The organism is Micromonospora sp. LZ34, assembly GCF_052981855.1.
In genome coordinates this window covers 1-57671 of the sequence record NZ_JBRIQN010000037.1, presented here as the reverse complement: position 1 = coordinate 57671, position 57671 = coordinate 1, and the positions used below count along the sequence as shown (strand labels likewise).

Sequence of the window (57671 nt, the reverse complement as noted above, 5' to 3'; positions counted from 1 at the left end):
TCTGCGACTCCCCCTACACGCCTGCCCCAGATCGGGGGCGGCGCCGCCCGACGGCCGGGGTGCACCGACCTCGCGGGCCGGCCCGCCATGTCATAGGTTTGCGGCGCCGCCGGCACCGGCCTTGATCTTTCCCTGCCGGAACCGGACGATCTACCCGATCGACCCGACTCGTGCTGCAAAGAGGTGACGCCAGATGGGGCTGGACAACGTCGCGGTGCACTGGCCGCGTACCGGCCGCTTCTACGACCCGGTCGCGCCGGCCGAGTTCGTGGACTTCGGCGAGATCGTCGACATGCCGCGGATCTCCGCGCCGACCGCCGCGCTGGCCGAGTTGATCGCCAAGACCGGCACGGTCCGGGCGACCGCGTACACCGAACTGATCGACCTGCTGCTCGGCCTGGAAGGTGTGCTCTACGCCACGGACGCCGCGGCCGAGGACGAGGATCCGGTGATCGACCCGGACGGCTGCGCCTGGATCGCCGGCGGCATCGAACGGTTCGTCGCCGGGCACCGCGAGCATGGCGAGACGGTGACCTTCGACTCGGTCAGCGAGGTGCTGCGCTCCCTGCTCGCCGACGGCCGCCTCGCCGAGCAGCAGTTGCGCTGGCTGGACAGCCGGCTCGACGCGCTGCGCGACGAGAGCGGCGCCCCGCCGCAGTGGAACTTCACCTGCGCCGAGCTGAGCGTGCTGGCCGCCTTCTACCGCCGCTGCGCCGACCGCGGCTTCGCCGTCTACGCCGACGCCTGACCGGGGTGCTCCGGGCCGGCCGTCACGGCCCGGTTCGCCGCGGCAATCACCTCGGTCAGCACGGTGTGCAGGTGCCGCAGGTCCGCCAGCGGCAGCCCGAGCCGCTCCACGATCGCCGGCGGGATCTGCTCGGCGCGCGCCCGGAGGGCCTGGCCGCTGGCGGTGAGGGAGACGGCGAGGCTGCGTTCGTCCGCGACGTCCCGTTCACGCCGGACGTAGCCGGCGGCTTCGAGGCGCTTGAGCAGCGGTGAGAGCGTGCCCGGATCGAGCTGGAGCAGCCGGCTCAGCTCCCGGACGGAGAGCGGCGCGTACTGCCACAGCGCCAGCATGACCAGGTATTGCGGATGGGTCAGCCCCATCGGCTCCAGCAGCGGGCGGTAGACCGCGACGACGCCCCGCGCCGCGACGGAGAGCGCGAAGCACACCTGCTGCTCCAGCGCCAGGGGATCCCCGTCGAGCTGTTCGGACACGGCTGGACCTCCTCGTCGTCCTTGCGAGCCTACCAACGATTGGTGTACCAATTATTAGCGCACCAACTGTCACTGCGGACGCAGGAGAGGCCAGCCGATGAGCAAGGAGCAGCCGACCCCCAAGGGCCCCGGCGAGGGCGGCCGCCTGATGGCCTGGGCCTTTCGGCACCTGGCCGGCCCGCCGGAGGTGCAGGGCGCGGTGCAGGGCGGCTCGAACCACGCCCGGGAGGGCTGGAAGCAGGACCTGGAGCGGCGTAAGCAGTGGAGCCGCGAGCAGCGGGAACGCAAGCGCGCCGAGCGGGAGGCCCGGCGCGCCGGCGGCTGATCGTCAGCCGTACGTGTCCCGGGGGCCCCGGCCGCGGACCCGACGCGGCCCCCGCGACCAGGACGGTGCCGCGGGACCGTGGATGTGCAGCTTGCGCACCACGTTGTGGCCCACCTCGCGGCCGATCTGCTGCAACAGCGAGCCGGCGAGCAGGCGCAGCTGGGTGGCCCAGGCGGTCGACCGCGCCTCGACGGTCAGCTCGCCCTCCTCCAGCTTGACCGGGCGGCTGTGCTGGGCGACCTCCGCGCCGACCACCCGCTCCCAGGCGCCGAAGACCGTCGCCTCGGCGGCCGGCTGCTGCCAGCCGCGCGCCTTGACCAGCCGGTCGAGCACCGCACCGAGCGGCTGCGGGTCGCGCGGGTCCGGGCCCGGCCCGGAGTAGCCGCGCAGCCGCCGCTGCTGCCCGCCGGCGCCGTCGCCGCCGGTGGTACGCCGGCGGGTCCGCGCCGCCGTCTCCCGGCGGGCCCGGGCCGCGTCGAGCACCGCGCGGGCCAGCTCGGGCCCCGACGCACCGCCCTCGGCCGCCCCGGCCCCTGACCCGCCGTTCTCGGCCGCCGGTCCACGCGACGGCTCCGTCTCATCCGACACGTCGCACCGTCCCCTCGCCCACCTCGTACCGGGTGCCGCGCAGGGCCGCCGGCACGTCGTCATCCACCGCGCAGGTGACCAGCAGCTGGCTGGCCCCGCCGACCAGCTCCGCGAGCCGCTCCCGCCGTCCGGTGTCCAGTTCCGCGAAGACGTCGTCGAGCACCAGCACCGGCTCGATCCCGTCCGACCGGAGCAGGTCGTAGCCGGCCAGCCGCAGGGCCAGCGCGTACGACCAGGACTCGCCGTGGCTGGCGTACCCGCGGGCGGGCAGCGGGCCGAGGGTCAGCGTCAGGTCGTCCCGGTGCGGGCCGACCAGCGTGGTGCCCCGCTCGATCTCGGCCGACCGGGACTCGGCCAGTGCCGCGGTCAGCGCCTCCGCCAGCACCGCCCGGTCGGTGGTCGGCTCGGGCAGCTCCACCGACGGCCGGTAGGCGATCGCGGCCGCACCCCGGCCGGCGGCCACCGCGTCGTACGCCTTGGTCACGTGCGGGGCCAGCGCGGCGACCAGCTCCAGCCGCCCGGCGAGCAGCTCGGCGCCGTGCCGGGCCAGATGGGTGTCCCAGACCGCCAGGGTGGAGAGGTCGCCGCCCCGCGAACCGCCCGTCTTGCGGGCCAGGTACGCGGTGCGCAGCAGCGCGTTGCGCTGCTTGACCACCCGGTCGTAGTCGGCGCGCACCCCGGCGTACCGGGGCTGGCGGTTGACCAGCAGGTCGTCGAGGTAGCGGCGGCGCTCGGCCGGGTCCCCGCGGACGAGTTCCAGGTCCTCCGGGGCGAAGAGCACCAGCCGCAGCGCGCCGAGCACGTCGCGGGCCCGGCGTGCCGGTGACCGGCCGATCCGGGCCCGGTTCGCCTTGCCGGGCACGATCTCCAGCTCGACCAGCAGCTCGCGCCCCTCGTGCAGCACGGCGCAGCGGATCACCGCCGAGCCGACGCCCATCCGCACCAGCGGGGCGTCCGTGGCGACCCGGTGCGAATCCAGGGTCGCCACGTAGCCGAGCGCCTCGACCAGGTTGGTCTTGCCGACGCCGTTCGGCCCCACCAGGACGTTCGCCCCCGGTTCGAGGTCGACGCCGACCCGCTCGTACGAGCGGAAGTCGACCAGTTCGAGCCGGCGGACGTACACAGGCGGCGAATACCGGTCAGCGCTTGCGCACGGCGTGCCCGCCGAACTGCTGACGCAGCGCGGCGACCGCCTTCATGGCCGGCGAGTCGTCCTGCCGGGAGGCGAACCTGGCGAAGAGCGAAGCGGTGATGACGTTCAGCGGCACGGCCAGCCGGACCGCCTCGTCCACCGTCCAGCGACCCTCGCCGGTGTCCTCCGTGTAGCCGCTCAGCTCGGTCAGCTCCGGGTCCTCGTCGAGGGCCCGGTCGAGCAGGTCGAGCAGCCAGGAGCGGACCACGGTGCCCTCGCGCCAGGACTTGAACACCCCGGGCACGTTGGTCACCAGCTCGGAGGCGGCCAGCAGTTCGTAGCCCTCGGCGTAGGCGTGCATCAGGCCGTACTCGATGCCGTTGTGCACCATCTTGGCGTAGTGCCCGGCGCCGACCGGCCCGGCGTGCACGAAGCCGAACTCGCCCGCCGGCTTGAGCGACTCGAAGATCGGCATGAGCCGCTCGACGTGCTCCTGGGCGCCGCCGACCATCAGCGCGTAGCCGTTCTGCCGGCCCCAGACGCCGCCGGAGACGCCGACGTCGATGTAGCCGATGCCGCGATCGTTCAGCCGCTCGGCCCGGGGCGCGTCGTCGCTGAACCGCGAGTTGCCGCCGTCGATGATGATGTCGCCCTCGCCGAGCACGTCGGCGAGCTGGTCGATGGTCGCGTCGGTGACCCCCGCGGGGACCATGACCCAGACCGCGCGCGGCGACTCCAGCTTCTCCGCCAGTTGCGCGAGGGAAGCGACGTCGCTCAGCTCCGCGTTGTGGTCGAAACCGACCACCTCGTGGCCGGCGGCGCGCAACCGCTCGCGCATGTTGCCGCCCATCCGGCCGAGTCCTACCAGGCCGAGCTGCATCTGCTCCTACCTCCGTGCGTTTTCTGGGGTCTTCTCTGCCGGTGCGATCAGCGGGACACGCGGATCGGCATGATGAGGTACCGGTACCCAGGGATGACCTCGCCATCCTCGCCCGACGGCGAAATCACCGCGGGCTTGAAGGCGTCGACGAACGAGAGCACGGCGTACTGGGCCCCGAGGTTGGCGAGGCCGTCGATCAGGTACTGCGGGTTGAAGCCGATGGTCAGCGGCTCGCCGGTGAAGGTGGCCTCCATCGCCTCGCTGGCCCGCGCCTCCTCGGTGCCGCCGGCCTCGACCACCAGGCCGTCGGCGCTGAAGCTGAGCAGCACCGGGGTGGTCCGCTCGGCGACCAGGGCGACCCGCTTGACCACCTCGACCAGGGCGCTGACCGGCACCCGGGCCTCGGCGTTGTGGCTGGCCGGGAAGAGCGAGCGCACCGGCGGGTAGTTGGCGCCGTCGAGCAGCCGGCTGGTGGTGCGCCGGGTGCCACCGGCGAAGCCGATCATGCCCTCGCCGGCGCCGCCCTGGGACAGCGCCATGGTGACCTCGCCGCCGAGCGGGCCGAGCGCCTTGGCGGTGTCGTGCAGCGTGCGCGCCGGCACCAGCGCGTTGAGGCTCACCTCGGGGTCGTCCGGGTTCCACTGCATCTCGCGCAGGGCGAGGCGGTAGCGGTCGGTGGCGAGCATGGCCAGCGTGCTGCCGGAGAGCTCGATCCGGACGCCGGTCATCATCGGCAGCGTCTCGTCCCGGCCGGCGGCGACGGCCACCTGGGCGACGGCGGCGGCGAACGCGGCCGCGTCGATCGTGCCGGCGCTCTCCGGCATCTCGGGCAGCGACGGGTAGTCCTCCACCGGCATGGTGGGCAGGGTGAACCGGGCGCTGCCGCAGACCAGTTCGAGGTGGGCGCCGACCGCGGCGATGTCCACCGGCTTGGCGGGCAGCGCCTTGGTGATCTCGGCGAGCAGCCGGCCGGAGACCAGGGCGGCCCCGTCGGCGTCCCCCTGCACCTCGACGGTGACCTGGCTGGAGACCTCGTAGTCGAACCCGGAGACCTGCAGGTTGCCGTCGGTGACCCGGAGCATCACACCGGCGAGCACCGGTACGGACGGCCGGTTGGGCAGGCTCTTCGCGGTCCAGGCCACGGCCTCGGCGAGCGCGTCGCGCTCCACTCGGAACTTCATCAATGCCTCCGCGTCGACGTCAGCGACAACTCTCTCATGCCGACCGCTGCCTGCAGACCCGCCTGACGGTGCGGGTACCCATCGCACCTTAGGGCGCGTGGGCATCGGCTGTGCGCCCGACCCCGTGGATTTCGGCGCCGGTCCGGCCGCCGACGGCGGTCTCCGGCCCGATCCACAGAAAGTCCAACGGTGATGATTGGTTTTTGTTCTTTTAGAAGAGATAACTCATCGTCTTCATCGCACCTGTGCAAACTGTGGAGAACCGGCGTCCGCGCAGGTCAGACAGGTTATCCACCGGTGGTTTCGCTGTGGAGAACCGGGGGTACAACCCGTGTCCCGATCCACAGGCCGCCCGGTCTACCGGGTTGTCCACGCTTGTCCACCGGTTGTCCACCGGTAATCCACCGACTTTCTCCCCAGGGCTGTGGACCGGCGACCGCGGCTCGACGGGCGTCATCCCCAGAACCTTCAACAGCCCGCCCACAGGCCGACCGTCCGCGGTGGACAACGAAGCGGTTGTCCCCAGGCGTCCACAGCGTCGTCCCCAGGGTTTCTCCACAGCCTGTGGGTAACCGGGTCCGGACGGAGCGTGGTTGTCCACCGGCGGTGGACAACGAGCTGTGGACAACGAGGCGGTGCGGTGGACGGTCACGGCCTCGATGCTGTGGTCTACACCTCGTCGAGGGTCAAGCCCGGGCGCGGAAAATCGTCGATGACGCGGGCCGGCGGCGATCTTCAGGTCGTCGCAGCGGCCGGGCGCGGCGTCCGGTGGCCGGGCACGGAAACGCCCGGCCAGGTTTCCCGGCCGGGCGGAGCAGCGAACGACGCGTACGCCTCAGGTGTTCTGCTTGATCCGGTTGGTCAGCTCGGCGATCTGGTTGTAGAGCGACCGGCGTTCGGCCATCTGCTGGCGGATCTTGCGGTCGGCGTGCATGACCGTGGTGTGGTCCCGGCCGCCGAAGGCCTGCCCGATCCGGGGCAGCGAGAGGTCGGTCAGCTCGCGGCACAGGTACATGGCCACCTGGCGGGCGTTGACCAGCACCCGGGAGCGGGAGTGCCCGCGCAGGTCCTCGAGGCTCACCCCGAAGTAGTCGGCCGTGGAGACCATGATCTGGTCCGCGGTGATCTCCGGCCCGGCGCCGTCCGGGATGAAGTCCCGCAGCACCTCCTCGGCCAGCGACAGCTCGACCGTCGAGCGGGTCAGGCTGGCGAACGCGGTCACCCGGATCAGCGCCCCCTCCAGCTCGCGGATCGAGTTCGACACCCGGGAGGCGATGAACTCCAGCACGTCCGGCGGGGCGTACAGGCGCTCCTGCGCGGCCTTCTTCTGCAGGATCGCGATCCGGGTCTCCAGGTCCGGCGGCTGGATGTCGGCGAGCAGGCCCCACTCGAACCGGGTCCGCAGCCGGTCCTCCAGGGTGGCCAGCTGTTTCGGCGACCGGTCGGAGGTGATCACGATCTGCTTGTTGGCGTTGTGCAGGGTGTTGAAGGTGTGGAAGAACTCCTCCTGGGTGCGCTCGCGGTTCTCCAGGAACTGGATGTCGTCGATCAGCAGGATGTCGACGTCGCGGTAGCGCCGCTGGAACGCGCTGGTCTTGTCGTCCCGGAGCGAGTTGATGAAGTCGTTGGTGAACTCCTCGGTCGAGACGTACCGCACCGACCGGGCGTTGCCGAGCGTCGTGGCGTAGTGCCCGATGGCGTGCAGCAGGTGCGTCTTGCCGAGCCCGGAGCTGCCGTAGATGAACAGCGGGTTGTACGCCTTCGCCGGCGACTCCGCCACCGCGACCGCGGCGGCGTGGGCGAACCGGTTGGACGAGCCGATGACGAACGTCTCGAACATGTACTTCGGGTTGAGCCGGTTCCCGCCCGCGTCGGCGGGCAGTCGCCGCTCGTCCCGGCCGCCGGGGCGGTGGTCCGCCCGTCCGGGGCCGCTGTCCGGGCCGCCGTCGCGGGGCAGCGCGCGGATCACGTGCTGGTCCCGGGGGGAGACCGCGTCCTGCGGGTAACGCGGCTCGTAGGGGCGGGCGTCCGTGCCGGGCGGGTCGAGCCGGGCGGTCTGCTCGTCGAAGCCGCGCCCGGGGGGCGTACGCCGGGACGGTACTGGGCGGTCGGCCCGCGGCGGCTCGGCGAACGCGGCGCTGAACAGCGCCTCCTGGCCGCCGGGGCCGGCCGGATCCGGCCGGGCGTCGGCCTGCTGCGCGCCCGCCGGCGGCTGGTCGAGCCGCCGCTCGGGGTGCGCCTGCTCGGGGATGAGCGGGGGGTGCTGCCGACCGGCGTCGACGCGGTCGTCGTCCCGGAGGTCGGTCGGTGCGCCGTCGAAGCCCGCCGGTGCGCCGAAGTCGACCGGCCCGCCGTCGTGATCGGCCCCGCCGGTCTCCGGGCCGGAGCGGTAGACGGTGCCGGCCGGACGGCCCGCGCCGTCCGTGGGCGCGCGTACGGTGACCGCCACCTGGATCGGGCGGCCGAGCCGACGGGTGAGCGCCTCGGTGATCGCCGGGCGCAGCCGCGACTCGATCACGTCCCGGGTGAACGCGTCCGGGACGGAGAGCAGCGCGGTGTCCTCGACGATCGCCCGCAGCCGGGTCAACCGCAGGTACGCCCGCTGCTGTGCTGAAATGATCTCGTCGGCGAGCTCGTCGGTCGTCGCCGTCCAGACCGCGGCGAGGTCGGTCGTACCGGTCACCGTCGTGCCACCCCCCTCGCCTCTGCTCCCGGACGCCGCCGTTCTCCCCCGGTCGGCCTCCCGGGCCCGCCGCACTCGACGGGTGGGCCCCCACCCACCCGAACGGCCGACCGGTCGTCATCCACAAGTTATCCACAGCCTGTGTACCGACCGATTGTGGCCGCCCACCGGACGCGGGCGGACCTGCCCCCTGCCTGAACGGGCGCTGAAGCGGGTTCACCGTGCCGAACGATTCACTACCGGGTCCGGTCTTGCCTGCCGACGACACCGGGACCCCCGACGCTGACCGCAATCGGGCACGGTAACAGCGTTGTCCACGCGCCATCAACCGGCGACGCGCGGCGGGCCTTGTCAACATCAGCGAAAACCGCCGCTTCGGTCGCCGATCTCCGCCCGGTTGGTGTGTTTGACGGTCATTGCCCCCCTGCGTAGGCTGGAGCGGCTGCTCTGTCGCCCTCTGCTAGGGTGATGGGTGCTTGCTGTCCGCGGTCGCTCCCCGCAACGCCGAGGGTCCCGCATCGCCGGGCAGCACCGATCGGGGCCACCGCCGAGGTGGCCCGGACCACCACACGACCCCGGGGGTCCCCTCGTCCGGGGCGTACGACAACGGAGAGCCTGACGTGAGCAAGCGCACCTTCCAGCCGAACAACCGCCGGCGCGCGAAGACCCACGGCTTCCGGCTGCGCATGCGCACCCGGGCCGGCCGCGCCATCCTTTCGACCCGTCGCGCCAAGGGCCGCGCCCGCCTGTCGGCCTGAGGCCGACCGGGTCCGGTCCGGGGGACGTGGGCAGTCGTGCTGGCGGCCGCACAGCGACTGCGGCGCAGCACTGACTTCGCCGCAGCGGTCCGGGGTGGCCGACGCGCCGGCCGCGGTGCCGTCGTCGTCCATCTGACCCAACCCACCGGGCCCGAACCCACGGCACAGACCTCGCCGAAGCCGGCGCGGGACGCCGGTGCGGAGCAGACCTCCGCACCGACCCGCGCCGGCTTCGTCGTGTCCAAGGCCGTCGGGCCGGCCGTGGTCCGCAACCGGGTCCGCCGGCGGCTGCGGCACCTGGTCCGCGAGCGGCTGGCCGACCTTCCGCCCGGGAGCACCCTGGTCGTACGCGCGCAGCCCGCCGCGGCCGAGGCGTCCTACCCGCGGCTCGGCGCCGACCTGGACGCCGCCATCGCCGCCGCGCGCTCGCCCCGAGGGCGGCGGTCCCGGTGAGCACCGGACCAGCCGCCCCCCGCCCCACCACAACGGGTGCCCGTGTGCTGACCGGGCCCATCATCGCGTACCGTCGGTGGATAAGCCCGGCTCTGCCGGCCCGCTGTCGGTTCTACCCGTCGTGCAGTGCGTACGCCCTCGAGGCGGTGGCCCGGCACGGCGCGCTCCGGGGAGCCGGCCTCACGGTCCGGCGGTTGTTGCGCTGCCACCCATTCCACCCAGGTGGACACGACCCGGTGCCGGAGCCGGTCGGTCGCCGACGTGCCGATGTGACTGGAGCCTGAGAATTGAGTCTCGACTGGATCTACTACGCGATTTCGTGGATCCTGCTGGCCTGGCATTCGGCCTGGGACGCCATCGGCGTGCCGGACGGCGCGGTGATCGGTACGAACTGGGCCTGGATCCTCGCCATCGTCTTCCTGGTGGTCACCGTCAGGGTGATCCTGTTCCCGGTCTTCGTCAAGCAGATCAAGTCCCAGCGGGCGATGCAGGCGCTCCAGCCTCAGGTGAAGGCGCTGCAGGAGAAGCACAAGGGTGACCGGGAGACGCTCCAGAAGGAGATGATGGAGCTCTACCGGAAGGAAAAGGCCAACCCGCTGATGGGCTGCCTTCCGATGTTCCTCCAGATCCCGGTCTTCCTCGGCCTCTTCCACGTGCTCCGCCGGCTCGACCCGGCCAACGGCGGCAAGACCCTCTACGGCTGGACGATCGGCCAGTTCGAGAGCGCCTCACAGGCGAAGCTCTTCACCGCGCCGATCGCCGGCAAGTTCGGCTCGACCGCCGAGGAGCTGGCCCGGCTCGGCGCCAACGGCACCACCGTCAAGGTCATCGCCGGCATCCTGGTCCTGGTCATGATGGGCACCACCTACCTGACCAGCCGCCAGATGATCCTCAAGACCGGCTGGGCGGAGGACCCGCAGCAGCGGATGATCCAGCGGCTGATGCTCTACGGCATCCCGCTGTCGCTCCTGGTCTCCGGCGCGATCTTCCCCATCGGTGTGATCATCTACTGGGTCACCAACAACCTCTTCACCCTCGGCCAGCAGCAGTGGGTGCTGCGCAAGTTCCCGCCGCCGCCGAACGTCAGCACCCGGCCGGGCGCCTCGACCTCGACCCGCGGCCCGGTGCAGCCGGCGAAGTCGGGCGGCCTGCTCGGCCGCGGCAAGCCGGCCGCCCAGGCGCCGGTGAAGCCCGCCGCGCCGAAGGTCGCCGCGCCGAAGCCGGGCGCCAAGCCGGTGAACCCGAAGAAGGGCCGTCCCGCCAAGCGGCAGGGCTGACCCGTCCGGGCCGCCGTCCGGGAGACCGGCGGCGGCCCGTTTCCGCACCGTGCAGCCGCCGTACGGCCGGCGCCGGAGCGGAACGGCCGCGCGGGACGCGGCCACGGGCGACACTGCCCTACAGACGTGCCCGTGGGCACCGGCGAGCTCCCGCCGGCCCCGGGAAACCAGCGGACCCGACGGTCCGGCCGAGCGAGTACGGAGATGAGACCGTGACGGACACCAGCATCCCCCGCGCCGACGAGTCACTGGACGAGGAGAGCCTCGCCCCCATTACGGCGGACGACGACACCGAGGCGGACGAGACCGAGGCCGAGGAGACCGAGGAGGGCCCGCGGGAGAAGAAGGCCGTGGGCGAGAGCGAGCTGTTCCGGCAGAGCGAGATCGCCGCGGACTACGTCGAGGGCCTGCTCGACATCCTGGACTACGACGGTGACATCGACGAGCTGGTAGCTGGCGGTCGGCCGGTGGTCGAGGTGGTCGGCGCCCGGCTGCAGAACCTGGTCGGGCAGCGCGGCGCCACCCTGGAGGCGCTCCAGGAACTGGCCCGCCTGGCCGTCTTCCGGCAGACCGGCTCGCCGAGCCGGCTGTTGCTCGACGTCGGCGGCTACCGCGCCACCCGCCGCAAGGAGCTCGCCGCGGTGGCCAAGAACGCGGTGGAGAAGGTCAAGGAGTACGGCGAGCCGGTGCGCCTGGAGCCGATGTCCGCGTTCGAGCGCAAGTGCGTGCACGACGTGGTCAACGCGATGAGCGGGGTGGAGAGCGAGTCCGAGGGTGTCGAGCCGAACCGGCGCATCGTCGTCCGGCCGGCGGACTGACCGCGTGACGAACGACGACACCACGGCCGGTGCCGTGGCCGGCCCGGGTGGCGCGCCGCCCGGGCCGTCGGCTGTCCGCCCCACGCCGTCGCCGGCCGACGCGGTGCTGCCGCCGGAGCTGGCCGGCGCCGCCCGTACCCTCTTCGGTGACCGGCTCGACCTGGCCGCCGCGTACGCCGAACTGCTGGCCACCGACGGCGTGGTCCGCGGCCTGATCGGCCCCCGCGAGGCACCCCGCATCTGGGACCGGCACCTGCTCAACTGCGCCGCTGTGGCGGAGCGGATCCCCGACGGCGCGGTCGTGCTCGACGTCGGCTCGGGCGCGGGACTGCCCGGCCTGGTGCTGGCGATCGCGCGGCCCGACCTGACCGTGACGCTGATCGAGCCGCTCGCCCGACGGACCTCTTTCCTGATCGAGGCCGTGCAGGGGCTCGGCCTCGCCAAGACGGTGCGGGTGTTCCGGGGCCGGGCCGAGGAGGCGGCGGCCGGCGGCACGAGTTCCGGCCCGCTGAGCGGCGACGTGGTCACTGCCCGCGCGGTCGCCCCGCTGGACCGGCTCGCCGCCTGGTGTCTGCCCCTGGCCGTGCCGGGTGGACGGTTGGTGGCGCTGAAGGGCGCGTCGGCCGGCGAGGAGATCACCGAACACGCCGCGGCGGTGGCGCGGCTCGGCGGTGGTGAACCGACGGTGCACCGGTGCGGCGAGGGTGTGCTCGACCCGCCGACCACCGTCGTGGAGATCGTGCGCGAGCGGGTGGTGGGGCCGGTCCGGCGGCCGGCCGCCAAGAAGTCCCGGGGCGGTCGGTCCCGCCGCCGCTGACCCGGCATCCGGCGGGTGCCGCGTCGTCGGCCGTCCTCGTCAAAGTCCTCGTCGAGCGCTTAACTCGACATCGTTCGATGCTTGTGGCGGTCACCGTGCCATGCGGAACCTCCCTGATCTGCCGCTCAGCTCGCCACTACCGGCTTCCCGCCCGGCACCCGGGTCGTTGAACCGGGCGGGAGGAGGGTGAGGGTTGCGAACCCGACGTGGACCCGCTGCGCCCGTGAGCCGTAGGCTGGCCGCGCGTCGATAGTGTGGAGCGGGCGGCACGGACGTACGGGTCCCGACCGCTCCCGCCGGGCCGGACGCTCGCGCGGTGCGATTACGCGTACGGCCGGGTATGACGGGGTGCGGACCGACCATCCGAAGCGGGCAGGGATGACAGGTGCATGACGACGGCAGGTACGACGATCCACGCGTGACGGGTCCAACGGGCGGTCCCGTTTCACGTGAAACCGGCTACCAGAGTTGGCCGCCCTCAGGGGCGTCCTCGCAGATCCCGTCGACCCGGCCGCCGGACTTCGAGTCCCTGGTACGCCGGGACCCGTCGGTGAGCGGGGCGGGGCAGGCTGTTCCGCGGACGCCCGGCGAGGCCCAGCCGGCTGGCGAGGGTGGGCGGGTCATCCCCATCCGCCGTAACGCGGCGGCTCGGTTCGAGCCGACGGTCCCGCAGCAGCCGACCCCCGACGCGGCGCCGGACGCGGCCCCTGCACCGGTCCCCGAGACGACAGCAGCGTTCGGGACCGCGCCTGTCGAGCCCGCGTACGTTTCACGTGAAACCCCGATGCGCGAAGAGGATGACCCACCGTTGGCTATGGAGGCGATGCGTGCCGTGCAGATCCTGAATCCCAGTGGCGAGGTGACAATGCCTCGGCCGGAGCGGACCCGGGTCATGTGCGTCGCGAACCAGAAGGGCGGCGTGGGCAAGACCACGACCACGGTGAACCTGGCGGTGGCGCTCGCCCTGCACGGCAACCGGGTGCTGGTGGTCGACCTCGACCCGCAGGGCAACGCCTCCACGGGGCTCAACGTGCCGCACCACACCGGCGTGCCGGACGTCTACGACTGCCTCATCAACAGCGTGCCGCTGGAGGAGGTCGCCCAGGAGGTCGAGGGCATCCCGAACCTGTGGTGCGTACCGGCCACCATCGACCTGGCGGGTGCGGAGATCGAACTCGTCTCGGTGGTCGCCCGGGAGTCCCGGCTGGCTCGCGCCATCACGGCATACCCCGGACACTTCGACTACGTCTTCATCGACTGCCCGCCGTCGCTCGGCCTGCTCACGGTCAACGCTCTGGTCGCGGCGCAGGAGGTGCTCATCCCGATTCAGTGCGAGTACTACGCGCTGGAGGGCCTCAACCAGTTGATCCAGAACATCAACCTGGTCCGCCAGCACCTCAACCCGCGGCTGGAGGTGTCCACGATCCTGCTCACCATGTACGACCGGCGCACCCGGCTGGCCGACGCGGTGGAGCAGGACGTCCGGAACCACTTCGGCGACAAGGTGCTCGAGGCGGTCATCCCACGTAACGTCCGCGTCTCCGAGGCGCCCAGCTACGGCCAGTCGGTGATGACCTACGATCCCGGATCGCGGGGGGCGACGAGCTACTTCGAGGCCGCCCAGGAGATCGCCGAGCGGGGCGTCAAGGAGCCGGTGAGCCGGAATGCGTAGTGCGGACGAGGCGCTGGGAGGCGTGGCATGAAGAACCGTCCTCGGGGCGGGCTGGGTCGAGGCCTGGGGGCCCTGATCCCGACCGGGCCGGCGCCGGCCGCCGAAGCGGTGGTGGGCGGCATCGACAGCACCGTCGGCGCGGGGGCCGTGGCGGCCGCGCCACCGGCATCGCTGAGTGCGCCCGAGCCCGCGCCCGCGCGCGAAGCGCTCAGCCCGGTGCCGGGCGCCCGGTTCGCCGAGATCCCGGTCGACGCCATCGTGCCGAACCCGAAGCAGCCCCGCCAGGTCTTCGACGAGGAGGCGCTGGAGGAGCTGAAGACCTCGATCCGCGAGGTCGGGTTCCTCCAGCCGATCGTGGTACGCCAGCTCGACGACGAGAAGTACGAGCTGGTGATGGGCGAGCGGCGATGGCGGGCCGCGCAGGCGGTGGGCCGGGACAGCATCCCGGCGATCGTCCGGGACACCCGCGACGACGCGATGCTCCGGGACGCGCTGCTGGAAAACATCCACCGTGCCAACCTGAACCCGCTCGAAGAGGCGGCCGCGTACCAGCAGCTGCTGGAGGAGTTCGGCGCCACCCACGAGGAGCTGGCCCGGCGTATCGGGCGGAGCCGGCCGCAGATCTCCAACACCATCCGGCTGCTGAACCTGCCCGCACAGGTGCAGCGGCGGGTCGCGGCCGGCGTGCTCTCCGCCGGGCACGCCCGGGCGCTGCTCAGCCTGGAGGACGCGGAGGCGCAGGAGCAGTTGGCCCTCCGGATCGTGGCCGAGGGACTTTCCGTCCGGGCGACCGAGGAGATCGTGGCGCTGGCGCTGAGCGATGGCTCGACCAAGAAGGAGACGGCCCGGCGGCGGCCCAAGCCGCACGCGCCGGCGCTCACCGACCTGGCCGACCGGCTCTCGGACCGCTTCGACACCCGGGTGAAGGTCGACATCGGCCGGAGCAAGGGCAAGATCACGATCGAGTTCGCCACGGTCGACGACCTGGAGCGGATCGTCGGCATCATCGGGGTCGAGCGGGAGGAACCCGAGGCCTGACACCGGTACGTCGAACGGCCGCGCACACCCGACCGGTGCCGCGGCCGTTTTCGTGCCCGAGGTCAATCCGCGCCCAGTCCCGTCATGGGCCTCGTGGGGCCTGGTCCCCGGAGCCGGTCTGCTGGCTCGGCCCTACGTTCTTTCCCTGCTCACCGGGAGGCCACCTCGCTGCGCTTTCCGCTGCGAGGCGGTCGCAGTGCGGTTCGGCTTTCTGCCTGGCTTCGCTCCTGTCAGCGAGGCGCTCTGCGACCCGAATCGCGAGGTGCTCCCGGGACCAGCCTGCGACGCGGACTCTTGTGACCCGGTCGCGGCACGGCCTATTGCAAGCCGGCCCGCGATACCGCCTATTGGGAGCCGGCCCGTGACATGGCCTCCTGCGACGGCGGCTCCTGCGACGGCGTCCTGCCATGGCGGCCTCTGATGCGGCCGGCGCCACGGCGGCTCCGCCACCGGAGCGCGAATGAACCGGAGGCCGTCGCGGGGCGGCACGGCTCTAGCGGCCGGGCCGCGCATGACGCCCTCTGCCGGCCGGCCCGAACGCTGCCCCTGCAATCCCGCCGAGCGACTTGCTCTACGAATCGCGGGATCGGCAGGGCTCGGTGACTTCTGCGGGACGGGGCGGTCCGGAGCGGCCCAGTGACTTGTTCGGGACGTCGCGGGAGCGGCGCCGTCCAGAGACCTGCCCCGGTAACCCGGTGGAAGCGGCGAGGTCCAGCGACGTGCCCCCCAGTAACCCGGCGGGAGCGGCGCGGCCCAGCGACTCTTCGGGACGTGGCGGGACCGGCACCACCTGCCTCGGTCCACCCCTGGCATCGCTACATCGCGCCGCAGCGGCATGCTGGCCGGTCAGGTCCGGGAGCAGATCATTTCAACGCTTGCCCTCGCCGATCCACGAGGGCTGGTTGTTCGAACCTGGCCCGACCGCGATGCAGGACGTGCCGCAGAGCGGGCCGCGCCGGGTCTCGGAAGCTCCTGGGCAAGCCCTCAGATGTGCTCCTTGCCGGGCAGTCGTCGGAGCTGGACGACGCCGTTTCACGTGAAACGCCCTGCCGTATCGAGACGAGCCGGCGACCGATTGGCGGGCAAAGCGGTCCGGTGCCTTCTCCTTCGAGTGGTCGAACCAACGAGCTCGGACTGCAGGCGGCACCTCGCCAGAGGGGTGGCTCACGGGTGGCCTAGTTGTTTCACGTGAAACAGCCGGTCGCTGGGACGCTCGGGCGGGAGTCGCGGTACAACCACAGCCCGGATGACCGACCATCGCCGGGGTGCCGGGGTGCCGGGGTGCCGGGGTGCCGGGGTGCCGGGGTGCCGGGGTGCCGGGGTGCCGGAGCGAACGCTGAAGCTCGAGGACGGGAGGGTTGCGGGTGCCGACAACGACCGAGTCGCCGGCGCATAGCCAAGCAGTCGTCGTCGGGCCACTCCTCCTCCGACTCGCTCCGCTGGCGCGCCGCCCGGGTGTCCGTCCCCCAGCACACGTGGGACGCGTCGTCGGCATGCCCATCGCCGAGTACTCCAGGCCGCCCCGGTGGCTCCAGGGTCGTCTGTGCGGCCTTGAGCCAGTGCCCGTCGGTGGGGGCGAATTTGAGGAAGCCCGCACCTCGCCCCGGGTACGCAGTCGACGCCCGCGCTTCCACCACCGACCACGATCGGGCGGGAGGGGCGGCCGAGTTTCAACTCCAGGCGCTCGGCCTCATGATCCCGGCGTCTGCCGGTGTCGGCCGCGTCGTCAGGATCCGCCCGCCGCCCGCCGCCCGCCGCCCGCCGCCCGCCGCCCGCGCCCGCCGCCCGCGCCCGCGGCCCGCGCCCGCCGTCCCGCCACCTGCTTTTCGCGCCTGCCGTCGCGCCACCAGCAGTCGCGCCACCGGCCGTCGCGGCACCCGCCGTCCGCGCGCTCGTCAACCGGCCGCCGCCAACCGGCGCTCGCCGGCAGCCCGCTACTCGCCCTCCACCGAAGCCGAGCCTGAACCCCCGGTGGACCACCGCACCTCGTAGCAAGGCTTGCCCAACAGCTTCCGAGACCCGGCGCGGCCCGCTCGGCGGCCGACATGCGTCCGGCCGCCATGCCGCCACGAGCCGAAGGGCCGATGCTCGGGGTGCGGTGCCAGGCACCCAGCTCCTGCCGATTCCGGATCTTCGAGGTTTCACGTGAAACGGCCGACCGCACCGCGCGTAGACCGGCTCTGGGGAGCCGCGCCGTCTGCCGTGGGATCAGGATGGCGTGGCCGCGGCCCACAGGGTCTGCCGCTGCGGTGCCCGTCCCGGCTGGCCGTTCCGGCGACACCCGTCCAGGACCGAGCAGTCGCTCCGGAGAAGATCGATACGACGTGGACGACCGGGAGAGAAACTCGTCTCGTCGACCCCTGACAAGCCGCACCGTGCGACCAAAAGTTATCCACACCGGTTTTCCACAGGCAGCCCCGTTTCACGTGAAACCCCGTGTGGAACAAGGTGTGTGCCTGTGGATGACGGGGGTGTGTTCGGCGTCTCGGCGACCTGTGGACATCCGGTGGACGGCCCTTGCCGAGGTTGCCGGGCCGATCGACGTCGGGCAAGCGACCGGGCGGAAAATGGCCGCTGATTCAGGTAGGGACAGCGGTGCCGGACTCGGTTAGGGTCAGCGTCGTGCAGGACACCCCTCCCTCAGTTCCGGACTTCACCCAGTGGCCGTCCTTCCCCTTCGAGGGCGACCTCCGGGTCAAGCAACTCGACGATCCGGTCCCGGTCGAACCGCCTCGCAAGGGTGAGGGACTCCGGGAATGCACCGCCTGCAAGGCGCCCGACGAGGCGTACATCTGGGTGGGTGAGCGTTGGCGGGTACGCGCCATGGACCGCCCCACCGGGCTGCCCATGGTGCTGATCCTCGAATCACGTTCGCACCTGGATCTCGGCGATCTGCCCAACCTGCTCGCCGCCGAGCTGGGCGTGATGACGGTACGGCTGGAGCGCGCCATCCGGTCGCTGGACGGCGTCGCCCGGGTGCACGTCAACCGTTGGGGCGACGGCTCGGCTCACCTGCACATGTGGTTCCTGGCCCGCCCGTACGGCCGGCTACAACTGCGCGGCACCTTCCTCTCCCTCTGGGACTCGATCCTGCCGCCGATCTCCGAGGCCCAGTGGCGGGAGAACCTGGCGATGGTGGCCGCCTGGCTCGCCGAGTTCGGTGGCCGACCGCTGGCCGAGCCGCCGCGCATCCAGTGGCAGGCACCCTCCAGCTTCACGGACGGAGTCCCGGCGATCGACGAGGCTGTGGACGACGAGACGACCTCGGTGATCGAGGCTGCGGCGGAGATCCCGGAGCCGGCGCCCGACACCGACACCGGCCCTGAAGCCGCGACCACCGGAACCGCCACAGCCGCCGAGAGCGCGGGAGACGAAGACACCGCTGACGCGGGCGCCGCATCCGCCGATGGCATTGCGGTGGCGGCCGGGAACGGCGAGGACGCGGAAACCTCCGGAGAGCCTGCGGCCGCCACTCCCGGGGTCGGCGCGACGAACGGCCGCCCAACCGGCATCAAGACCGCCGACGGTAAGCCCGCTGAGGGCTAGACCGCCGAGAGCCGAGCGGCCGCCGGGGTGTGCTGTCCCCTACCCGGGCGACCGGGGGGCCGCGCCACCCCGGGCCCGACCGGCCCGCGTCGACCGGAATCGGCCCGACGAGGCAGCCGGGCAGGAGCCCCGGTTCCAGGCGGTCAGCCCGACGACACAGTCGCTCCGACGACACAGTCGCTCCGACGAGGCGGTCGGGGAGAGTCAGGCGCGGCGGGTTGCCGCCCGGGTCACCAAGGATCCGAGCACCCGGCCGAAGTCGAGGCCGGCGGCTTGGACCGCGAGCGGCAGCAGCGAGGTCTCCGTCATCCCGGGGGAGACGTTGACCTCCAGCACGTGCGGCTGCCCGTCCGCGTCCACGATCAGGTCGACCCGGCTCAGGTCGCGCAGCCCCAGCGCGGCGTGGGCGGCGAGCGCCACCTCGGCCACCGCGTCGGCCACCGCCGGGTCGAGCCGGGCGGGGGTGTGCCAGGTGGTCCGGCCGGCCGTGTACCGGGCGGCGTAGTCGTACACCCCGTTGCGCGGCACGATCTCCACCGCCGGCAGGGCCCGCGGGCCGTCGCCCAGGTCGACCACGGAGACCGCCACGTCCATGCCCGGCACATACCGCTCGACCAGCGCCGTCGAGTCGTACGCGAAGCAGCCGACCATCGCGGCCGGCAGGGACGCGGCGTCCCGGACCACCGCGGCCCCCAGGCCGGAACCGCCCTGGGCGGGCTTCACCATCAGCGGCAGCCCCAACCGGTCCACGATCCGGTCCAGCACCGCCACCGCGCCCAGTTCGGAGAACCGGTCGTGCGGCAGCGCGACCCAGTCGGGGGTGGGGATGCCGGCCTCGCGGAGCATCGCCTTCGCGGACGGCTTGTCCCAGGCGAGGCGGGAGGCGCGGGCATCGCAGCCCACGTACGGGACGCCGCAGAGGTCGAGCACCCCGCGCAGCGAGCCGTCCTCGCCGGTGGCGCCGTGCAGGGCGATCACCACGGCGTCCGGCGGGTCGGCGGCCAGCGCGGGTAGCAGAGCGACGTCGGCGTCCCGCAGCTCGGCCTCGACACCCACGGCGCGCAGCGCGTCGAGCACCCGCCGGCCGGAGCGCAGCGAGACGTCCCGTTCGTAGGAGAGGCCGCCGGCGAGCACCAGCACGTGCAGGTCGGAGGTGACGGGGGAGCCGGTCACGACGGGATGTTCGGCAGCGGTGGCGCTCATGCCGAAATCATGCCAAGTCAGGTCCCGGGGTGTCGGAGCCGGCCTGCCCGCGCCGCACGCCGGGCCGGCCCACCGCGCCGAAGACCTTGCGCATGGCGATGTCCTGCTCCATCACGCCGGCCAGCCGGCGTACGCCCTCCCGGATCCGCTCCGGGGGCGGGAAGGAGAAGTTGAGCCGCATGTTGCCGGTGCCCGTGCCGTCGGCGTAGAAGCCGGTGCCCGGCACGTACGCCACCCGGGCCGCGATCGCCCGCGGCATCATCGCCTTGGAATCCAGCCCGTCCGGCAGGGTGGCCCAGACGAAAAGACCGCCGCCCGGGGTGGTCCAGGTGGTGCCGGCGGGCATCAGGTCCTCCATCGCGGTGAGCATCGCGTCCCGCCGCTCCCGGTAGACCTCCCGGTAGACCTTGAGCTGCTCCCGCCAGGGCATGGTCGACAGGTAGGTGGCGACGGCCGCCTGGGCGTAGCCGCTGGGGCAGAGGATCTGCGCCTCGCTGGCGATGACCAGCTTGTCCCGGACCGCGTGCGGTGCGAGGATCCAGCCGACCCGCAGCCCGGGCGCGAAGGTCTTGGAGAACGTGCTCAGGTAGAAGACGCCGTCCCGGCGGCGCGCCCGCAGCGGCGCCGGCGCCTCGCCCTCGAACCCCAGTTGGCCGTACGGGTCGTCCTCGACCACGAGCAGGCCGGCGCGTTCGCAGATGTCGAGCACCCGCTCCCGCCGCTCCTCGGTGAGCGTGACGCCGGTGGGGTTCTGGTAGGTGGGGATGGTGTAGAGGAACTTCACCCGGCGGCCGGCGCGCGCCTGCTCGGCGATGGCGACCTCGAGCGCCTCGGGGATCAGCCCGTCGTCGTCCATCGGCACGTGCACGACCTGGGCCTGGGCGGCCTGGAACACCCCGAGCGCGCCGACGTAGGTCGGCCCCTCGGCGAGCACCACGTCGCCCGGGTCGAGGAAGAGCCGGGCCACCAGGTCGAGCGCCTGCTGCCCGCCGACGGTGACCACCACGTCCTCCGGGGAGGCACCGCACGCCGCGTCGATGCCGGAGAGCGCCATCACCTCGCAGATCCGCTCGCGCAGCTCCAGGGTGCCCTGCCCGATGCCGTACTGGAGGGTGGTGGCGCCGTGCTCGGCGCCGAGCCGGCCGAGCATCTCGCCGACCGCGTCCAGCGGCAGCGCCGCGATGTAGGGGGCGCCGCCGGCGAGGGAGACCACCTCCGGCCGGCTGGCCACCGCGAAGAGCGCTCGGATCTCGGAGGCGGTCATGCCCCGGACCCGCCGGGCGTACCGGTCGGTGTAGTCGTCGAGTGTCGTGCCGGTCATGACATCACCTCGATGGCTGCTCGGGCGGCTCCCGTCCCGGTACTACCCGGGACACCGGCGACCATGGCGGCACGGGACGCCGACTGCCGATCGTAGTCGGCCGCCGCCCGGATGGCGCCGCCCCGGTGGCGGGCTTCCACATGCCGGACCCGGTGGCCGGTGCACCGGGGGTGGGCTTTCGCGCGTCCTCTCCCCTGGCGTCCGTTCGCGGCGTACGATCGCTGGTCGGGGGCAGGAAGGCGGCGGGGTCGTTCCGTGCCGGTTCACCACCGAGCCTAGTGTGGGGATGCGCCAATGTCGCGACGTCTGGTCAGTCTGACCCTGGACACGCTGGAGGACCTGCCCCGTCCCTGCCGGCAGTGCGTCTTCTGGGAGCTCGACCCGGTCTCCGCCGACCGGGCCTGCGCGGCGGGCGACCCGGGCCTGGAGAAGGAGGCCTGGGTCTCCCAGACGCTGCTGGAATGGGGCTCCTGCGGCAAGCTGGTGTACGTCGACGGCATGCCGGCCGGCTTCGTCATGTACGCCCCGCCCGCCTACGTGCCCCGCTCGATGGCCTTCCCCACCTCGCCCGTCTCCGCGGACGCGGCGCTGCTGATGACCGCCAACGTGGTGCCCGCCTTCGCCGGCGGCGGGCTGGGCCGGATGCTGGTGCAGGGCGTCGCCCGGGACCTCACCAAGCGCGGCATCAAGGCGATCGAGGCGTTCGGCGACGCCAAGTTCGGCGACGCCGCCGATCCGGCCGGCACGTGCGTGGCACCGGCCGACTTCTTCCTTTCGGTGGGCTTCAAGACGGTTCGTCCGCATCCCCGCTTTCCCCGGCTCCGGCTGGAACTGCGCACCGCGCTCAGCTGGAAGTCCGACGTCGAGTACGCGTTGGAGAAGCTGCTCGGCTCGATGAGCCCCGAGACGCTGCTGCGACCGGTCCGTCCGGCCCCGGCCACCCGCTCCTCCGCCACCGGCTGACCGCCGTCCCGCCCGGCCACCGCGGCCGCGACGAACGGCGGCAGGTCACCTCCGGCGCGCTCCGACGGCGCCCGGCCCACGGTCAGTCGGCCACCGTGCCCGCGGCCACCACCGCCCGCAGCTTGCTCACGTCGATCGAACCGGTCGGTACGTCCCGCTCGATCGGGAAGTACATCCGCTGCACCGCAGCCACGATCGCCTCGACCACCCGGTCCCGGAACCGGGGGTCCACCAGCCGGGCCCGGTCGACCGGCGAGGTGAGGTAGCCGACCTCGACCCGGACGGCCGGCATCCTGGTCAGCCGCAGCAGGTCCCACGCCTTGGCGTGGGTACGGCAGTCCCGCAGCCCGGTGCGCGCCACGACTTCCCGCTGCACCAGCCCGGCCAGCCGTTCGCCGGTCGCCGAGGTCACCCCGTTGTTGGTGCCGTAGTGGTAGGTGGCCACCCCCTCGGCGGCCGGGTTGGCGTGCCCGTCGGTGTGCAGCGAGATGAACACGTCGGCGCCGAGCGAGTTGGCCAGTTGCGCCCGGTCGACGTCGGGCAGACAGGTCCGCGGCGCCGGCCCGCGGGTGAGCTGCACCCGGACCCCGGACGCGGCGAGCCGCCCCTCCAGCCGGCCGGCCAGGTCGTGCACCAGCTCCGCCTCGGTCCAGCGCAGCGACCCGTCCAGCACCACGACGCCCGGGTCGGTGCCACCGTGTCCGGGGTCGATGACCACCGTCTTGCCGACCAGGGTGGGCCCGGACTGCCGGATCGCGTCCGACTCGCGCAACCACTGAGGCCGACCGCCGACCACCTTGCGGCCCAGCCGGCGCAGCGCGTCCATGGTGTGCGGCCCGCAGGAGCCGTCCGGGGTCAGCCCGACCTCGCGCTGGAACTGGGCGACCGCCCGGGCGGTACGGATGCCGTAGATGGCGTCCGCGCGGCCCACGTCGTACCCCATCTCCAGCAGGCGCTCCTGCAGCGACCGGACGTCCTCGCCGGTGAGCGGCTCGGGCACCGCGTGGTAGAGGGTGCGGGCGCCCAGTCGCCAGCGGGCCGCGTCCAGGGCGCGCCAGGTCTCCGCACCCACCCGCCCGTCCACGCTCAGCCCTCGGGACTGCTGGAAGGCCCGCACCGCACGTTCGGTGTGGGCGTCGAACTCGTCGCCCGGCCCGGGCGTCGGGGCGAGCAGGTCGAGGCCGGACAACACCGTACGGATCTCGGTCACCGCGGGCCCACGGTCTCCGGGTCGGATCGGACGCACGCACGACCCCCTCTGCGCGGATGCTGGCTGGCCGGGCCCCGCGGTCGCTGGACCGCGACTCCGACGGAGGTGCTCGCCTCGTTGACGGTTACCGGGGCGCGCCGGCCGACGGCGGCCCCGGCTTGAGGTTATGCGTTCTCCGACGCCGAGGTGCGGCCCGCCGGGAAAAAGCCGACCCCGCGCCCGGCGGACGCCGGACGCGGGGTCGGAAAAGGTCGTTTGTGCTGCTCAGAGGGCGGATTCGATCAGCTTGACCAGTTCGCCCTTCGGCTTGGCCCCGGCGATCGACTGCACCGGCTCGCCGTTCTTGAACACGGTGAGGGTCGGCACCGACATCACCCGGTAGGTCCGGGCGGTCTCCGGGTTCTCGTCGATGTTGAGCTTGACGATGGTGACCTGGTCACCCATCTCGCCGGCGATCTCCTCGAGCAGCGGCGAGATCTTGCGGCACGGTCCGCACCACTCCGCCCAGAAGTCCACCAGCACCGGCTTGTCGGACTTCAGCACGTCGGCCGCGAAGCTCGCGTCGGTGACCGACTTGGTTGCACCCACTATGACCCTCCTCCGGGGATGTGTATCTGTTGTTCAGCCCTGCAGCGTGGCGATGAACCGCTCGGCGTCCAGGGCGGCGGCACAGCCCGTGCCGGCCGCGGTGATCGCCTGCCGGTAGGTGTGGTCGACCAGGTCGCCGGCGGCGAAGACACCGGGCACGCTGGTCCGGGTGCTGGGCGCCTCGACCTTCACGTACCCCTCGCCGTCGAGTTCCACCTGCCCGCGGAAGAGCTCGCTGCGCGGGTCGTGGCCGATCGCCACGAAGACGCCGGTGACGTCGAGCACCTTCGCCTCACCGGTGTGCACGTTGCGGACCCGGACGCCGGAGACCTTGCCGTCGGAGCCGAGGATCTCCTCGACCACCGTGTTCCACTCGACCTTGATCTTCTCGTTGTTCATCGCCCGCGCGGCCATGATCTTGCTGGCCCGGAACGAGTCCCGGCGGTGGATGATGGTCACCGAGTCGGCGAACCGGGTCAGGAAGCTGGCCTCCTCCATCGCCGAGTCGCCGCCGCCGACCACCACGATGTGCTGGTTACGGAAGAAGAAGCCGTCACAGGTGGCGCAGGAGGAGACACCGTGGCCGAGGTACTCCTGCTCACCCGGCACGCCGAGCGGACGCCAGGCGGAGCCGGTGGCGAGGATGACCGCGCGGGCGCGGTAGGCCGTCTCGCCGACCCAGACGGTGCTGGTCGCCCCCGTGCCGGCGTCGCCGGTGTCCACCAGCTCGACCCGGGTGACGTCGTCGGTGAGGAACTCGGCGCCGAACCGCTCGGCCTGCTTGCGCATGTTGTCCATCAGCTCGGGACCGAGGATGCCGTCGGCGAAGCCGGGGAAGTTCTCCACCTCGGTGGTGGTCATCAGCGCGCCGCCGGACTGCACGCCCTCGATGACCAGCGGCTTGAGGTTGGCGCGTGCGGCGTAGACCGCCGCCGTGTAGCCGGCCGGCCCGGAGCCGATGATGATCAGGTTGCGGACCTCGTCCACTGCCGTCTCCCGATTGTGTGTGTTCGCCATCGGCACGCGCACCGACGCCGATCCGAGTGCCGACGCCTCGGGGGTGCCGGCAGCTACTTCCAGAACGTCATCGTACGAACCGGGGATTCCCGAGCCGGTCATCCGGTGGGTCAGGTCACGTGGACGGTCAAACGCCCGGTGACCGCGTTTTCACCCTACCCGCGTGCGGTACCGGGTGTCCGCGCCGGATCCCGGGACACCGCACTCGGGACCGCTCACCCAGGCCCACCGGGCGCCGGCGTCGTCGGTGAAGCGCACCACCAGCGCCGGCTGCCCCAGGAACCGGGCGTAGTCGACCACCTCGACCAGCAGCGGCCCGGCCCCGTGCTCGGTGCCGATCTCGCCCAGGCAGGCGGTCAGTGCGGCCTGGTCGCCGAGCCGGTCGAGGTTGCCCGGGCCGGCCATCCGACCGCCCTCCGCGTCGACGCGCGCCGGAGCGCCGCTCTGGAACTGCTGGGCCTTCGTCGCGAGGGCGCCGCCGAGCGTCTCCGGGGTGTAGTCCGTTCCGCTGCGCAGCGGTGCGGCGGTGGTGCGGTCCGGAGCGCCGGCCGCCGCCGGACCGGCCACCTCCGGCGTGGCCCGGGTCTCGGCGCTGTCGCTCATCGCCGTTCCGGCCGCCCCCTCATCGGACCGGCCCCCGGCGAGCTGGTTGACGCCCAGCCCGACCGCGGCGATCGACACCGCGGCGACCGCGACCGGCCCGGCGAGCCGGGTGAGCCGGCGCCGCCGCCGGCCCGGGCCGGTCGCCGCGCCGCGTCCCGGTTCGGACCGGGGTACGCCGGCGGGCCGCCGCCCGGAGCCGCCCACCGGCTGCGCCGGCACGACGGATCCAGCCCCGGCGGGTACGCCCGGATCGGCGGTAGCCGGGTCGGTCGCGGCGGGGTCGGCAGATTTCTCGTCGGTGTGCGCCCGCGTCGCCCCGGCCGGGTCCTCGATCGGCTGTGCGGCGAGCGCGGCCAGGATCCGGTCGGTCACCGTCGGCGGCATCGGCTCCGGGGCCTCGCCCCAGCCGGCCAGGCCGGCGCGGACGTCGGCGACGGCGGGAGCCAGCAGCGCGTGCGCCGCAGACCAGGCCGGGTCCTCGGCGACCAGCCGGGCGACGGTGGCCTCCTCGGGGGTGCCGTCCAGCGCCCCGCCGACGTAGTCGGCGAGCAGGTCGTGGTCGACCTCGCTGAAGCCCCCGGCGCTCACGCGTCCTCCTGGTTGGCATCCCGCCGGGAACGTCCCGACCCCGATCCGACGCCCTCGGAAGCCCGGGGGTTCCCGAGGGTGACGCCGGGCACGTCCGTGTCCGGCGCGCCCGGGTCGGCCGAGCGCGCCGGCTGGGCGGTGGTTCGCGGCCGGAGGTGACCGAGCATCGTGGCCAGCCGGGCCCGGCCGCGGGCACACCGGCTCTTCACCGTCCCCTCGGCGACGCCGAGGATCCGGGCCACCTCGGCCACCGGGTAGCCCTGCACGTCGACCAGGATCAGCGCGGCCCGCTGCTCGACCGGCAGCGCGGCGAGCGCCTCCCGGACGACCAGGGCGGTGTCGTGGTCCGGCGCCGGCGCGGCCGGCTCGACGCCCCCGGTGGCGGCGCCGGACTCCCGGTCGCGGACCCCGTCCGGCAGCGGCACGGTCGGATGGGCCTGCCGGCGGCGGATCCGGTCCAGGCAGGCGTTCACCACGATCCGGTGCAACCAGGTGGTGACGGCCGAGTCGCCGCGGAACCGGCCCGCCGCCCGGTGCGCCGAGAGCAGCGCGTCCTGGAGGGCGTCCGCGGCCTCCTCCCGGTCGCCGAGGGTGCGCAGGGCCACCGCCCAGAGCCGGTCACGGTGCCGGTGGAACAGCTCGGCGAAGGCGTCCCGGTCACCGGCCACGTGGGCGTGCAGCAGGTCCAGGTCGGTCGCCTCGGCCGGTGCCGAGGCGAGTGGCGGGCCGTCCGTCCGGCCCGCCGGCCCGGCGCCCGACCGCCCGCCGCGTGCGTCCATCATCACGTCCGGTGGATGCGTTGCCCGGGTCGCGGCGGCCGGTTCACGAACCCTGGACCTTGATTTCCTGGACGTCGATCTGGAAGCCCCGGTCGTTCGGGGGCAGCTTGGTGATCCACAACAGCAGGTACCGGTACTTCTGGTCGGCGTTGAAGCCGTTGAAGGTCATCGTGGTGCCGTCGTGTTCCTCGAACGCCCGGCCGACCGGCGTCTGCTTGTAGCTCGCCACGAGATCCTTGTCGCCGGCCGAAGTCGACGGCGGGTTGATCGTGCCGTAGTAGAGCTCGGCGGACGCCCCGCTGGCCGAGAGGATCGCCTGCACCGACTTCACGTTGTGCTCGGCGCCGAGGTCGATCCAGATGCCCATGCCGGACTTCCGGTTACCGAACTGCGGGGTGGTGTAGGTGTCGGTGCCCCAGCCCTCGTCCTCGTCGTTGTCGGCGACCTTGTCGGCGCCTTCGAGTTCGTCCCGCAGCTTGCTGTCCGGATCGATGATGCGGGCTTCGGCGATCTTCAACGACCGTACCGGCGCCGGCGGCGGGTTGGTGTCGGACGGTGCGCTGGAGGTGGGCGCGGCGACCGGGTTGGTCTGCGGGTCCTTGTCGTCGCCGCCCAGCGCGCTGATGCCGATCAGCAGGCCGACCAGGGCGACGGCGAGCAGGCCAGCGATGCCGATGGCCACCTTGCGACCACCGGCCGCGGCCAGCGGCGACGGCTCTTCCTCGCTGTCGGCGGCGAAGCGCAGCGGCCCGGTGTTGTCCAGGTACTGCTCGTCGGCGGGCACGTCCAGCCGGGCCAGTTCCGCCGCGAGCACGTCCGACGACGGCGGCGCGACCTCGGCGTCGAGCAGGTCCATGGTCAGGTCGTCGAGGTACGCCGGCACGCCGGCCCGGACCTGCCGGGGAGCGGCGAGCGAGCCGGTGGCGTCCCGGACGGCGTCGGGGATCGCGGCCCGCCCGTGACCGGCCGTGGCCCCGCGCAGCGGCGCCTCGGTGTGCGGCCAGTGCCCGGTCAGCGCGAAGTAGAGGACGCCGCCGACCGCCCGGATGTCGTTCTGCTGGCTGTCGTCGCGGTCGGTACGCGCGTCGGCAAGCACCACCCGGCCGTCGTCGCTGATCATGACCGTGCCGGGGTGGACGTTCCCGTGCACCATGTCGGTGGCGTGCACGGCGGCCAGCGCGCTGGCGACGGCGTTGCCGATGGTGGTCGCCCGGGCCGCGTCGAGCGGACCGTCGATGACCAGTTCGCGCAGGGAGCGCCCGTCGACCCACTCGCGGACCACGTACGCCCGCTCGCCCTCGTCGATCGCGTCGTAGACGCCGACCAGGTTGGGGTGGATGACCCGGCTGGCCGCCACGGCGGCCTGGAGCATCTCGGTGGCGGAGTCGCCACCCGGGTAGCGCAGCACGACCGCGACGGGACGGCGCAGCACCACGTCGACCCCGCGCCAGACCAGCCGGCCCGCGCTGTCGTTGTTGATGTGCTCGACCAGTTCGTACCGCTCGGCGAGGATCTCACCGGCCGTGGGAGCACCGAAGGTCATGACCGGAGGAGCGCTCTCGTCCGCGTCCTGACCCTCGCCGACCTGGGTCACCCGTCCTCCCTCGGTGATCGTGTCGATCGATGGACCCGCGCTGCTGGGCATGTGGCTTCCGCTCTGTGTTTCAAGGAGCCGGCCGACCGGTGTCGACGCGAGCGCCGGTGCGTGCCGTACCCGTCGAGAGCGACCTTACCCGGCGGGGCCGTCTCCCCGACATGTCATCTTCCCGCCGAGCCCGGCGGGGTTTCGGGAGTAGACGAACTCGTCCGGTTACGACCGTTGTCAGCCACGTTGCTGGCACATGTACTAACCAATCTAGAGGTAGACCGCAAGGGCCCGACGCAGGGGCCGGCCGTTGTGGTGGCCGCGCCGACGTCCGGGGGTTCCCCCACGATCGGCCACCATGCTCAGCCGTCCGGCTGGTTATCCACAGGCCGATCCGGTGACTGAGCGGGGAATCGCGGAGTTATCCACAGGCGCATCCCCAGGCTGGTGATCCACCGTCACGCACCGTACCGACGGGTAGGACGTGGTCAGCGGCCCAGCCGGCGGCGGACCATGCCGACCACCTCGGTGATCTCCCCGATCCGCAGCGCCATGGCCAGCCCGAGGTAGGTCCCGCCGATCACCGCGCCACCGACCACGAGTTGCGCGGCCGCCTCGCCCCAGCTCGGCGTGTCGTCGCCGGGAAGCAGGGCGACGACCAGGATCCCGACCAGCGCGGCGCCGAGGGCGGCGATCGCGACCCGGCCGAGGGTGCGCATGATGCCGCCGAGCCCGATCCGGCCGACCCGGGGTCGCAGCAGCCAGGCCGACGCGATCGCCGCGGCCAGGTAGGAGACCGCGTTGCCGATCATCATGCCGGCGGCGGCGAAGTGGGCGGCGAAGGCGGCGAAGAGGACGATCTGGACGCCGATCCGCAGCGCCACCACCGGGATGTTGATCAGCGCGGGGGTCCGGGTGTCCGGGAGCGCGTAAAAGGCGAAGGTGAAGAGCTGGCTGATCGCGAAGGGCACCAGCGCGAGCGCGGCGACCAGCAGGACCAGCGAGGTGTCGGCCGCGTTGTCGTCGCTGAACGCGCCGTAGCGGAACAGCGTCACCGACAGCGGCGTGGCCAGCACGGCGTAGCAGACGGCGATCGGGGCGAGCACCGCGGAGACCGTCCGGGTGCCGCGGGACAGGTCGGCGGCGAGGTCGGCGTACCGGCCGTCGGCGGCGGCCGCGCTCATCCGGGGCATCAGCGCGGTGATGATCGAGACGGCGATGATCCCGTGCGCCATCATCAGCAGCAGGAAGACGTTGTTGTAGATCAGCGCGCCGGCGTCCCCGTCGCCCGCCCGGTTGAGCAGGTTGAAGAGCACGATCAGGCCGATCTGGCTGACCGCGACGTAGCAGAACATCCAGGCGCCGAGACGGCCCAGCTCGCGCAGGCCGAGGGCGCGGAAGTCGAACCGGAACCGCCACCGGAAGCCGACCTTGCGCAGCGCCGGCAACAGGCCGGCGGCCTGGATCGCGACACCGAGCAGCGTGCCGCCGCCGATCAGCAGGATCCGCCCGATGGTCATGTCCTCCGGGCGGATGATCTCCGCACCGAAGATCGCGATGTAGAGCCCGGCGGTGGCGATCACCACGAGGTTGTTCAGGATCGGCGCCCACATCGGTGCGGCGAAGTGCCCCCGGGTGTTGAGCACCGCGCTGATCAGCGCGCTGAGGCCGGTGAAGAAGATCATCGGCAGCATCAGGTACGACAGGCTGGTGACCAGGTCCCGGTACTCGTCGCCGCGGTTGTCGCTGGTGTAGAGCGCGGTCAGCAGCGACGCGGCGGCCACCGCGACCAGCGCGGCCGCGGCGAGGGTCACCACCGCGAGGGTGAGCAGCCGCTGGGCGTACGCCTGACCGCCGTCGGTGTCGACCTTGCGCCGGCGCACCAGCACCGGGATCAGCACGCTGGTGAGGATGCCGCCGAGCAGGAACTCGTAGACCATCCCGGGCAGGATCTGCGCGGTGGTGTACGCGTCACCGACCAGCGCGCCGCCCAGCGCGGCGGTCAGGGCCAGCGTGCGCAGGAAACCGGTGCCCCGGCTGACCAGGCTGCCGATCGCCATCACCGCGCTGTTGGCCGCGGCGCTGCCCTCGGCGACCTGCTCCGGCGGCGGCGCCGTCGACTCCATGGCGGGCTGGTTGAGCGGCTCGGCGGAGATGAACGTGGCGCCGTCCGCCGGGGGCCGGCCACCGCCGTCGCCCGTGGCGTTCGCGCTGCGGTAGAGCCCGCCGCTCATCTTCTGGCCTCCAAGGGGTATGTCGGAGCCGGCACCGGCCCGCACGAGGATGACGATAGTCAACGCGCACCCGCTACCCGCGCCCGGCGGACCACAACCGCACCGGGACCGATAGGCTGGCGATCCCATGTCCGAAGCCTCCGCTCCCCATGCCGCCGACCGCCGCGACCTCACCGCCGCGCAGCGCAACGCCGTCGCCGAACTGCTCCGGGTCTCGCCGGTCGCCGACGAACTGGGTCGCCGGTTCGCGAACGCCGGCCACGAGTTGCACCTGGTGGGCGGTTCGGTGCGGGACGCCCTGCTCGGCCGGCTCGGCGAGGACCTCGACTTCTGCACCGACGCCCACCCCGACCAGACGCTGCGCATCGTCCGGGGCTGGGCCGAGTCGATCTGGGAGACCGGCCGCGAGTTCGGCACCATCGGCGTCCAGCGCGACGGGCTGCGGCTGGAGATCACCACCTTCCGCGCCGAATCGTACGACCAGGTCACCCGGAACCCGGTGGTCACCTACGGCACCGACCTGACCGAGGACCTGAAGCGGCGGGACTTCACCATCAACGCGATGGCGGTCAGCCTGCCGGAGCACCGGTTCACCGATCCGCACGGCGGGCTCGCCGACCTGGCGGCCAAGGTGATCCGTACCCCGGCGTCGCCGCGGGAGTCGTTCCGGGACGACCCGCTGCGGATGCTCCGCGCCGCCCGGTTCGCGGCCCAGCTGCGCTTCGCGGTGCACCCCGACGTGCACACGGCGATGACCCGGATGGCCGCCGACCTCGACCGGATCACCGCCGAGCGGGTCCGTGACGAGTTCACCAAGCTGCTCTGCGGCGCCGACCCGATCACCGGCCTGCGGTTGCTGGTCGACACCGGGCTGGCCGAGCGCTTCCTGCCCGAGCTCACCGGGTTGAAGCTGGAGATCGACGAGCACGCCCAGCACAAGGACGTCTACGAGCACACCCTCACCGTGGTGAGCAACGCCGTCTCGTACGAGGAGGACGGCTGCGACTTCGTGCTGCGGATGGCCGCGCTGATGCACGACGTCGGCAAGCCGGCGACCAAGGCGGTGGGCCCGGACGGCCGGGTCAGCTTCCACCACCACGAGGTGGTCGGCGCCCGGCTCACCAAGGCGCGGATGAAGGCGCTGCGCTACCCCAAGGACGTCACCGCCCAGGTGACCGCGCTGGTCGCGCTGCACCTGCGCTTCTACGGTTACGGCCGGGGCGAGTGGACCGACTCGGCGGTGCGCCGGTACGTCGCCGACGCCGGCGACCTGCTGCCCCGGCTGCACAAGCTGACCCGCTCCGACTGCACCACCCGCAACCGGCGCAAGGCGGCCCAGCTCGCGGCCGACTACGACGCGCTGGAGGAGCGGATCGCCAGGATCGCCGCCGAGGAGGACCTCGCCCGGGTCCGCCCGGACCTGGACGGCAACGCGATCATGGAGCTGCTCGGCGTATCGCCGGGGCCGGTGGTCGGGCGGGCCTGGAAGTACCTGAAGGACCTGCGCCTGGAGCGCGGCCCGCTGGACCGCGACACGGCCGAGGCCGAGCTGCTGCGCTGGGCCCGCGCCGAGGGCGTCGTCGACTGATCCGACGCGAAGGGCGTCGCCCCCGACCGGGAGCGACGCCCTTCGCCGTACGGTCGGCGCTACTTCGTCTCGACGGCGGTGGCGTCCACCGCCACCTTGCCGTTGCCGGGCGACGACGCCGAGCCGAGCCGGGCCAGCAGGCCGGCCAGGTCGATGCCGGTCAGGTCGCTGCCGAGCTGGAGCCCTTGCGCCACGTTGCCGGCCACCGACCTGGTCAGCGAGGAGGCGCCGTCGGTCGAGATCACGGTCATCTTGTCGATCGCGCCGATCGGGGCGCTGGCCGCCTCGACGACCTGCGGCAGCACCTTGACCAGCAGGTCCAGCACGGCCGCCTCCCCGTACGCGGCGAACGCCTCGGCCTTGCGGGCCATCGCGTCCGCCTCCGCCTGCCCCTTGGCGAGGATGGCCGCGGCCTCGGCCTGACCCTCCCGCTCGATCGCCTCGGCGATCGCGGAGCGCCGCCGCTGCTCGGCCTCGCCCTCCTTGGCGCCCTCGATCGCGTTGGCCTCGGCGAGCGCGGCCCGCCGGGCGCGCTCGCCCTCACCGGTGAGCCGGGCCTGCTCGGCGGCGGCCTGGGCGGCGGCGATGACCGCCTGCCGTTGCGCGTCGGCGGAGAGCACCGCCGCGTTGCGGGCCGCCTCGGCCTCCTGCTCGACCTTGTACCGGGCGGCGTCCGCCGGCTTGCGCACCTCGGTGTCCAGCTGGCGCTGCTTCAGCTCGGCGTTGCGCTCGGCCACCTTCTGCTGCTCGGAGAGGATCGCCTGGTCCCGTTCGGCCTGGGCGAGCGGCCCGGCGGCGGCGGACTTCGCCTTGGCCGCGTCGATCTCCGCCTGGATGGCGGCCTGCTTGAGCGCCAGGTTCCGGTTTGCCTCGGCGATCGCCTCCTCGGCGAGCAGCCGCTCCTGCTCCGCCTGCTGGCGGGCGCGGGCCTCGGCGATGGCCGCGTCCTTGAGCACCCGGGCCGCCTCCGGCCGGCCGAGGTCCTGCAGGTAGGAGCCCTCGGCCAGGATGTCCTGCAGCTGGAAGGTGTCCAGCACCAGGCCCTGGTTGGTCATCGAGTGCTCGGCCTCCTCGGCCACCGCGCTGGCGAACGCGGCCCGGTCGCGGATGACCTCCTCGACGGTGAGCCGGCCGACGATCGACCGCAGCGCGCCGGCGAGCACCTCCCGGGTGAAATCCTCGATCTCGTCCTGCTGGTGCAGGAAGCGTTGGGCGGCGGCGCGGATGGCGTCCTCGGTGCCGCCGACCTTGACGATCGCCACGCCGTGCAGCTCGGTGCGGATGCCCTGCTTGCTCACCGCGCCCTTGATCCCGACGTCGATCCGCCGGCTGGACAGGTCGAGCGACTGGAGCTTCTGCACGACCGGCAGGACGAAGACCGAGGCGCCGAGCACGACCTTCTGCCCGGACATGTCGGTCGACCGGCTGCCGTCGGCGGTCTGCGTGGTGCGGCCCTTGCGGCCGGTGACGATGAACGCCTCGTTCGGCCCGGCGACCTTGATCCGGGAGAGCACGAAGAGCACGAGGACGAGGACGAGGAGGACCGCGCCGCCGACGGCGATGAGAAGTGGCATGTAACCGTCCTGATCTTCAGTAGGTGGGGGGTTCAGTAGGTCTCGACGTGCACGCTGGTCTCGCTCAGCGCCTCGACCACGAAGATCTGGGCGCCGACCGGGATCGGCCGGTCGGCCCGGGCGTTGAGCTTGACCGGCTGGCCGGCCACGCGTACCCGGACCTCGCCGTAGCCGTCGACGGGCACCGGGGTGACCACCAGGCCGAGCGCGCCGACCAGGTGGTGACGGTTCGGGGTCGCGTCGGTGGGCATGTCACGGGCGGCCTTGCTGAGCCGGGCCGCCACCCACGCGGTGGGCACGGCCGCGAGGACCCCGCCGGTCACCGCCGCCGCGATCGCGCCGGGGCCGCCCCCACCGAGCAGTTCGTTGACGATCGCGGCGCCGAAGCCGAACGCCCCGGTGAACCCGGCGACCGTCTCGACCGACACCGGCCCGTCCAGGTCGGGTTGACCGACGTGGAGCAGTTCGGCGCCGAGCAGGGCGAGCGCCAGCACCGCGACGCCGATGCCGCCGATGATGAGGAAGAGCAGCGTCCCCGTGGCCACGATCGGCACGGTATCGACGCCGCGCAAGGTGCCGGCCGGTATCTAGCTATTGACAAGATAGCCGGTTCGGGGCCAATCTTGACACCGACAAGACGGAGGTGTCCCCATGTCCTCGGCAACCCTCACGACCGCCGGCATCCTGCTGATCACCGTGGTCGCCGTCGCGTACGGCGGCCTGACCCTGCTCACCCACCTGGCCCAGCGCAAGGCCGGCTACCTGGACAACCCGGTCCGCCGGGGCCTCTGGACGGCCGGTCACGCCCACGCCGGGGTGCTGGTGCTCTTCGCGCTCGCCGTACTGCCCTACGTCGACCAGGCCGACGCGTCCGACGGCACCCGCACGCTGATCCGGTCGCTGCTGGTCGCGGCGCCGATCCTGATGCCGCTCGGCTTCTTCCTCTCGGTGGTCCGGCCGCAGGACACCCGGCCCAACAAGCTGATCTGGCTGACCGTGGCCGGCGGGGCCTGCCTCTGCGCCGGCGCGCTGCTGCTCGGCGTGAACCTGCTCTGAGCCCTCGGGGCCGGCGAGCCCGGATCGCGGCGTCAGCCCCGGCCGGGCGGCAGCGGAACCGAGTCGCCCGGCTGTACGTACCAGGCCGCGCCGGCCGGGACGGGCCGCCGGAAGAAGGCGTTCGCCGGCGGGAGGGCGAGCAGGAGCAGCGCGAGCAGCAGCGCCAGCGGTGCGCCGGCGCCCATCACCACCAGCAGCGGTTCCAACCAGACGGGCATCCGCTCCCGCGCCAGTTCCGAGATCCGGTCCAGGTCGTCAGGCGAGTAGATGAAGGAGAGCGGCCGCGGAGTACGCAGGATCCCGACGGCGGCGCAGCAGACGAGGAACGGCCCGCAGGCACAGGAGGCGATCCGGGTGCCGTTCACCCCGGCGGCGGTGAAGCCGGCCAGCACCAGGAAGGCCACTGCCAGAAGGGCGGTGACCAGGTCGGCCGCGAGTTGCCCGACGACACCGAACGCCGCGAACGCCACTCCGCCGGCGGCGTCGAACGACTTCTCGGCGTCGTAGTAGAACTCCTGGTGCCAGTAGGTCAGCGGGAGCACGGCCAGTTGCGCGACGCCGGCCAGGCCGAGCAGCACGCTGGCGGCCGTCACGGTGCGGGGGCGGGGCGGCCGAACGGCCCGGGGATCCCCGCCGAATGCGCTTATGACCGGATTATCGACGGCCGCCTCCGCCCCTCGCCGTCCCTGATCCGGTGGCGGTGGTCACCGGGCGGCCGCCGGCGTGGCCGGACCTGTCGGACCGGTGGGCGACAATGGGTGGATGCGTTGGACCGTGCTCGACTCGCCGATCGGGGAGTTCTCCGTGGCCACCGAGGGCGGCAGCGTCCGCGGCACGCACTTCGGCCGGGTCGCCGGCGCCGCCGACGAGCCGACCGACGAGTTCTCCCGGCGCGCGGTCGCGGAACTGCGCGCCTACTTCGCCGGCGAGTTGACCGAGTTCGGCCTGCCGCTGTCGGTGCCCCGGGGCTCCGACTTCGAACGGGCGGTGTGGCGGGAGATGACCCGCATCCCCTACGGCGAGACGCTCACCTACGGCGAGGTGGCCCGCCGAGTGGGCGACGCCGGCGCCGCCCGGGCGGTCGGGGTGGCCTGCAACCGCAACCCGATCCCGGTCATCGTGCCCTGCCACCGGATCGTCGGGGCGGGCGGAAAGCTGGTCGGCTTCGGCGGTGGACTGCCGCGCAAGGTGACGCTGCTGGAGCTGGAGGCGCGGGTCGCGCTGCAACGCGCCTGGTCGTGAGCCAGGGAAATTCGGCGACTTCCGACTGCAACCCGTTCACACGCCGGGCCGTTCCCCTGACACAAGAAGCGGCGTCCGCCACCGAACGGGGAGATCATCGTGAGCAGAGACCAGGACCGCACCCTCGACCGTCGCCTCCTGCTGCGTCGGGCCGGCACCGTCGCCGCCGGGCTCGCCGGCACGGCGGCGGTCGGCGCCACGGCAGCGGCCCCGGCCCAGGCCGCGCCGGGTGACCCGGTGCTCCAGGGGCGGGTCAACGAGGCGGACAACAACCCGACGACCCTGCGCGGCGGCTCGGCCACCTCCGCGACGCTCCGACTGGAGAACCCGCACGTCCAGCCCGACGCGGAGGGCGTCCTGATGGCCGGCCCGGCGCTGCGCCTCACGCCCAGCGGCCAGACCATTTCCGAGCTGGCCGAGGTGGGCTCGGTGTCGATGGACCGGACCGGCACCATCTGGGCCGTGACCGGGGAGATCGGGGACTTCAAGTTCCGCGAGTACGTCCGGACGAACGCCAACTCGAACGTCACCGTCCCGGTTGTGCCGCAGCGGCTGATCGACACCCGTACCGTCGCCGGGCGTGCCCGCATCGTCAATGCCGCCGGGAAGCTGGACAGCTCGGGCCGGCTGCTGGCCGGCAACACGATCCACGTCGACCTGCGGGACTTCGTCCACAACGGTGACGCCGTGCACGGCAACGTGACCGTGACCGGCCCGCTGGCCGCCGGGTTCGTCCAGATCTTTCCCTACGGCAGCCCGCGCCCGCCGGCGTTCTCGACGATCAACTTCCAGGCCGGCCAGACCGTGTCGAACGCCTTCCTCTGTGGCATGGGCCGGGTGATCGAATACATCTCCGTCCACGCGCAGCGCACCACTAACGTGATCATCGACGTGGTCGCGTTCGTCGTCGGTCCCGGTCAGGTCAACCCGGCCATCCTGCCGTCCGACGGCGACCCGGCCCCGTCGGACCAGCGAGAGCGGCGCAGTGCCAAGCCGTCCTGGGTGAAGTAGCCGCGGCGTACGCGACGGGGGCCGGGTCCGTACGGACCCGGCCCCCGGCGGTGCTGCTGGTCAGCGCGTCAGCGCTCGACCTCACCGGCGATGAACGCCTCGACGGCGGCGTGCGCGTCGTGGTCGGCGTACTGCACCGGTGGGGACTTCATGAAGTACGACGAGGCGGACAGGATCGGGCCGCCGATCTTGCGGTCCAGCGCGATCTTCGCGGCCCGGACCGCGTCGATGATGACGCCGGCCGAGTTCGGCGAGTCCCACACCTCGAGCTTGAGCTCGGCGTTCAGCGGGGTGTCACCGAACGAGCGGCCCTCCAGCCGGATGTAGGCCCACTTGCGGTCGTCGAGCCACGGCACGTGGTCGGACGGGCCGATGTGTACGTCGCTCTTGCTCATCTCGTGGGGGATCTGGGAGGTGACCGACTGGGTCTTCGAGATCTTCTTGGAGACCAGGCGGTTGCGCTCCAGCATGTTCATGAAGTCCATGTTGCCGCCGAAGTTGAGCTGGTACGTGCGCAGCAGCTCGACCCCGCGGTCCTCGAAGAGCTTCGCCAGCGCCCGGTGCACGATGGTGGCGCCGACCTGGCTCTTGATGTCGTCGCCGACGATCGGCAGCCCCGCGTCCTCGAACTTCTTGGCCCACTCGGGGTCGGAGGCGATGAAGACCGGCAGGGCGTTCACGAACGCGCAGCCGGCGTCGATCGCGGCCTGGGCGTAGAACTTGTCGGCCTGCTCGGAGCCGACCGGCAGATAGGAGACGACGACGTCGACCTGCGCGTCGCGCAGCGCCTTGGCCACGTCGACCGGCTCGGCGTCGGACTCCTCGATGATCTCGCGGTAGTACTGGCCCAGCCCGTCGAAGGTCGGACCACGCTGCACGCTGACGCCGGTCGGCGGCACGTCGCAGAGCTTGATGGTGTTGTTCTCGCTGGCGACGATCGCCTCCGCGAGGTCCATGCCCACCTTCTTGGCGTCCACGTCGAACGCCGCGACGAACTCCACGTCCGAGACGTGGTAGTCGCCGAAGGTGACGTGCATGAGACCCGGGACGCGGTCGTTCGGGTCGGCGTTCCGGTAGTACTCCACGCCCTGTACGAGGGACGAGGCGCAGTTCCCCACACCGACGATGGCGACGCGGACGGAGCCCATAGCGTCTGCCTCCTTCTTCTTCATCACGGCCGCTCTTTCCTGGACTCTCCAGGCGGAGGCGGGCTGGTGTCTTCTCGTCGGCCGCCGGCCGTCCCGGGCTGCGGGACCGTCGGGGCACGGCCGGAGCGCTCGTTGGCGATGAGCTCCTCCAGCCAGCGAACCTCGCGCTCACAGGCCTCCAGCCCGTGGCGCTGCAGTTCCAGGGTGTACGCGTCGAGGCGCTCGGCCGCCCGGCCGAGCACGTCACGAAGCCCTTCGCGACGTTCCTCGATCTTGCGGCGGCGACCCTCCAGAATGCGCAGTCGGGTCGCCTGATCGGTCCGGGCGAAGAACGCGAAGTGCACGCCGAAGCCCGTGTCGTCGTACGTCTCGGGCCCGGCCTGCGCGATGAGTTGGGCGAAGCGTTCCTTGCCCTCCGCAGTGATCTTGTAGACCACCCGACCTCGTCGGCTGGTCAGCGCGGGAACCTCCTCGGCGGTGGCGGGTGTCTCGGCGGCCTCGGTGATCCAACCCGCCGCCTGCAACCGGCGCAGGGTCGGGTAGAGCGAGCCGTAGCTGATCGCCGCCCGGATCGCACCGAGCTTCGCGGTCAACTCCTTGCGCAGCTCGTAGCCGTGCATCGGAGACTCCTGCAGCAGGCCGAGGATGGCGAGCTCGAGCACGGGCCACCCTTCCCTTACCCTGTGCGGGGAGTGCTAACCGCCGCGATGTATCGGACCGATACATCGCACGTTAGCGGTTCACGGTGATCAGGGCAAACCCCGAATCCGCGTTCCCACCGTCACGCATCGTCACCACGGTCGCCTCGTTCGACGAGACCGCGTACCCTCTTCCGCATGCGTACGCAGCGCCAGGTCGTCGACTACTCGCTCCAGAAGCGAGCGGTGCTGCGTGAGCTCCTCGCCGGGCGGGTCGGCACCTACGACGTCTGCGACGCCTCGCCGTACCTGAAGAACGCCGCTCGCTTCCACGGCGAGCCGACCGACGAGCGGTGCCCGATCTGCCGGAGCGAGAACCTGATCCACGTCCACTACATTTACGGGGACGAACTCAAGCAGTCCGCCGGCCAGGCCCGGACGCTGGCGGAGTTGCCCGTACTGGCGATGACGCTGCGTGAGTTCCAGGTCTTCGTGGTGGAGGTGTGCCTCGGCTGTGACTGGAACCATCTCGTCGAGCAGTTCCTGCTCGGGCGGGACGGGCTGACCGGCGGTGGCGAGGGCGGGCCGGAACAGGACGCGGTGGGCGGCGGGCACGCCGCCGGCGCCGCTCCGGCCAATCGGCGGAGGCGAGAGGCGCAACGGTGATCCCAGCTCGTTCGGTTGACCCCGGCATCGTGGAGGAGAGACGGGGAGACCGACGGCTCGTTGGTCTGATTGGCCCGATTGATACGGAAGTGACACCGGCCGGCCGGCACTGGCGTGCCGCCGTGGCGGGTGTCTCAACTCACGGCAACCCGGTGGCGGCGCAGCCGCGCTCCACCGCGACCGGCAGGGTGTGAGGAATGAACTCGTACGGCGATCCCAGTTCTTCGCGTGGGCGGGCCCAGATCCCGGGCCAGAACGGCGACCCGGGACGGGCGGACGACGCGTACGGCCGCTCCGGTGGTGAGCCGCGCGGGAACGGTTGGTCAGCTGCGGAGGGTGCGGCCCCGGCGGGCCGGGCCTCGGTGGGGCCGCGGGGCGCGGTCGGTGGCCGGGCCTCGGTCGGCGGTTCGGCGGCGGTGCCTCAGCGCGGCGGCTCGACGTCCGGTTCGGCCTCGGCCGGCTCGGCGTCCGCCGGGCGCGCCGGCCGGGCCTCGGTCCCGGTCTCCCCGGCCCCCGGCGTGGGCCGGGCGGGCGCGGGTCGCGCGTCGGTCCCGGTCTCCCCGGCGCCGGGCGGTCCCGCCGGCCGAGCCACGGTCGGCGCCGCCGCGGTGGGCGCCGCTTCGGCCGGACGGGCCTCGGTGGGCGCGGCCCCGGTCGGCGGGCGGGCGTCGGTGGCGCGGGCCAGCGTGTCGCCGGTCTCCGGCGGGCCGGGCGGTCCCGGTGGGCCGGGCGGTCCCGGTCGGGGTGCGCGGGGCGCGGGTGACCCGGCCGCGGCGGCCCGGGCGCGCAAGCGCAAGCGGATGAACATGCTGATCGCCGGTTTCGCGGTCTTCATCATGCTGGCCGGCCTCGGCGTCGTCGGCTTCACCTACTACTCCACCAACGTGGTGCTGCCCGAGGACACCGACCCGCCGCAGGCGACCACCATCTACGCCTACGACAACAAGACGATCATCGCGAAGTTGGGCGAGGAGAACCGCACCCTGGTCACCATCGACCAGATTCCGCAGCACGTGCAGGACGCGGTGGCGGCGGCCGAGGACCGGAACTTCTACAAGCACTCGGGTGTCGACTACAAGGGCATCGCCCGGGCGGCGTGGAACAACTTCACCGGCGGCGACAAGCAGGGTGCCTCGACGATCACCCAGCAGTACGCCCGCAACGCCTACGACAACCTGAACGACGACACGTACGCCCGGAAGGTCAAGGAGGCGATCCTCGCCTCCAAGCTGAACGACAAGTACACCAAGCCGCAGATCATGCAGCACTACCTGAACGTGATCTACTTCGGCCGGGGCGCGTACGGTATCGAGGCGGCGGCGCAGACCTACTTCGGCAAGCCCGCCAAGAGCCTGAACGTCGCCGAGGGCGCGGTGCTGGCCGCGCTGATCAAGCAACCGCAGGCCACCGAGACCCACAAGGGCTACGACCCGGCGGTGAACCTCACCGACGCGCAGGCCCGCTGGCAGTACGTCATCGACGGCATGGTCGCCGAGGGCTGGCTGAACGCCCCCGGGCGGCCGCAGCGGCCGGCCGAGTACCCGAAGAACATCAGGAAGCCCAACAAGGGCGGTGTCGGGGTCGACTTCGGCGTCAACACGCCGCAGGGCAACGTGATCAACTATGTCCGGGAGGAGATGCGGGCGAAGGGCCTCTGTGTCGAGAACGAGGCCGACGTCACCGACGCCAAGCCGCTCTGCTCGCAGGCGCTGATGGCCGGCGGCTACCGGATCCGCACCACCATCGACATGAAGATCCAGCAGGCGGCGATCGAGACGGCCCAGCGCAAGGCCAAGGAATCGGCGCTCAACGGGCAGCCGGCGAACCTGATGGCCGCGGTGGTGGCGATCGACCCGAAGACCGGGCGGGTGCTCGCCTACTACGGCGGCGACAACGGCACCGGCACCGACTACGCCGGCAAGAACACCGACTCCAACGGCAACGTCACCGGCGGCCACTCCCCGGGCTCGAGCTTCAAGATCTACACGCTGGCGGCGGCGCTCAAGGAGGGCAAGGCGCTCGAGTCGCGCTGGAAGGGCCGCGCCTTCACCCCGAAAGATACCAAGTTCAAGGTCAGCAACGCCGGCGTCGACAACCCCTCCTGCGGCAACTCCTGCACGCTGAAGGTCTCCACCCTCAAGTCGCTGAACGTGCCGTTCTACCACGTGACGGAGGACATCGGGCCGGACAAGGTCCTCCAGATGGCCAAGGACGCCGGTGTCACCATGATGTGGGACACCAAGAATTCGAAGGCGTACGACCTCACCAACACCGACCCGAAGAAGCTCGCGCCGAGCCCGTTCTTCCACGTCATCGGCTACGGCCAGTACCCGATCACGGTGCTGGACCACGCCAACGGCGTCGCCACCTTCGCCAACCAGGGCGTCTACCACAAGGCCCACTTCCTCTACAGCGTCGAGAAGCTGGACAAGAACACCGGCAAGTGGGTCAAGGTCCCCGGCGGCGGAGAGAAGCTGAAGGGCGAGCAGCGGGTCCCCAAGGACGTCGTGGCCGACGTGACCTCTGTGCTGGAGCAGTACCCGGCCCAGGTCAACCACCGGCTCGACGACAACCGCAAGGCGGCCTCCAAGACCGGCACCTGGGAGCAGAAGCCGGACAGCCCCGAGAACGGCGACGCCTGGATGATCGGTTACACGCCGCAGATCGCCACCGCGGTCTGGGTGGGCAACGTCAAGGACCGCAAGCCGCTCAAGATGAAGGACGGCACCCGGATCAGCGGCGGCAACCTGCCGGGCACCATCTGGGAACGGTTCATGGACGAGGCGCACAAGGTCAAGGACTGGGAGAAGCTCGACTTCCCGCCGGCGGCCAACGTCGGTGACCCGGAGTCCGGCAACGGCGAGGCCCCGCCGCCGACCACGCCGGAGAACCCGCCGGGCTGCCCCAACCCGCTGAACCCGTTCTGCCCGCGCGACGGCAACAACGGCGGCGGCAACGACGGCGGTGGCGACGACGACGGCACCCCGACCAACCCGTTCGACCCGCGGGGAGGTGGCAACGGCGGGAACGGAGGCGGTCTGTTGCCCAGCACCCCACCCCGCACCACAGAGCTGTACTGAGCCCACGAACGCCGCCCGGCGGCCGGACGACAGGTCCGGCCGCCGGCGGCGTTTCCCGTACCGGTCAGTCGTGAGAGGGGACCCGCGAGCCCCGCTCGTACGGCAGGATGCAGCTTCATGAGCACCAGTGGACGGGAGGCGGGCGGACCGGTGGGCCGGGCCTCGGTCGGCGGACGCGCCCCGGTCGGTGGCGCCGGCCGGGCGTCGGTCCCGGTTCAGCCCGCACCGGGCGGGCCGGCCGGGCGGGCCCGGGTCGGTCCGGCGGCGGCGGGTGGCCGGGCGGCGGTGCCGCGGGCCGGCGGGCCGGGCGGGCCGGCCGGGCCGGGTAGGCCGTCCGGGCCGGGTCGGGTTCGCAAGCGCCGGCGGCTGAACACGCTGATCGCCGGTTTCGCGGTCCTCATCATGCTCGCCGGCCTCGGCGTCGTCGGTTTCACCTACTACTCGACGAAGGTGGTGCTGCCCGCCGAGGTCCCGCTGCCGCTCTCCACCACCGTGTACGCCAAGGACGGCAGGAACGTCGTGGCGAAGCTCGGCAGCCAGAACCGCACCTTCGTCACCATCGACCAGATCCCGCAGCACGTGCGGGACGCGGTGGCGGCGGCCGAGGACCGGAACTTCTACAAGCACTCGGGTGTCGACTACAAGGGCATCGCCCGGGCGGCGTGGAACAACGTCACCGGCGGCGACAAGCAGGGTGCCTCGACGATCACCCAGCAGTACGCCCGCAACGCGTTCGACAACCTCCAGGACGACACGTACGCCCGGAAGGTCAAGGAGGCGATCCTGGCCTCCAAGCTGAACGAGAAGTACAGCAAAGACCAGATCATGCAGCACTACCTGAACGTGATCTACTTCGGCCGGGGCGCCTACGGCATCGAGGCCGCGGCGCAGACGTACTTCAACGTCCCGGCCCAGAAGTTGACGCCGGCCCAGGGCGCCGTGCTCGCCGCCGTCATCAAGCAGCCGGTGCCCAGCGAGACCCACAAGGGCTACGACCCGGCGGTGAACCCGACCGACGCGCAGGCCCGCTGGCAGTACGTCATCGACGGCATGGTCGCCGAGGGCTGGCTGGGCGCTCCCGGCCGTCCCGAACGGCCCACCGCCTACCCGAAGGTCCTGCCGCCGAAGAAGGACGGCAACGGGTTCGGCGTGCAGACCCCCCGCGGCAACGTCATCAACTACGTCCGGCAGGAGCTGGAGCAGTGGGGGATCTGCTCCGACTCCGGCGCCCCGGGAAAGCCGACCTGCGTCGACGAGCTGCGCGACGGCGGCTACAAGGTGAAGACCACCATCGACTGGGACATGCAGATGGCGCTGGAGAAGGCCGCCCAGCCGGACCGGAAGGGCTCGGTGCTCCACGGGCAGCCGAAGAACCTCATGGCGGCGACGGTCTCCATCCACCCGGGCACCGGCCGGGTCCTCGCCTACTACGGCGGCGACAGCGGGGCCGACTTCGACTACGCGGGCAAGAACACCAACGCCAACGGCGACATCGTCGGCGGTCATCCACCGGGCTCGTCGTTCAAGGTCTACACCCTGGCCGCCGCCATCGACGCCGACATCTCGGTCAAGTCGCACTGGGACGCCACGCCCTTCACCCCCGAGGGCTTCAAGGACAAGGTGCAGAACGCCGGTCGGGGCGCGGGCGTGTGCGGCAAGTGGTGCACCCTGGAGGAGTCGACGATCCGGTCGTACAACGTGCCCTTCTTCCACGTCACGGAGAAGATCGGCCCGGACAAGGTGGTCGACATGGCCAAGCGTGCCGGCGTCAGCACCATGTGGACCGTCGACCCGCCCAAGCCGTACGACCTCACCCAGTCGGAGGCGGAGGAACTCGCCCCGAGCAGGTTCGACCGGGTGGTCGGCTACGGCCAGTACCCGATCACGGTGCTCGACCACGCCAACGGCCTGGCCACCATGGCGAACGACGGGAAGTACAACAAGGCGCACTTCGTCCTGTCCGTGGAGAAGCAGGACAAGACCACCGGCAAGTGGGTGAAGGTTCCCGGCACCGGGGAGAAGCTGGACAAGGCCGGGGGCCGGCAGGTCATCCGACCCGAGGTCGCCCGCGAGGTGACCGCGGTCCTCAAGGAGATCCCCGAGAAGAACAACGCCAACCTGGACGGCGGGCGGGACTCGGCCGGCAAGACCGGCACCTGGGAGCACAACGGCACCCCCCGCAACGCCCACGCCTGGATGGTCGGGTACGACGAGAACGTCGCCACGGCGGTCTGGATCGGCAGCCGCAACCCGAAGAAGCCGACGATCGTCGACGACGACGGCAACGACATCGGCGGCAGCAGCTTCCCGGCCAAGCTGTGGAAGCGGTACATGGACGACGCGCTGAAGGGCAAGGAGCGGTCCGAGTTGCCGAGCGTCACCGGCATGGGCGACGAGACCGCCGGCAACGGCACCGAGCCGGCGCCGCCGCCCACCCAGCAGCCGCCGCCGGGCTGCCCGAATCCGCTGGACCCGCTCTGCCAGACCGGCGGTGGCCCCACCGGTGGCACGCCGACCACTCCGGCCACCCCGCCGCCGGCCGGCGCCGGCACGACCGGCGGCGGGTTGTTGCCCACCACCCCAACGCGTACCACGCTGCGGTACTGACCCCACGAACGCCGCCGGCGCCCGGCCGACCGCGCCGGCCGCCGGCGGCGTTTCGGGTACGACAACCCCGGGCGGGACGGGACGCGGGGCCGGCGCGTACGGCAGGATGCTCGTTCATGAGCACGCAGTCGACGCCCGGCATCGACGACGTCGGTGCCCCCGACCACCCGTCCCGCTCCGACGGGTTCGTCCGGGGGGTCTCCGGACTGATCGGCGGCCCGCTGGGTGACCACGCCGCCGCGCTGGACCGGCCGGCCGGCCGGGAGCGCCGGTTCTGGACGGCGGCCCGGATCGTGCTGGCCCTGACCTGCCTGGCCCTGGCCCTGCACTGGGTGCAGAAGTCGCCCTGCCAGGACGGCGCCTGGCAGAACAACGTGCAGTACACCCGGTTCTGCTACACCGACGTGCTGGCGCTCTACTACGCCGAGGGGCTCAACGAGGGCAAGGTTCCCTACCGGGACCACCCCGTCGAGTACCCGGTGCTGACCGGCTACTTCATGGGCGCGCTGGGCCTGCCGGTGCACGCGCTCGGCGACGGCGACCCCGGGCTCAACCAGGGCCAGTGGTTCTACAACCTGAACGCGCTGGTGCTCGGCGCGCTGGCGGTGGCCACCGTCGCGGTGATCCTCGCTCTGCGCCGCCGACGACCCTGGGACGCCGCGCTCTTCGCGCTGGCGCCGGCGCTGGTGCTCACCGCCACGGTGAACTGGGACCTGCTGGCCGTCGGGCTGGCCGCGTTCGGGCTGCTCGCCTGGGCCCGGAGCCGGCCCGCCCTGGCCGGCGCCCTGCTCGGCCTGGCCGGGGCGGCCAAGTTGTGGCCGCTGTTCATCCTCGGGCCGGTGCTGGTGCTCGCCCTGCGCGCCGGACGGCTGCGTGCCGCGCTCACCGCCATCGGCACCGCGGTGGTCGCCCTGGTGGTGGTCAACCTGCCGGCCGCCGTCCCCTATTGGGAGAACTGGGACCGGTTCTTCGAACTCAACAGCGAGCGGCCCATCGACTGGGGCACCCTCTGGTACATCGGCCGCTACCTAGACGGCAGGGTGGGCAGCCCGGACCCGGCCGACCTGGGCCCCTTCGAGTGGCTCAACGTCAACGTCCCCACCCTGAACGTGCTCTCGTACGCCCTCTTCGGGCTGGCCTGCCTCGGGGTGGCCGCGCTGGCGCTGGCGGCACCGCGCCGCCCCCGGCTCGCCCAGCTCGCGTTCCTGGTGGTCGCCGCATTCCTGATCTTCAGCAAGGTCTGGTCGCAGCAGTTCGTGCTCTGGCTGCTGCCGCTGGCCGTGCTGGCCCGCCCGAAGTGGGGCGCCTTCCTGGCCTGGCAGGTGGCCGAGGTCTGCTACTTCGCGGCCTTCTACGGCGAACTGCTCGGCGCCGCCACCGCCCGGCCGGTGTTCCCGGAGGGCGTCTTCGTGCTGGCCGCCACGCTGCGGCTGACCACGGTGGTGGTGCTCTGCGCGCTGATCGTCCGGGAGATCATGCGGCCGGAGCTGGACCCGGTCCGCGCCACCTACCGGGACGACCCGGACGGCGGGGTGCTCGACGGCGCGCCCGACGCCGGATGGCTCGCCCACTGGCGACACCGCCCGGTCGAACCCGGGCCCGAGCCGGTCACCCCGTAGACGCGCAAGTCCAACACGGCCCCGCGTTGCTCAGGGTTGCGGGGAGCCCGACCGGCGCAGGGATCAAGCCTGACCGCCCGGAGCCGGTTGGGCTCCCCGCAACCCCACCGCAACAGGGCAGGCTCAGAGACGGAAGATCACCACCTGGCCGATCTCCTCGCGGGTGATGTCGAGCCCGTCCACCGGCGCGTCGATGGTCATCTCCCACGGCGTGCCGGCCACCTGGTCGCGCATCAACAGCACGTTGCGGACCCCGAGGGTGCGCAGGTAGTCGACGCTGGTCTGGTCCGGGAAGGCGGCCGACACCCGGCGTACCTCGTCGAGTTGGCGCGGGGTGAAGCCGCTGCCGCCGTTGACCACGTCCTGGAACCGGCTGGTCGACCAGAGCATCACCGGCTGGTCGAGGCTCTGGTTGCTCGGCAGCACCAGCAGCGGCCCGTCCACCGTCCGCATCGCGGCGGGCTGCGGAGGCACCACCGGGTGCGGGGTGGTGTTCAGCCCTTCGACGAGCACCAGCAGCAGCGGCACCAGGGTGGCCAGCCGCAGCCCCGGGCTCGGCCAGGACGGGATCCGCTCGGCGGAGATCTCGCGTACCCGGGCGGCGAACGCGCTCACCGCACCCGCGGCGAGCAGCCCGAGCAGCAGCGTCGTCCACAGCATCAGCCGGCCGGGCGTCCGCAGGCCGTTCCAGCCGGGCAGGTGCTCGAAGAGCGGCACGTAGGTGAAGGTGCCGTCGAAGAACCGGGTGCCCATGGCGAGCACCATGGTCGCCACCACCCCGGCGAGCAGCAGCAGCCGGTGGCGCAGCTTCCAGACCGAGAAGAAGACCCCGCCGATGGCGAGCGCGTAGAGCACGTAGCCGGGGAGCAGGGTCATCTCCGGGTGCCACGGGAGCGTCGCGCGGGCGCCCTCGTGCAGGCTGCCCCAGACCCGGGACTCGGCGGGCGCGGTGAGGAAGCCGCTGGCCGGCGGCGAGAAGATGCCGATGTCGCCGATGGTGCGTTCCGCCTGCGGGTGCAGCTGCGCCACCTTGAAGTAGGGGATCGCCATCAGCAGGCCGACCCCGGCGAATAGCAGCCCGCCGACCAGGTCCGCGACGAGCAGCCGGCGCCCGAACGGGCGCTTCACCGGCCGGACCACCCAGCGGCGCAGGAACCAGGTCACGGCCGCGACCAGGACGGCCCCGCCGAGGAAGTACGCGAACGGCAGCCCGATGCCGAAACCGAGGCTGAGCTGCCAGGCCGCCACCAACCAGCCGGTGTAGACCCAGCCGTCGTGGCGGCGCTCGGGGCGGTAGCCGTGGCGGAGCGAATATCCGTGCCCGCGGGCGAGCATGGCCAGCGCCAGCGGGATGCCGCCGTTGGAGACCACGTGCAGGTGGCCGGCCTGGGCCAGCAGCCACGGCGCGTAGGTGTAGCTCACCCCGGCCACCGCCGCGCCGATCCGCCCCGCGCCGAGCTGCCGGGCCAGGGCGTACGCCCCGAGCGTGGCGAGCGCGTGCGCCAGCACGAACATGATGTTGTAGCGCAGCACGGCGGCCTCGGGGCCGGTGCCGATCATCCCCGCCGGCGCGTAGCCGAGCAGGGTGTCGGAGAAGGCGAAGCTCCACGACTCGGGGAAGAAGGTGTTGGCGTGCCACAGCTGCGCCGGGTTGGTCAGCAGGATGTGCCCCGACCACGCCAGCTGCCAGGCCTGCAGGCTCGGATCCCAGTAGTCCTGAGGCAGCGTGTGGCGCGGGTAGCGCAGGGTGGGCCAGGTCAGCAGCACCGCCAGCACCAGTGACCCGACGGTGGCCAGGGTCCACTCGTGGATGAGGCCCCGGCCGATCGCCCGCCCGATCCGCCGGATCCGGGTCGGCACCGGCTCCGGGGCCGGTGCGAAGGCGGCCCAGGGGTCCGCCTCGGCGTCCTTCTCCCCGCCCGCCTTCCCGGCCTCCCCCTTGCGGTCCGTGGCCTTGTCCAGCTCGGCCTTGCCGTCCGTTGTCTTGCCGGGCGCGTTCTTGGTCTCCGCGGTCTTGCCGGGCTCGCTCTTGCCGTCCGTGGCCTTGCCGGGTTCGTTCTTGCTCTCCGCGGTCTTGCCGGGTTCGTCCTTGCTGTCCGTGGCCTTGTCGGGTTCGTTCTTGGTCTCCGCGGTCTCGCCCGGCTCGCTCTCGCTGTCTGTGGCCTTGCCGGGCTCGCTCTTGCCGTCCGTGGTCTGGGCGGGCTTGCCGCTGCCGTCCGTGGTCCGGCCGGCGGCGCCGCTGTCCGGTCCGACCCCGTCGACCGCGGTTTTCCCCGCCGCCTTCCGGTGGGCGTCGTCCCCGTCGGTCGGATTCCCGGCCGCCGCACCGCCGGCCCGGTCGCTCGGCTCGCGGCCGGGGCCGACCTTCCCGGGGTCGACGCTGGAAGGGCCCTGGCCCGACCCGGCCCGCTCCGCCGCGTCCGCGCCGCCGTCGGGCTCGACACCGCCCGGTCCGGGCTGGCCGGATCCGGTGGGCGCGGTCCGGTCCTTCGCCGGGCCGGCGGGGCGGTCGGTGTCGGTCGCGTCCGGGCGGGTCGGCTGCCGTCCGCCGGCGGACTGGTCCGTCGTCATGCCGCCGGGCTCTCCGTTCCGAGCTGCTCCCGCAGGAAGGCGATGTCGGCGGCCTGGCCGGCGACGCCACCGGGGGTCTCCACGATCACCGGTGCGCCGGCCGCGCGGATCACCGCGACCACCAGCTCCGGGTCGATCGTGCCGCCGTCGAGATTGTCGTGCCGGTCCTGGCCGGAGCCGAACGCGCCCTTGGAGTTGTTGGCGTGCACCAGGTCGATCCGGCCGGTGATCGCCTTGACCCGGTCGACCAGCCCGAGCAGCTCCTCGCCGCCGGCGTGGGCGTGGCAGGTGTCCAGGCAGAACCCCACGCCGTAGTCGCCGACGGCGTCCCAGAGCCGGGCGAGCGCGTCCAGGCGGCGGGCGCAGGCGTTGTCGCCGCCGGCCGTGTTCTCGATCAGGACCGGCACGCCGAAGCCCCCCGACTCGGCCGCGTACGCGAAGGTCTTGCGCCAGTTGTCGAACCCGACCGCGATGTCGTCGCCGGCGTTGACGTGGCCGCCGTGCACGATGAGCCCCTTCGCACCGATCGCCGCGGCTGCCTGCGCGTGCCCGAGCAGGAGCTTGCGGCTGGGGATCCGGATCCGGTTGTTCAGGGTGGCGACGTTGATGACGTACGGCGCGTGCACGTAGAGGTCGACGTCGGCGCCGCGCAGCCGTTCCGCGTCTTCCCGGGGCTTGGGGGCCTTCCACCCCTGCGGGTCGGCGAGGAAGAACTGCACCGCCTCGGCCGCTCGGGCGGTCGCCTCCGCCAGCGGGTCGGCCGGATCGACGTGGGCTCCGATACGCATGCAGGGGAGCCTACGTCGCGTCCCTGACAGCCGGGGTGACGCCCGCCGTCGATTCGGGCCGTCCGCGTCACCGGACGGGTCGGCGCTCGTTGAGGCGAGTGGGATCGACGGTCGGCTCTCCGGCAGGTCGCGGCACATCCGCACCGCCCGCCATCTCGGCCGTAGCCAGAGCGGGGGCACCCCCCGTCGCGCGGCCCGGCGCGACGGGGGCCCGCCCCACCGGCGCCGCCGAAGCCCTTCAAAAAGAATTGTCGGAGATTCAGCCATTTACCCCGACTAGCACCGAGTTCCGGCGTATCGTCGGGTAACAACACGATAAAGCTCCGCGGGGCGTCTCCGGTCCAACCTCATCGGTGTGGTCGTTCCTCCCCAGGTCCCACCCAAGGAATGCGGACGGGACGCCCCGCGGCCTCGGTGACGGGGGCCCGCCACGACAGTGATGTCGCAGCGGGCCCCCGTCACCGCGTCCGGGCCGGCCGTCGCGACCTGCCCGGGCATGATCGTCCGGACCGGGTATCCTGGTCCGGTTGTCCGCGTCCGGGTGGGTTCCCCCAACCTCGGAGCGGGCCACGACGCACGACCTCCTGCCACGGAAGGACCGTGGCCGCTTAGCCCACAGGAGGTGAGCACGTCTTGCGTCATTACGAGATCATGGTGATCCTCGACTCCAGCCTCGAGGAGCGCACCGTCGCCCCGTCGCTCGACACGTACCTGAACGTGATCCGGACCGCGGGTGGCTCGGTGGAGAAGACCGACGTGTGGGGCCGCCGGCGCCTCGCGTACGAGATCAACAAGAAGGCCGAGGGCATCTACGCCGTCATCGACCTGCAGGCGACGCCTGCGGCGGTGGCCGAGCTGGACCGTCAGCTGCGACTCAACGAGTCGGTGCTGCGCACCAAGGTCATCCGGCCGGAGATGCGCTGAGCATTCCCCGGTAACGCCCGGATCAGCCTCATCGGCCTGTCGGAGGGTTCTGAGAACCTGTACGGCAGAACGGATGAGTGCGCGAGGAGATGGTCATGGCAGGAGACACCACCATCACGGTCATCGGCAACCTGACCGATGACCCCGAGTTGCGGTTCACCCCCTCCGGTGCCGCGGTCGCCAAGTTCCGGGTCGCCTCGACGCCCCGGTTCATGGACAAGGCGTCCGGTGAGTGGAAGGACGGCGAGCCGTTGTTCCTCTCGTGCACGGTCTGGCGGCAGGCCGCCGAGCACGTCGCGGAGTCGCTTCAGCGCGGCGCCCGCGTGATCGTGTCCGGCCGGCTGCGTCAGCGGTCCTACGAGACCCGCGAGGGTGAGAAGCGCACCGTCATCGAGCTCGAGGTCGACGAGATCGGCCCGTCGCTGCGCTACGCCACGGCCAAGGTGCAGAAGATGTCCCGCTCCGGCGGCGGTGGCGGCGGCTTCGGTGGCGGTGGTGGCCAGGGCGGCGGAGGCAACTTCGACGACCCCTGGGCCTCGGCTGCCCCCGCCCCCTCCCGCGCCGGTTCGGGCGGCGGAAACTTCGACGAGGAGCCCCCGTTCTAATGGCGCCGAGCGCCCGCGATCGCAAACCAGGAGCAAGAGCAATGGCCAAGGCTGCGGCACTGCGCAAGCCGAAGAAGAAGGTGAACCCGCTCGACAAGGACGGGATCACCTACATCGATTACAAGGACACCGCGCTGCTGCGCAAGTTCATCTCCGACCGCGGCAAGATCCGCGCTCGGCGGGTGACCGGCGTCACCTCGCAGCAGCAGCGGCAGATCGCCCGTGCGGTCAAGAACGCCCGTGAGATGGCGCTCCTGCCGTACACCGCGACGGCCCGCTGAGAGGAGGCACCGACATGAAGATCATCCTTACTCAGGAGGTGTCCGGCCTCGGTGCCCCGGGCGACATCGTGGAGGTCAAGGACGGCTACGGCCGTAACTACCTGCTGCCGCAGGGCTTCGCGATCGCCTGGACCAAGGGTGCGGAGAAGCAGGTGACGCTCATCAGGCGCGCCCGTTCCGCCCGGGAGATCCGCGACCTCGGTCACGCCAACGAGGTCAAGGGCCAGCTCGAGGGCCTCAAGGTCAGCCTGAAGGCCCGTGCCGGCGACGGTGGCCGCCTCTTCGGCTCGGTCACCCCGGCCGAGATCGTCGACGCCGTCAAGGCGGCCGGCGGTCCGGTCCTCGACCGGCGTCGGCTGGAGCTGCCCGGTCACATCAAGTCGACCGGTTCCTACCCGGTGCGGATCAAGCTGCACCCCGAGGTGACCGCCAAGTTCGACCTCAACGTCGTCCAGGGCTGACACCCACCAGCAACACAGCAGGGCCCGCACCGGTTCGACCGGTGCGGGCCCGCTTCGTCATCGGGGGAACGTCAGCCGATCGGCTGGCCGGTTATCGCGCTGATCATCACCGTGGAGAGGCCGCCGCCCACCACCGCCGCGGCGAGCGCCACTGTGGTCGACCGCCAGGTGGTCCCCACCCGGCGCAGCAGCAGCGCGACCACCAGGCTGCTGGCCAACGCCAGCCCGAAGCGCGGCATGCCCTCCAGCATCGAACCGAGCGCGCGCGAACGCGGCGAGTCGCAGCCGCCACCGCTGATGTCGGTGACACAACCGGCCGGCGCCTGACCGTCGAGGGTCAGCAGCCAGACGAACACCATCACCGCCGGCAGCAGGTAGCAGGCCGCGGTGTAGAGCAGCGACCGCAGCGATCCGCCCTGATCCGGGTCGAGCAGGTCGTCCTCGAGCCGCCGGGCCCAGGTCCCCCCGCCGACCGGGTCGACCCGCCGCCGTACGGCCGCTCCGCCCGGCGGAGTGCCGACCGGATCGACGCGCCGGCGCGGCGCGGAGCGCGGGCGCGGCGCGGTGTAAGCGACCACCGGTGAGCGCGGCGCCGACACCGGCGGATCCACCCAGCGGGGGTCGTCGCCGGCGAGCCGGGTGCCGGACCAGAAGGCCTCCTCCGGACCGTCCTGCCCCGGCCACGACCACGCGCCCGCGGCGCCGCCGGAGCGCGGTGGCTCCGTCCGGTCCCAGCCGCCGTCGGTGTACCGGTCCCACTGGCCGGTGCTGTCGGGCTGGTGCCACTGGCCGGTGCTGTCCGGCTCCTCCCACCGGCCAGTGCTCTCGTCCCACCGGCCGCCGCCGGAGGTGCGGTCCCAACGGTCCGGGCCGGGGGCCGGCTGCCAGGCGTGCATCCCCGAGGCGTCCCACGGATCCACCGCCGGGCGGTACGCCGCCTCGTCCGGTGCCGCGTCCCGCTCCCACGGGTCGACGGCCGGCCGGGCCCAGGACTCCGCCGACGCTCCCCGGCCGCGCCGGGTCGGCCGCTCGACCTCGGGCTCGGCGGCCCCGGTCTCCTCCGCACCGCCGGACCAGATCACCTGTGGACGACGGGACGGCGTGCGGCGGGGACGGCTCTGCGGCGCGGCGCCGGAGATCGCCTCGTCCTCGGCACGCCGGCTACCCACGTAGCCCTGCTCCTGCGGGCGGTCGAAGGTCCACTCGCGGGTGTGGTCCGACTCGGGCGCGGCGGCGATCGCCGGCACCTCGCGCCAGCTGGTCTCGGCGACGCGGCGCCAGCCGCTCGTGCTCTCCGTCGCCCGCCAGTCATCCGTGGATCCGGTGGACCGCCAGTCGCTGGTGGCGTCGCCCGCCCGCCAGTCGTCCGCGGTCGCCCGCCAGTCGCCGGTGGCATCGGTCGTCCGCCAGCCGCCGCCGGAGGAGGGTGGGTCGAGGTCGTCGTCGTCCGGGGCGGCGTGCCGGCCACCGCCGTCGGGGCTGCGCACGCCGGACTCCAGCGCCCAGCGCGGCAGGTAGGTGTCGACCGGCTCCTGCTGACCGCGTTCGATGGCCCGACGGCGGCTCGGCGTCCGGTAGCCCTCGGCGGCGGACGAGTAGGGATCCACCGGGAGCGGATCGGCGGGATCGTCCCAGCGGGCGGCAGACCGTCGCTCGCGCGGACCATCCTCTCCGCGTCCCCAGTCCCGGTAACTCACGGCCGGAGCGTGACCCTTCTCAACCGATAGCGCAATCCGCTGTCCAGGTGTAGCCGTTCGCTGGAGATAGTACGGGACGATCGACCCCACGGTCCGACCGAAAACTTCTCCTCCACAGGGTGGGGATCGCGTTTTAGCAGTTCAGAGCGGTGTGGCCGAGAATTCCCCAACCGTTGTCCACAGGCTGTGCACACGCTGCGCACATGCTCGTCCACCGGCGTCCACAGGTTGTCCCGAGGCTCGTCCACCGGCGCGGTTGAGTGCCTGACCTCCGCTTCCGTATGGTTACCCCCCGACCGACCGCCAGATGACCCCCGATCGACCCGGCCGGTCGGAGATTGTCGTACCCCGGCGGTAGAGCTGGATGAGGATCCGACGCAGTGGAGGGGGGCCCGGTGTCGGTCACCGATGACATGCGGTCGGAGTCGCGCTCCGGAGGGCCGCCGCCGGTCCCGGCGCAGCCCGACGGGCAGTACGACCGCACGCCGCCGCAGGACGTCGCCGCCGAGCAGTGCGTGCTGGGCGGCATGCTGCTCTCCAAGGACGCCATCGCCGACGTCGTCGAGATCCTCAAGAGCCACGACTTCTACCGGCCGATCCACGCCACCATCTTCGACACCATCCTGGAGATCTACGGCCGGGGCGAGCCGGCCGACTCGATCACCGTGGCGGCGGCGCTGGCCGACTCGGGCGACCTGGTCCGGGTGGGCGGCGCTCCCTACCTGCACACCCTGATCGCCAGCGTGCCGACGGCGGCGAACGCCGCGTACTACGCGCGGATCGTGAGCGAGCGGGCGGTGCTGCGGCGGCTGGTCGAGGCCGGCACCAAGATCGTGCAGCTCGGCTACGGCACCGCCAACGGCGGCAGCCGGGACGTCGACGACATCGTCGACCTCGCCCAGCAGGCCGTCTACGACGTCACCGAACGCCGGGTCAGCGAGGACTTCGCCGTTCTGGCCGACATGCTCCAGCCGACCCTGGACGAGATCGAGGCGGTGGGCGCCCAGGGCGGGGTGATGACCGGCGTGCCGACCGGCTTCACCGACCTGGACCGGCTGCTCAACGGCTTGCACCCGGGGCAACTCATCATCGTGGCCGGAAGGCCTGGCTTGGGCAAATCGACCGCAAGTATGGACTTTGCCCGAAATGCCGCTATCCGCGCCAACCAGGCGGCCGCCATCTTCTCCCTGGAAATGAGCAAGGTCGAGATCGTCATGCGACTGCTCTCGGCCGAGGCCCGGGTGCCGTTGCACGTGCTGCGCAGCGGACAGCTCTCCGACGACGACTGGACCAAGCTGGCCCGGTGCATGGGTGAGATCAGCGAGGCGCCGCTCTTCGTCGACGACACGCCGAGCATGAACCTGATGGAGATCCGGGCCAAGGCGCGTCGGCTCAAGCAGCGGCACGACCTGAAGATGATCGTGGTCGACTACCTCCAGCTGATGACCTCGCCGAAGCGGACGGAGAGCCGCCAGCAGGAGGTCGCCGACCTCTCCCGTGGCCTGAAGCTGCTGGCCAAGGAGGTCGAGTGCCCGGTCATCGCGGTGAGCCAGCTGAACCGTGGCCCGGAACAGCGCACCGACAAGCGCCCCCAGCTGTCCGATCTGCGCGAATCGGGATGCCTGACCGCTGAGACGCGGCTGATTCGGGCTGACGACAACTCAGAGATCACCCTCGGTGAGTTGCTCGCGTCCGGGGCGAGGGACATCCCCGTGTGGGCGCTCGACGAGAAACTTCGATACAAGCCGCGCACCATGACCCATGCCTTCCCCAGCGGCATCAGGGAGGTCTTCCGGATGACGCTGGCGTCCGGAAAGCAGATCGAGGCGACGGCCAATCACCCGTTCCTCACCTTCGGCGGATGGATGCCGCTCGCCGAACTGACGCCCGGGACTCGGCTCGCCACGCCGCGGCACGTGCCACCACCTCTCGCCGTCCGACCGTGGGCGGAGGCGGAGGTCGTACTGCTGGCGCACCTGCTCGGCGACGGCTCTTTCGTACGTCGGCAGCCGATCCGGTACGCCAGCCGGGACGAGGCGAACCTTGACGCGGTCTCGGAGGCGGCGAAGCACTTCGGCGTCTCCGCCGTGCGTGACGACTACGAAGCCGCGAGAGTCACGACCCTTCGCCTGCCCGCTCCCTACCGCTTAGCCCGTGGTCGGCGCAACCCGATCGCTGAGTGGTTGGACGGCTTGGGCCTGTTCGGGCTCAGGTCGCATGAGAAGTTCATTCCGCAGGGGGTCTTCAGCCTCCCGAAGGTGCAGGTAACCAGCTTTCTGCGGCACCTGTGGGCAACGGACGGGTCGGTGACCGTCAACAAGTCGGGCCGCGGTGGGCGGGTGTACTTCTCCTCGACGAGCCGCAGGATGCTCGAGGACATCTCCCGCCTCCTTCTCAGGTACGGCATCACCGCACGCCTGAAGGCTGTACCTGTAGCGCGTCACCGGGCGCAGTACACGCTCGACATCTCGGGGCGGGACGACCAGTTGCGTTTCCTACGCGAGGTCGGTGTGCACGGGGAGAGGTCCCGCAACTGCGTCGACCTGCTCGCTTCGCTGGAGGCGATGGAGAGCAACACCAACGTCGATACGGTGCCCCGCGAGGTGTGGACCAGAGTCCGGCAGATCCTCGCGGAGCAGAGCATGAGTCACCGCGAGTTCGCTGCTGCGATCGGTACCCAGTTCTGCGGCAGCACGCTGTGGAAGAACGCACCTAGTCGGTCCAGGCTCGCCAAGATCGCATCTGTCCTCGATGCCGCCGACCTTGACCTGCATGCCACGAACGACATCTTCTGGGACGAGATCGTGTCGATCGAGTCGCTCGGTGAGCGAGAGGTCTTCGACGCGACCGTGATGGGGACGCACAACTTCATCGCGAACGGCATCGCAACCCACAACTCGATCGAGCAGGATGCTGACGTGGTGATCCTGCTGCACCGGGACGACTACTACGACAAGGAGTCGCCGCGAGCCGGCGAGGCGGACTTCATCGTCGCGAAACACCGGAACGGGCCGACGGATACGGTCACCGTCGCGGCGCAGCTGCACCTCTCCCGGTTTGTCGACATGGCAATCGTCTGAGGGGTTCCCACCGCGCTCGACGCTGAGCAGCGCGGCGACATCGCAGCTCAGGCCGGTGCCTTGCGCGAGGTGGTGCACACCTTGCGCAGGGTGAAACCGTCGAGAGTCCTCCCCGCACAGTGGTTGCGTGGCAGGCACGGCCCTAATGGTGGTCGTGCGGGACGCGTGGCTGAGCGTTCGCGGCCGCGAGCCGGCCCCCGAGGGGCACCCGGTGTGCCGCTACCGCTACCTGCTGCGTCGGACAGCCCGCACGCCGAACACGATCGCCCCGACGACGAGCGCGACGCCCATGAGCTGGAGGCCCGGCGAGTCGTCGGCCTCCCCGTACACGACGCCGGCGACGCCGAGCGCGACGGCAAGGATGGCGACGACGGCGATGACGTACTTCATGGGATCTCCCTTCGGCGGCCGAACCCGCCGTCGATCGTGCCTATGAGCGGGTCGACATGGTCGAGATGGTCAGTGCGGGGCAGGTCGTCGTGGTGGTTCATTCGTCGACCCACTCGAGCAGGTCGCCGGGTTGGCAGTCGAGCACCCGGCACATGGCTTCCAGGGTGC

General features: G+C 72.1%; 49 protein-coding genes and 1 pseudogene. 25 read left to right on the top strand and 25 right to left on the bottom strand.

Translation table 11 applies throughout. From position 1 onward, the window contains the following. Nucleotides 1-193 precede the first annotated feature (193 nt). Entirely contained in the window at nt 194-748 is a 555-nt protein-coding gene (locus tag ACVCAH_RS28835) for a hypothetical protein (RefSeq protein WP_447139369.1), read from the top strand. Here ACVCAH_RS28835 and ACVCAH_RS28830 read toward each other — a convergent pair. Then, on the bottom strand, nt 733-1218 hold the full coding sequence (locus ACVCAH_RS28830) for a MarR family winged helix-turn-helix transcriptional regulator (RefSeq protein ID WP_447139368.1): 486 nt from the start codon (nt 1216-1218) through the stop codon (nt 733-735). The two genes, ACVCAH_RS28835 and ACVCAH_RS28830, sit on opposite strands and share 16 nt — an antisense overlap. Nucleotides 1219-1315: 97 nt before the next feature. Between ACVCAH_RS28830 and ACVCAH_RS28825 the strand changes: the two genes are divergently transcribed. Next, entirely contained in the window at nt 1316-1543 is a 228-nt protein-coding gene (locus ACVCAH_RS28825; RefSeq protein WP_447139367.1) for a hypothetical protein, read from the top strand. 3 nt (nt 1544-1546) lie between these two features. On the opposite strand, the gene ACVCAH_RS28820 is transcribed toward ACVCAH_RS28825, so the two are convergent. The 5 genes from ACVCAH_RS28820 to dnaA all read right to left on the bottom strand — a co-directional run bounded on the left by ACVCAH_RS28820 (nt 1547) and on the right by dnaA (nt 8007). Beyond that, the gene (locus ACVCAH_RS28820) at nt 1547-2131 is read right to left on the bottom strand and encodes a DUF721 domain-containing protein (protein WP_447139366.1); all 585 of its coding nucleotides are present in this window, start codon (nt 2129-2131) and stop codon (nt 1547-1549) included. Continuing rightward, on the bottom strand, nt 2121-3254 hold the full coding sequence (gene recF, locus ACVCAH_RS28815) for a DNA replication/repair protein RecF (protein ID WP_447139365.1): 1134 nt from the start codon (nt 3252-3254) through the stop codon (nt 2121-2123). The genes ACVCAH_RS28820 and recF overlap by 11 nt, the downstream gene beginning before the upstream one ends. Before the next feature lie 16 nt (nt 3255-3270). Continuing rightward, a complete protein-coding gene (gene gnd / locus ACVCAH_RS28810; protein ID WP_447139364.1) occupies nt 3271-4143 on the bottom strand; it encodes a phosphogluconate dehydrogenase (NAD(+)-dependent, decarboxylating) in 873 nt (290 codons plus the stop codon). 47 nt (nt 4144-4190) lie between these two features. Further along, on the bottom strand, nt 4191-5324 hold the full coding sequence (gene dnaN / locus ACVCAH_RS28805) for a DNA polymerase III subunit beta (RefSeq protein ID WP_447139363.1): 1134 nt from the start codon (nt 5322-5324) through the stop codon (nt 4191-4193). A gap of 835 nt (nt 5325-6159) precedes the next feature. Next, a complete protein-coding gene (dnaA, locus tag ACVCAH_RS28800; RefSeq protein WP_447139362.1) occupies nt 6160-8007 on the bottom strand; it encodes a chromosomal replication initiator protein DnaA in 1848 nt (615 codons plus the stop codon). 620 nt (nt 8008-8627) lie between these two features. On the opposite strand from dnaA, the gene rpmH reads away from it, so the two are divergent. The 9 genes from rpmH to ACVCAH_RS28755 all read left to right on the top strand — a co-directional run bounded on the left by rpmH (nt 8628) and on the right by ACVCAH_RS28755 (nt 18386). Beyond that, nucleotides 8628-8765, top strand: coding sequence for a 50S ribosomal protein L34 (gene rpmH / locus ACVCAH_RS28795; protein WP_123606641.1), 138 nt, complete (start codon nt 8628-8630; stop codon nt 8763-8765). Nucleotides 8766-8801: 36 nt separating this feature from the next. Then, complete coding sequence (gene rnpA / locus ACVCAH_RS28790) at nt 8802-9218, top strand: ribonuclease P protein component (RefSeq protein ID WP_447139361.1); 417 nt, start codon at nt 8802-8804, stop codon at nt 9216-9218. Next, complete coding sequence (gene yidD, locus ACVCAH_RS28785) at nt 9215-9502, top strand: membrane protein insertion efficiency factor YidD (RefSeq protein WP_447139360.1); 288 nt, start codon at nt 9215-9217, stop codon at nt 9500-9502. Before rnpA ends, yidD begins: the two co-directional genes overlap by 4 nt. A gap of 3 nt (nt 9503-9505) precedes the next feature. Beyond that, the gene (gene yidC, locus ACVCAH_RS28780; protein WP_447139359.1) at nt 9506-10495 is read left to right on the top strand and encodes a membrane protein insertase YidC; all 990 of its coding nucleotides are present in this window, start codon (nt 9506-9508) and stop codon (nt 10493-10495) included. A gap of 212 nt (nt 10496-10707) precedes the next feature. After that, the gene (locus ACVCAH_RS28775) at nt 10708-11313 is read left to right on the top strand and encodes a Jag family protein (protein ID WP_447139358.1); all 606 of its coding nucleotides are present in this window, start codon (nt 10708-10710) and stop codon (nt 11311-11313) included. A gap of 34 nt (nt 11314-11347) precedes the next feature. Then, nucleotides 11348-12130, top strand: coding sequence for a 16S rRNA (guanine(527)-N(7))-methyltransferase RsmG (gene rsmG / locus ACVCAH_RS28770; protein WP_447139380.1), 783 nt, complete (start codon nt 11348-11350; stop codon nt 12128-12130). 622 nt (nt 12131-12752) lie between these two features. Beyond that, complete coding sequence (locus ACVCAH_RS28765; RefSeq protein ID WP_447139379.1) at nt 12753-13802, top strand: ParA family protein; 1050 nt, start codon at nt 12753-12755, stop codon at nt 13800-13802. Between the two features lie 27 nt (nt 13803-13829). After that, nucleotides 13830-14840: a ParB/RepB/Spo0J family partition protein gene (locus ACVCAH_RS28760; protein ID WP_447139357.1), complete on the top strand. Its 1011-nt coding sequence runs from the start codon at nt 13830-13832 to the stop codon at nt 14838-14840. Between the two features lie 2622 nt (nt 14841-17462). Beyond that, nucleotides 17463-18386, top strand: a complete 924-nt coding sequence (locus tag ACVCAH_RS28755) for a hypothetical protein (protein ID WP_447139356.1) — start codon at nt 17463-17465, stop codon at nt 18384-18386. Nucleotides 18387-18590: 204 nt separating this feature from the next. On the opposite strand, the gene ACVCAH_RS28750 is transcribed toward ACVCAH_RS28755, so the two are convergent. Together ACVCAH_RS28750 and ACVCAH_RS28745 are read right to left on the bottom strand one after the other, a co-directional pair. Continuing rightward, on the bottom strand, nt 18591-19589 hold the full coding sequence (locus ACVCAH_RS28750) for a D-alanine--D-alanine ligase family protein (protein ID WP_447139355.1): 999 nt from the start codon (nt 19587-19589) through the stop codon (nt 18591-18593). 7 nt (nt 19590-19596) lie between these two features. Further along, entirely contained in the window at nt 19597-20910 is a 1314-nt protein-coding gene (locus ACVCAH_RS28745; RefSeq protein WP_447139354.1) for an aminotransferase-like domain-containing protein, read from the bottom strand. 294 nt (nt 20911-21204) lie between these two features. Between ACVCAH_RS28745 and ACVCAH_RS28740 the strand changes: the two genes are divergently transcribed. After that, on the top strand, nt 21205-21873 hold the full coding sequence (locus ACVCAH_RS28740; protein ID WP_447139353.1) for a GNAT family N-acetyltransferase: 669 nt from the start codon (nt 21205-21207) through the stop codon (nt 21871-21873). A gap of 82 nt (nt 21874-21955) precedes the next feature. Here ACVCAH_RS28740 and ACVCAH_RS28735 read toward each other — a convergent pair whose 3' ends face one another. The 7 genes from ACVCAH_RS28735 to murJ all read right to left on the bottom strand — a co-directional run bounded on the left by ACVCAH_RS28735 (nt 21956) and on the right by murJ (nt 30477). Continuing rightward, entirely contained in the window at nt 21956-23119 is a 1164-nt protein-coding gene (locus ACVCAH_RS28735) for an N-acetylmuramoyl-L-alanine amidase (protein ID WP_447139352.1), read from the bottom strand. A gap of 228 nt (nt 23120-23347) precedes the next feature. Then, nucleotides 23348-23671, bottom strand: a complete 324-nt coding sequence (gene trxA, locus ACVCAH_RS28730; protein ID WP_447139351.1) for a thioredoxin — start codon at nt 23669-23671, stop codon at nt 23348-23350. Nucleotides 23672-23704: 33 nt separating this feature from the next. Then, a complete protein-coding gene (gene trxB / locus ACVCAH_RS28725; protein ID WP_447139350.1) occupies nt 23705-24658 on the bottom strand; it encodes a thioredoxin-disulfide reductase in 954 nt (317 codons plus the stop codon). Between the two features lie 180 nt (nt 24659-24838). Then, entirely contained in the window at nt 24839-25879 is a 1041-nt protein-coding gene (locus tag ACVCAH_RS28720; protein WP_447139349.1) for a hypothetical protein, read from the bottom strand. After that, nucleotides 25876-26661, bottom strand: coding sequence for an RNA polymerase sigma factor SigM (gene sigM, locus ACVCAH_RS28715; RefSeq protein WP_447139378.1), 786 nt, complete (start codon nt 26659-26661; stop codon nt 25876-25878). Before sigM ends, ACVCAH_RS28720 begins: the two co-directional genes overlap by 4 nt. Nucleotides 26662-26701: 40 nt before the next feature. Then, entirely contained in the window at nt 26702-28303 is a 1602-nt protein-coding gene (locus tag ACVCAH_RS28710) for a protein kinase family protein (RefSeq protein ID WP_447139348.1), read from the bottom strand. Nucleotides 28304-28731: 428 nt separating this feature from the next. Continuing rightward, on the bottom strand, nt 28732-30477 hold the full coding sequence (gene murJ, locus ACVCAH_RS28705; protein WP_447139347.1) for a murein biosynthesis integral membrane protein MurJ: 1746 nt from the start codon (nt 30475-30477) through the stop codon (nt 28732-28734). Between the two features lie 127 nt (nt 30478-30604). Here murJ and ACVCAH_RS28700 point away from each other — a divergent pair, with 127 nt between their 5' ends. Continuing rightward, nucleotides 30605-32065 (top strand): CCA tRNA nucleotidyltransferase, encoded by a 1461-nt coding sequence (locus ACVCAH_RS28700; RefSeq protein ID WP_447139346.1) that lies wholly within the window; start codon nt 30605-30607, stop codon nt 32063-32065. 59 nt (nt 32066-32124) lie between these two features. On the opposite strand, the gene ACVCAH_RS28695 is transcribed toward ACVCAH_RS28700, so the two are convergent. Then, nucleotides 32125-33639, bottom strand: a complete 1515-nt coding sequence (locus tag ACVCAH_RS28695; RefSeq protein ID WP_447139345.1) for a flotillin family protein — start codon at nt 33637-33639, stop codon at nt 32125-32127. 32 nt (nt 33640-33671) lie between these two features. Next, the gene (locus ACVCAH_RS28690) at nt 33672-34193 is read right to left on the bottom strand and encodes a hypothetical protein (RefSeq protein WP_447139344.1); all 522 of its coding nucleotides are present in this window, start codon (nt 34191-34193) and stop codon (nt 33672-33674) included. Nucleotides 34194-34290: 97 nt separating this feature from the next. Between ACVCAH_RS28690 and ACVCAH_RS28685 the strand changes: the two genes are divergently transcribed. Further along, a complete protein-coding gene (locus tag ACVCAH_RS28685) occupies nt 34291-34695 on the top strand; it encodes a hypothetical protein (protein WP_447139343.1) in 405 nt (134 codons plus the stop codon). A gap of 32 nt (nt 34696-34727) precedes the next feature. On the opposite strand, the gene ACVCAH_RS28680 is transcribed toward ACVCAH_RS28685, so the two are convergent. Continuing rightward, on the bottom strand, nt 34728-35288 hold the full coding sequence (locus tag ACVCAH_RS28680; protein ID WP_447139342.1) for a hypothetical protein: 561 nt from the start codon (nt 35286-35288) through the stop codon (nt 34728-34730). A gap of 169 nt (nt 35289-35457) precedes the next feature. Here ACVCAH_RS28680 and ACVCAH_RS28675 point away from each other — a divergent pair, with 169 nt between their 5' ends. Both ACVCAH_RS28675 and ACVCAH_RS28670 read left to right on the top strand, forming a co-directional pair. Next, entirely contained in the window at nt 35458-35937 is a 480-nt protein-coding gene (locus ACVCAH_RS28675; RefSeq protein WP_447139341.1) for a methylated-DNA--[protein]-cysteine S-methyltransferase, read from the top strand. Between the two features lie 99 nt (nt 35938-36036). Further along, the gene (locus ACVCAH_RS28670) at nt 36037-36948 is read left to right on the top strand and encodes a hypothetical protein (RefSeq protein WP_447139340.1); all 912 of its coding nucleotides are present in this window, start codon (nt 36037-36039) and stop codon (nt 36946-36948) included. A 68-nt stretch (nt 36949-37016) separates the two neighbouring features. Here ACVCAH_RS28670 and ACVCAH_RS28665 read toward each other — a convergent pair whose 3' ends face one another. Further along, nucleotides 37017-38096: an inositol-3-phosphate synthase gene (locus tag ACVCAH_RS28665; protein ID WP_447139339.1), complete on the bottom strand. Its 1080-nt coding sequence runs from the start codon at nt 38094-38096 to the stop codon at nt 37017-37019. 23 nt (nt 38097-38119) lie between these two features. Next, nucleotides 38120-38758, bottom strand: coding sequence for a PadR family transcriptional regulator (locus ACVCAH_RS28660; RefSeq protein WP_447139338.1), 639 nt, complete (start codon nt 38756-38758; stop codon nt 38120-38122). 174 nt (nt 38759-38932) lie between these two features. Between ACVCAH_RS28660 and ACVCAH_RS28655 the strand changes: the two genes are divergently transcribed. The 4 genes and pseudogenes from ACVCAH_RS28655 to ACVCAH_RS28640 all read left to right on the top strand — a co-directional run bounded on the left by ACVCAH_RS28655 (nt 38933) and on the right by ACVCAH_RS28640 (nt 46706). After that, the gene (locus tag ACVCAH_RS28655) at nt 38933-39400 is read left to right on the top strand and encodes a DUF5318 domain-containing protein (protein ID WP_447139337.1); all 468 of its coding nucleotides are present in this window, start codon (nt 38933-38935) and stop codon (nt 39398-39400) included. A gap of 197 nt (nt 39401-39597) precedes the next feature. Continuing rightward, nucleotides 39598-42480, top strand: coding sequence for a transglycosylase domain-containing protein (locus tag ACVCAH_RS28650; RefSeq protein ID WP_447139336.1), 2883 nt, complete (start codon nt 39598-39600; stop codon nt 42478-42480). Between the two features lie 8 nt (nt 42481-42488). Further along, nucleotides 42489-45087: pseudogene (locus ACVCAH_RS28645) on the top strand (transglycosylase domain-containing protein); the annotation flags it as partial. A 116-nt stretch (nt 45088-45203) separates the two neighbouring features. Beyond that, the gene (locus ACVCAH_RS28640) at nt 45204-46706 is read left to right on the top strand and encodes a glycosyltransferase family 87 protein (RefSeq protein ID WP_447139335.1); all 1503 of its coding nucleotides are present in this window, start codon (nt 45204-45206) and stop codon (nt 46704-46706) included. Between the two features lie 123 nt (nt 46707-46829). On the opposite strand, the gene ACVCAH_RS28635 is transcribed toward ACVCAH_RS28640, so the two are convergent. Together ACVCAH_RS28635 and ACVCAH_RS28630 are read right to left on the bottom strand one after the other, a co-directional pair. After that, a complete protein-coding gene (locus ACVCAH_RS28635; protein WP_447139334.1) occupies nt 46830-49277 on the bottom strand; it encodes a hypothetical protein in 2448 nt (815 codons plus the stop codon). Then, the gene (locus ACVCAH_RS28630; protein ID WP_447139333.1) at nt 49274-50065 is read right to left on the bottom strand and encodes a deoxyribonuclease IV; all 792 of its coding nucleotides are present in this window, start codon (nt 50063-50065) and stop codon (nt 49274-49276) included. Before ACVCAH_RS28630 ends, ACVCAH_RS28635 begins: the two co-directional genes overlap by 4 nt. A gap of 633 nt (nt 50066-50698) precedes the next feature. Here ACVCAH_RS28630 and rpsF point away from each other — a divergent pair. From rpsF to rplI, 4 genes are all read left to right on the top strand, one after another. Continuing rightward, nucleotides 50699-50989, top strand: a complete 291-nt coding sequence (gene rpsF / locus ACVCAH_RS28625) for a 30S ribosomal protein S6 (RefSeq protein WP_120683045.1) — start codon at nt 50699-50701, stop codon at nt 50987-50989. 77 nt (nt 50990-51066) lie between these two features. Further along, complete coding sequence (locus tag ACVCAH_RS28620; protein ID WP_447139332.1) at nt 51067-51594, top strand: single-stranded DNA-binding protein; 528 nt, start codon at nt 51067-51069, stop codon at nt 51592-51594. 41 nt (nt 51595-51635) lie between these two features. Further along, nucleotides 51636-51875 (top strand): 30S ribosomal protein S18, encoded by a 240-nt coding sequence (gene rpsR / locus ACVCAH_RS28615; protein ID WP_007073789.1) that lies wholly within the window; start codon nt 51636-51638, stop codon nt 51873-51875. A gap of 14 nt (nt 51876-51889) precedes the next feature. Further along, complete coding sequence (gene rplI / locus ACVCAH_RS28610; protein ID WP_447139331.1) at nt 51890-52336, top strand: 50S ribosomal protein L9; 447 nt, start codon at nt 51890-51892, stop codon at nt 52334-52336. Nucleotides 52337-52407: 71 nt separating this feature from the next. Here rplI and ACVCAH_RS28605 read toward each other — a convergent pair whose 3' ends face one another. Then, on the bottom strand, nt 52408-54033 hold the full coding sequence (locus ACVCAH_RS28605; RefSeq protein ID WP_447139330.1) for a hypothetical protein: 1626 nt from the start codon (nt 54031-54033) through the stop codon (nt 52408-52410). Nucleotides 54034-54413: 380 nt separating this feature from the next. Here ACVCAH_RS28605 and ACVCAH_RS28600 point away from each other — a divergent pair, with 380 nt between their 5' ends. Further along, the gene (locus tag ACVCAH_RS28600) at nt 54414-57113 is read left to right on the top strand and encodes a replicative DNA helicase (protein WP_447139329.1); all 2700 of its coding nucleotides are present in this window, start codon (nt 54414-54416) and stop codon (nt 57111-57113) included. A gap of 225 nt (nt 57114-57338) precedes the next feature. On the opposite strand, the gene ACVCAH_RS28595 is transcribed toward ACVCAH_RS28600, so the two are convergent. Together ACVCAH_RS28595 and ACVCAH_RS28590 are read right to left on the bottom strand one after the other, a co-directional pair. Beyond that, nucleotides 57339-57503 (bottom strand): hypothetical protein, encoded by a 165-nt coding sequence (locus tag ACVCAH_RS28595; RefSeq protein WP_447139328.1) that lies wholly within the window; start codon nt 57501-57503, stop codon nt 57339-57341. A 97-nt stretch (nt 57504-57600) separates the two neighbouring features. Beyond that, entirely contained in the window at nt 57601-57666 is a 66-nt protein-coding gene (locus ACVCAH_RS28590) for a helix-turn-helix domain-containing protein (protein ID WP_447139377.1), read from the bottom strand. Nucleotides 57667-57671: the final 5 nt, after the last annotated feature.

Excerpts from the sequence above, each read along its gene's own strand:
- ACVCAH_RS28835 (WP_447139369.1), top strand. The coding sequence starts at position 194 with ATGGGGCTGGACAACGTCGCGGTGCACTGGCCGCGTACCGGCCGCTTC.
- ACVCAH_RS28825 (WP_447139367.1), top strand. The coding sequence starts at position 1,316 with ATGAGCAAGGAGCAGCCGACCCCCAAGGGCCCCGGCGAGGGCGGCCGC.
- gnd (WP_447139364.1), bottom strand. The coding sequence starts at position 4,143 with ATGCAGCTCGGCCTGGTAGGACTCGGCCGGATGGGCGGCAACATGCGC.
- dnaN (WP_447139363.1), bottom strand. The coding sequence starts at position 5,324 with ATGAAGTTCCGAGTGGAGCGCGACGCGCTCGCCGAGGCCGTGGCCTGG.
- ACVCAH_RS28760 (WP_447139357.1), top strand. The coding sequence starts at position 13,830 with ATGAAGAACCGTCCTCGGGGCGGGCTGGGTCGAGGCCTGGGGGCCCTG.
- ACVCAH_RS28750 (WP_447139355.1), bottom strand. The coding sequence starts at position 19,589 with ATGAGCGCCACCGCTGCCGAACATCCCGTCGTGACCGGCTCCCCCGTC.
- ACVCAH_RS28745 (WP_447139354.1), bottom strand. The coding sequence starts at position 20,910 with ATGACCGGCACGACACTCGACGACTACACCGACCGGTACGCCCGGCGG.
- ACVCAH_RS28740 (WP_447139353.1), top strand. The coding sequence starts at position 21,205 with ATGTCGCGACGTCTGGTCAGTCTGACCCTGGACACGCTGGAGGACCTG.
- sigM (WP_447139378.1), bottom strand. The coding sequence starts at position 26,661 with ATGATGGACGCACGCGGCGGGCGGTCGGGCGCCGGGCCGGCGGGCCGG.
- ACVCAH_RS28710 (WP_447139348.1), bottom strand. The coding sequence starts at position 28,303 with ATGCCCAGCAGCGCGGGTCCATCGATCGACACGATCACCGAGGGAGGA.
- murJ (WP_447139347.1), bottom strand. The coding sequence starts at position 30,477 with ATGAGCGGCGGGCTCTACCGCAGCGCGAACGCCACGGGCGACGGCGGT.
- ACVCAH_RS28700 (WP_447139346.1), top strand. The coding sequence starts at position 30,605 with ATGTCCGAAGCCTCCGCTCCCCATGCCGCCGACCGCCGCGACCTCACC.
- ACVCAH_RS28695 (WP_447139345.1), bottom strand. The coding sequence starts at position 33,639 with ATGCCACTTCTCATCGCCGTCGGCGGCGCGGTCCTCCTCGTCCTCGTC.
- ACVCAH_RS28685 (WP_447139343.1), top strand. The coding sequence starts at position 34,291 with ATGTCCTCGGCAACCCTCACGACCGCCGGCATCCTGCTGATCACCGTG.
- ACVCAH_RS28675 (WP_447139341.1), top strand. The coding sequence starts at position 35,458 with ATGCGTTGGACCGTGCTCGACTCGCCGATCGGGGAGTTCTCCGTGGCC.
- ACVCAH_RS28665 (WP_447139339.1), bottom strand. The coding sequence starts at position 38,096 with ATGGGCTCCGTCCGCGTCGCCATCGTCGGTGTGGGGAACTGCGCCTCG.
- ACVCAH_RS28655 (WP_447139337.1), top strand. The coding sequence starts at position 38,933 with ATGCGTACGCAGCGCCAGGTCGTCGACTACTCGCTCCAGAAGCGAGCG.
- ACVCAH_RS28650 (WP_447139336.1), top strand. The coding sequence starts at position 39,598 with ATGAACTCGTACGGCGATCCCAGTTCTTCGCGTGGGCGGGCCCAGATC.
- ACVCAH_RS28640 (WP_447139335.1), top strand. The coding sequence starts at position 45,204 with ATGAGCACGCAGTCGACGCCCGGCATCGACGACGTCGGTGCCCCCGAC.
- ACVCAH_RS28635 (WP_447139334.1), bottom strand. The coding sequence starts at position 49,277 with ATGACGACGGACCAGTCCGCCGGCGGACGGCAGCCGACCCGCCCGGAC.
- ACVCAH_RS28630 (WP_447139333.1), bottom strand. The coding sequence starts at position 50,065 with ATGCGTATCGGAGCCCACGTCGATCCGGCCGACCCGCTGGCGGAGGCG.
- rpsR (WP_007073789.1), top strand. The coding sequence starts at position 51,636 with ATGGCCAAGGCTGCGGCACTGCGCAAGCCGAAGAAGAAGGTGAACCCG.
- rplI (WP_447139331.1), top strand. The coding sequence starts at position 51,890 with ATGAAGATCATCCTTACTCAGGAGGTGTCCGGCCTCGGTGCCCCGGGC.
- ACVCAH_RS28595 (WP_447139328.1), bottom strand. The coding sequence starts at position 57,503 with ATGAAGTACGTCATCGCCGTCGTCGCCATCCTTGCCGTCGCGCTCGGC.